Origin of the sequence: Streptomyces sp. NPDC093094 (assembly GCF_044754345.1) — a bacterium.
In the GTDB taxonomy this organism is placed as follows: domain Bacteria; phylum Actinomycetota; class Actinomycetes; order Streptomycetales; family Streptomycetaceae; genus Streptomyces.
The window spans coordinates 361844-417184 of the sequence record NZ_JBIVOX010000009.1; the positions used below are offsets into that span (position 1 = coordinate 361844).

The following is a 55341-nucleotide window of genomic DNA, read 5'->3' on the forward strand; positions in this document are numbered from 1 at the left end:
CGCTCAGCGACTGCATCGCCGCACGCACACCGTCGTCCAGCAGCGTGGACCGGGCGGTCACCCGGCCGTCCCCGCGTGGTAGTGGCCCGGCGTCATACGGAAGGTCACCCCGAACCGGTTCCACGCGTTGATCGTCGCGATCACGGCCACCAGCTGCGCCAGCTCCGCCTCCTCGAACTGCGCGGCGGCCCGCTCGTACACCGCGTCGGGCACGAAGCCGTCCGTCAGCACCGTCACCGCCTCGGTCAGCTCCAGCGCCGCCAGCTCCCGTTCGGTGTAGAAGTGCCGCGACTCCTCCCACGCGCTGAGCTGCACGATCCGCTCGACGCTCTCGCCCGCCGCGAGCGCGTCCTTGGAGTGCATGTCGATGCACAGGGCACAGTGGTTGACCTGCGAGGCGCGGATCTTCACCAGCTCGTACAGCCGGGCGTCCATGCCCTGCCGGGCGGCCGCGTCGAGGCGTGCCATCGCCTTGTAGACCTCGGGGACGTGCTGGGCCCACTGCATCCGGGCCGGCTCCTCGGGGGCGTACACATCGCCGCTGTTCACCGTGCCGGTGTTCACCATGCCGGTGTTCACCGTGCTCGCGTTCGTCGTCATGTCCTCGACCCTAGGAGCAAGGCGTCCCAGGAGTATGGTCCAGTTCCATGGCGAGATCTTGGGCCACTTTCGGCATCGACCTGCACCTCGACCCCGCCGGGCCGGGCCTGCGGCGCGGTCTGACCGACGCCCTGCGTGAGGCCGTGCGCACCGGCCGGCTGGCCCCGGGCACCCGGCTGCCGTCCTCCCGCGCCCTCGCAGGCGACCTGGGCCTCGCCCGCAACACCGTCGCCGACGCCTACGCCGACCTGGTCGCCGAGGGCTGGCTCACCGCCCGGCAGGGCTCCGGCACCCGCGTCGCCGACCGCGCGGCACCGCCGGCGCCCGCCGCCCCGGCCCGGCCCGACCGGGTGCCCGGCCGGCCCCGCTACGACCTCAAGCCCGGCACCCCCGACCTCGCCTCCTTCCCCCGCGCCGCCTGGCTGCGGGCCACCCGCCGCGCGCTGGCCGCCGCCCCCCACGACGCCTTCGGCTACGGCGACCCCCGCGGCCGCGTCGAACTGCGCACCGCGCTCGCCGGGTATCTCGCCCGGGCCCGCGGGGTACGCGCCGACCCCGACCGGATCGTCGTCTGCTCCGGTTTCGCCCAGGGGCTGCGGCTGCTGGCGGAGGTCCTGCGGCGACGGGGCCTGCCCTCCCTGGCCGTGGAGTCCTACGGCCTCGACAGCCACTGGGACCTCGTCGAACGCGCCGGCCTGAGCACCGTCCCGCTGCCGCTCGACACCCACGGCACCGTCGTCGACGGCCTCGGCACCGAGGGCGCGGTCCTGCTCACCCCCGCCCACCAGTTCCCCATGGGCCTCGCCCTGCGCCCCGACCGCCGTGCCGCCCTGGTCGACTGGGCCCGCCGCACCGGCGGACTGATCCTGGAGGACGACTACGACGGGGAGTTCCGCTACGACCGCCGTCAGCCCGTCGGCGCGCTCCAGGACCTCGACCCCGACCGGGTCGCCTACCTCGGCACCGCCAGCAAGTCGCTCGCCCCCGGACTGCGTCTGGGCTGGCTGGTGCTGCCGCGGCCGCTGGTGAACGAGGTCACGGCGCTGGGCGGTGCCCGCTCCACCGGTGTCATGGAACAGCTCACCCTCGCCGAGTTCATGGCCTCCGGCGCCTACGACCGCCATCTGCGCGCCGCCCGTCTGCGCTACCGCAGACGCCGGGACGCGCTGGTCGCCGCCCTCGCCGAACGCGCGCCCGACGTGACCGTCACCGGTATCGCGGCCGGACTGCACGCCGTCCTGCGGCTGCCGCCCGGCACCGAGCAGTCCGTCGTGCGCGCGGCCGCCTGGCACGGTCTCGCCGTCCACGGCCTGTCCCGCTACCGCCACCCCGACGCCCCCGCCGGTTCCCCCGCGTCCCCCGACGCCCTCGTGATCGGCTACGGCACCCCGCCCGACCACGCCTGGGCCGGGACCCTCGACGCGCTGTGCGCGGCCCTCCCGTAGGGTGTCCGCGCACACGATCGAACGCTCGGGGAGACACCGGACATGGCAGAGGCACGCAGAAGGCTGCGCTCCAGCACGGTCGTCCTCGGAAGCATGGGCGTCGTGGCCGCGGCCCTCACCTCCTGCGGGTCCGAGCCCGACCGCCGCTGTGTGGACCGCGACAGCTACGACCACCTCAACGGCTACAAGATCGTCGCCGACAGCGGCTGCGCATCGGGCTCCTCCGGTTCGTCGTCCGCGAAGGGCGGCAGCAGCCGCAGGTCCGGCTCGTCCGACGCCGCCTGGTACTACGACGCCGAGGTCGACGGCCGCTACGCCGACCACGGCACCTTCAGCCGCAGCGAGGCCGTCGACCGGGGCGGCTTCGGCTGCTCGGGCTCCGGCAGCGGCGGCGGCTGACCCGCCCGGGCCCCCTTTCCGGCCCGCTCTCCTCCCGGCCCGGGCCCCTTCCCGGCCCGGCCCCTTCACCCGACGCGAGCCCCCTCTCCCGGACGCACACACCATGGAACGCCGTACCCTCGCCCCCCGCCCCGGCTGGCAGCGCACCGTCGAGGAGCAGGGGCTGATCTACCCCCTGACCCGCCACCCCGACAACTCCCTGCGCCCCTACTGGGACGAGAGCGCCTGCTACGTCTTCTCCCTGGAGGAGGTCGAGGCGCTGGAGGAGGTCGTCGAGGAACTCCACCGCATGTGCCTCGACGCCGCCGGTCACCTCGTGGCCGAGGGCCGCCTCGCCGACCTCGGCATCACGGACCCGCGCCTCGTCGGCGCCGTCACCGAGGCATGGCACCGCCGCGCCGAACTCCCCTCCGTCTACGGCCGTTTCGACCTCCGCTACGACGGAACCGGCCCCGCGAAGCTGCTGGAGTACAACGCCGACACCCCCACCTCGCTGGTGGAGGCCGCGAGTCCCCAGTGGTTCTGGATGGAGGAACGTTTCCCTGGCGCCGACCAGTGGAACTCCCTCCACGAGCGTCTGGTCGCCGCCTGGAGGAGACAGGCCGCTCTGCTCCCGCCGGGCAGTCCCCTGTACTTCGCGCACTCCGGCGCCGACGAGCTCGGCGAGGACCTGATGACCGTCGCCTACCTCAAGGAGACCGCCGAACAGGCCGGCCTGGACACCGACTGGATCTCCATGGAGGACATCGGCTGGGACCCTCTCTCCGGCCGCTTCGTCGACAGGCGCCTGAAGTTCATCCGCAGCGTCTTCAAGCTCTACCCCTGGGAGTGGCTCATCACCGACCGCTTCGCCCCTCATGTCCTGGACACCCTCGACAACGGCGGCGGCACCGGCTCCACCCTGTGGATCGAACCGGCCTGGAAGATGCTCCTCAGCAACAAGGCCCTCCTCGCCGTCCTCTGGGAGCTCCACCCCGGTCACCCCAACCTCCTCCCGGCCTACCTGGACGGCCCCCGCGACCTGGCCCGGACGACCGGCTACGTCGCCAAACCCCTCCTCGGCCGCGAGGGCGCCGGTGTCACCGTCCACGAACCCGGCTCCCCGGCCCCCCTGCGTGAAGAACCCTGCTGTTACCAGGAGTTGGCCCCGCTCCCCGCTTTCGACGGCAACCATGTCGTCCTCGGCGCCTGGGTCGTCGACGGCGGGGCCGCCGGTCTCGGCCTGCGCGAGTCCGCCGGCCTGATCACGGACGAGTACGCCCGCTTCCTGCCGCATGTGATTCTCTGACCGCCCCGGGCACGAACGCCCGTGCCCCGCCCCCTTCCCGGCTCGGAGGACACCGGGGGACTAGCCCGCATGGTGGACGTCAGCGCGGCGGGCTCACGGACGCCCGGTAGGCTGGCGGCGGGCCGTGACTGGCGCGCTGGGATGGGACCGACCATCGGGGAGCGGCCCGCGTGATGATCAGTGCCGTGCGCCTGGGCCACCCGTGAACCGTGAACGCACACGCCGCCCGGAGGCCGTCATGCCAGAGCAGCAGCCCCTCTCGACCGAGTCCACCGCTTTCCGCGCCGCCCTCGACGTGATCCGCGCCGTGGAGCCCCGGGTCGCCGACGCCATCGGCCAGGAGGTCCACGACCAGCGCGAGATGCTCAAGCTGATCGCCTCCGAGAACTACGCCTCCCCGGCGACCCTGCTCGCCATGGGCAACTGGTTCAGCGACAAGTACGCCGAGGGCACCGTCGGCCGCCGCTTCTACGCCGGCTGCCGCAACGTCGACACCGTCGAGGCCCTCGCCGCCGAACACGCCCGCGAACTCTTCGGCGCCCGGCACGCCTACGTCCAGCCGCACTCCGGCATCGACGCCAACCTCGTCGCCTTCTGGGCCGTCCTCGCCGACCGCGTCGAGGTGCCCTTCCTGGAGAAGACCGGCGTCCGCCAGGTCAACGACCTCAGCGAGGCCGACTGGGCCGAGCTGCGCCAGGCATTCGGCAACCAGCGCATGCTCGGCATGTCCCTGGACGCCGGCGGCCACCTCACCCACGGCTTCCGCCCGAACATCTCCGGCAAGATGTTCGACCAGCGTTCCTACGGCACCGACCCCACCACCGGGCTCATCGACTACGAGGCCCTGCGCGCCCAGGCCCGCGAGTTCAAGCCGCTGATCATCGTCGCCGGTTACTCCGCCTACCCCCGTCTGGTGAACTTCCGCCTCATGCGCGAGATCGCCGACGAGGTCGGGGCGACCCTGATGGTGGACATGGCCCACTTCGCCGGTCTCGTCGCCGGCAAGGTCCTCACCGGCGACTTCGACCCGGTCCCGCACGCCCAGATCGTCACCACCACGACCCACAAGTCGCTGCGCGGCCCCCGCGGCGGCATGGTCCTGTGCGACGACTCCCTCAAGGACCAGGTCGACCGCGGCTGCCCGATGGTCCTCGGCGGCCCGCTGCCGCACGTCATGGCCGCCAAGGCGGTCGCCCTGGCCGAGGCCCGTCAGCCCTCCTTCCGCGACTACGCCCAGCGCATCGTCGACAACTCCCGTGCCCTCGCCGAGGGCCTGATGCGGCGCGACGCCACCCTGGTCACCGGCGGCACCGACAACCACCTCAACCTGATCGACGTCGCCACCTCCTACGGCCTCACCGGCCGCCAGGCCGAGCAGGCCCTGCTCGACTCCGGCATCGTCACCAACCGCAACGCCATCCCGGCCGACCCCAACGGCGCCTGGTACACCTCCGGCATCCGCATCGGCACCCCGGCGCTGACCACCCGGGGCCTCGGCACCGCCGAGATGGACGAGGTGGCCGGTCTCATCGACCGCGTCCTCACCGCCACCGAGCCCGGGACCACCAAGTCCGGAGCCCCCTCCAAGGCATCTCACGTCCTGGACGCGAAGGTCTCCGAGGAGATCGCCCACCGCGCAACCGACCTCGTGGCCGGCTTCCCGCTGTACCCCGAGGTCGACCTCGGCTGACCTCACCCCCTCGCAGGCAGGGCCGCGAAAGGCGCGGCTCAGAGATCGATCAGCTCCTGCCTGGGCTCTTCCCGCGGCGGTCCGGACTCGTGCCGGGCCGCCGCGCGGCGTATCAGCAGTGCTCCGCCGTATCCGAGGGCGATGCCGGCCCCCAGGCCCGGCAGTGTCCACCACCAGCCGGAGCCGTCGGACCACGGGGCGGTGCCGGCCCCGGTCGTCCGCCGGCCGGCCGCCTTCGCCGTCGGTCCGTTCTCCCAGCGGGTGTCGTCACCGGCCGCAGGCACCGTCCCGGCCTGCTCCGGGTCGACGTCCTGTCCCATGACGCCCAGCTCGTCCAGCAGCGTCCGCAGAACGTCCGGTTGCAGCGAGCGATGCCAGGTGCCGTTCCATTCGGGTGGTGTCGCCGAGGTGTGGATCCAGACGTCCGGGCTCTTCGACCCCAGGTGGATCCGGTCGACCCGGACGGGGGAGATGTCATGGGCCAGCCAGGTCACATTGATCTGCCGGGACCGGACCAGGTCCGCCTCGGGAGGCTTGGCCGCCCGGCCCTCGCCGGGCGTGCCCAGCAGGCGCTCCAGCACTCCGTACCGTCTGTCCGAGTAGTACAGCGACGCGGTCTCCCCGCTCGCCGGCGACACCACCAGCACGCTCGTCAGACCACCCGCCGTCGCCGCCGGGGCGACCCCGAGCAGCAGGCCCAGCGCCATCGCCGAGACCCACATCAGCGCCGCGAGCCGGGAGAGCCCCTCCCGGCAGCCGCCCTCGCCTCCACGCACTCCCATCCGAACCCCCACCAGCCGGCCGATGCCCGCGCGACCCGACCCCGGGCCGCCTGTCACTTCTGGTACACCGCCCGGCCCGGCCGGGTTCCCTTCTCCGCCCGGCTATTTCGGGGCCGGTCCCGGCGACCCGGCGATCTCCACCGCCCGCTCCCGTGAGGCCATACCCTCCAGCCGCAGGGTCAGTTCGCCGCCCCGGCTCCACAGCAGTGTGGGACCCGAGGTCCGCTCCCGGCGCGTGAACCGGCCGCGGTCGTCCTCCAGCCAGAACTCCAGCAGATGGGCCCGCGGGAACCACACCGCCGGGTCCCCGCCCACCCGCAGCCACTCCACCGACTGCTGCGGCACCGTCTTGGCGAAGCCCACGTCCAGACGCGCCGGGAACTCGTCCAGCCGGATCACCCGGCCGTCCACCCGCCAGCACAGCGACACCAGGAACCGCCGCTGCGGCCCCCTGCTCACCGACACCGCGTCCGGCTCACCCAGCGCCTCGGGCACCAGCGGCTCGAAGCCCGCCCGCCGCACGGCCTCCCGCAGCGGCACCGGCCGCGCACAGCCGGGCACCTCACCACCGGGAGCGGGCGACGCCGACGGGTCGTACCGCACCTCCACGCCCGCGAAGTCGAACCAGTCCAGCACCGCGGCCCGCACCGGCGGCGTCAGCGCCAGCACGGTCAGCAGTCCGCACAGCGCCGCCGTCAGCGGCCTCCACCGCGCCCGGGTCCAGCGGCGCACCGCCCGCGCCCGTGCCACCGGCCCCGGCGGCTCGGCCACCGGCACCGGCAGCCGCTCGGCGAGGATCTGCGCCAGCACCCGCTCGGCCATCGACTCCGCCCCGGCCGGCTCCAGCGACCGGCCCAGGTCCCGCAGCTCCTCGGGCAGCCGGGAGGCGCCGGCCCGCGGACCGCTCCCGCCGGAACCGGGGGTCCGCCCGCCGGGCACGCCCCGCTCCCCGCCCTCGTAGCCCTCATAGCCCTTGTACGCATCGCGCCCGTCACTCACGCCCCGCACCCCCTCTCCCGTCCTCCCGGGGCCGGAAGTCCGGCAGCAGCCGGCCCAGCTTGCGCAGGGCGCGGGCCAGCCGGGACTTCACCGTGCCGCGCGGCCAGCCCAGCGCCTGGGCCGTCTCCGACTCGTCCATCTCCAGCAGATAGCGGTAGGTGACGACCAGACGGTGCTCCTCGCTCAGCTTCTCCAGCGCGGCCAGCAGGGCCGCCCGCCGCTCGCTCTCCAGCGTGGCGGCCGCGGGGTCCGCCGACTCCGGTATCAGCGGCACGGCTTCCGTGAGGGCCGCCTCACGGCCGGCGAGCGTGCGCTGCCGGGCCGCCGTCCGCACTGTGTTCCTCGTCTCATTGGCGACGATCGACAGCAGCCACGGCTTGAACGCCGCGCCGTCGCGGAACCGGCCCAGCGCGCAGTACGCCTTGACGAACGCCTGCTGCACCACGTCCTCCGCGTCCGCACCGGCTCCGAGCGCCGCGGCCGCGCGCAGCGCGATGCCCGTGTGGGCGCGCACCAGCTCCGCGTACGCCTCCGGCTCCCCGGCGCGCACCCGTGCGATCACCACGGCCTCATCGACGATGCGGCCCCCCTCCCGCGTTCTCACATTCTTGGTACACCGCCGTCGACGGATCGGTTCCCACCTGTTTCCCACCGGTTCCCGACCGCGCCCCGCGACCTGAGAGAATGGTGGGCATGGCCTCTGACCGACCTCGCGTGCTCTCCGGAATCCAGCCCACGTCAGGCTCGTTCCACCTCGGCAACTACCTCGGTGCCGTCCGCCAGTGGGTGGCGCTGCAGGAGACCCACGACGCGTTCTACATGGTCGTGGACCTGCATGCGATCACCGTCCCGCAGGACCCCGAGGAGCTGCGGGCCAACACCCGGCTCGCCGCCGCCCAGCTGCTCGCGGCCGGACTCGACCCCGAGCGCTGCACCCTGTTCGTCCAGAGCCACGTGCCCGAGCACGCCCAGCTCGCCTGGATCATGAACTGCCTGACCGGCTTCGGCGAGGCGTCCCGCATGACCCAGTTCAAGGACAAGGCCGCCAGGCAGGGCGCCGACCGGGCGTCGGTCGGCCTGTTCACGTACCCCGTCCTCCAGGTCGCCGACATCCTGCTCTACCAGGCCAACGAGGTCCCGGTCGGCGAGGACCAGCGCCAGCACATCGAGCTGACCCGCGACCTCGCCGAGCGGTTCAACGGCCGCTTCGGCCAGACCTTCACGACCCCCAAGCCGTACATCCTCAGGGAGACGGCGAAGATCTACGACCTCCAGGACCCGGCGATCAAGATGAGCAAGTCGGCGTCCACGCCGAAGGGCCTCATCAACCTGCTCGACGAGCCGAAGGCCACCGCCAAGAAGGTCAAGAGCGCGGTCACCGACACCGACACGGTGATCCGCTACGACGCCGAGGCCAAGCCGGGTGTGAGCAACCTCCTGACGATCTACTCGACCCTCACGGGTACGGGAATCGCCGAACTGGAGGAGAAGTACGCGGGCAAGGGCTACGGTGCGCTCAAGACGGACCTCGCCGAGGTCGTGGTCGACTTCGTGACGCCCTTCCGGGAGCGGACCCAGAGCTACCTGGACGACCCGGAGACGCTCGACTCGATCCTGGCCAAGGGCGCGGAGAAGGCGCGTGCCGTCGCGGCGGAGACGCTGGCGCATGCCTACGACCGGGTGGGCTTCCTGCCGGCCAAGCACTGAGCCGGACACAGGGGGGCGCACCCCCGCACATCCGTGCGACCGTACGACCGGGCAGAGCGCTGCACATCACTTCGGCTGCGCCTGCCCGGAGCACGGCCGTGGCCGTACAGTCGATAGCCGGACAGTCCGGGCATCCGCCCGGCCGGCCGGGACCAGCAGCCGACACGACGACAGGAGACGACGTGGGGACCGTAACGATCGGTGTGTCGATCGCGGTCCCGGAGCCCCACGGCAGCCAGCTCCAGGAGCGGCGCACGGGCTTCGGCGACGCCGCGGCTCACGGCATCCCGACACACGTCACACTGCTGCCGCCGACCGAGCTGGGGGCCGGTGAGCTGCCGGCCGTCGAGTCGCATCTGACGCTCGTCGCCGCGGCCGGGCGGCCCTTCCCGATGCGGCTGTCCGGCACGGGCACGTTCCGTCCGCTGTCCCCGGTGGTCTTCGTCAAGGTCGTCGAGGGCGCGGAGGACTGCGCCCGGCTCCAGTCGCAGGTGCGCGACGCCCGCGGGCCGGTCGCACGCGACCTGCAGTTCCCGTACCACCCGCACGTGACCGTGGCGCACGGCATCGACGAGGCGGCGATGGACCGCGCGTTCGAGGAGCTCGCGGACTACGAGGCCACCTGGTCCTGCACCGGCTTCGCCCTCTACGAGCAGGGCCCCGACGGGGTGTGGCGCAAGCTGCGCGACTACCACTTCGGGGGTTCCGTGGTGCCGCCGCAGGCCACGGCGTCCTCCGTGGAGCAGGGCCCCCTGCCGGCCCACTAGGCACTGCCCGGCTACAGCGGCAGCCGGCGGAACAGCGGGCGGGGCAGGTGCCGCAGCACCGTCGTCACCGCACGCAGCGCACCGGGCACCCACACGATCTCCGAGCGCCGCCGCAGCCCCAGTTCGACGGCCTTCGCGACCTCCTCGGGGGTGGTGCCCGACGGGGCGGCGGCGAGCCCGGCGGCCGTCCTCGTCCGCACGGACCCGGGCCGTACGACCATGACGTGCACGCCGGTGCCGTGCAGGGCGTCGCCCAGGCCCTGGGTGAAGGCGTCGAGACCGGCCTTGCCGGAGGCGTAGATGAAGTCGGCGCGGCGGGCGCGTTCCGCGGCGGCCGAGGACAGCACGACCAGGGAGCCGTGGCCCTGGCTCTGCAGGGCGAGGGCGGCGATCAGTCCGGCCGAGACGGCGCCGGTGTAGTTGGTCTGCGCGACGCGCACCGCGCCGGCGGGTTCGCGCTCGTCGCGGGCCTGGTCGCCGGGGACGCCGAAGGCGAGCAGCACCATGTCGACGCCGCCCTCGGCGAAGACCTTGCCGAGGGCGGTCTCGTGGCTGTCGGGGTCGAGCGCGTCGAAGGCGACCGTGCGGGCGTCCGCGCCGAGCGCGCGCAGACCGTCCGCGGCCTGTTCCAGAGCGGCGGAGGGACGTCCGGCGAGCCATACGGTGCGGGTGCGGCGGGCGATCAGACGGCGGGCGGTGGCCAGCGCGATCTCCGACGTCCCGCCGAGGACGAGGAGCGACCGGGGCAGGCCGGAGGCGTCCTTCACGACAGCTCCTGACGGCTGGAGGGCCGGACGGCGGGACGGGCCGGACACGGACACCCCGCGCGGGTCGGCCGGGCGGCGGTGGGAGCGGCGCGGCGCCGGTCCGTGACGAGGACGGTCTCGGCAGGCATGTCGGTGACCGTATCGCCGTGGAGGAGAGATGAGTTGAGGAACATCCGCTTTATGCCCGAAATGGACGATTAGTGGTATATCGCGGAGCGATGCCGGAGCACTTCTACGCCGTCTCGGGGTACTCGCACGCCGGTCGCACATCGGGCGTCCCCGGGGAGGGCAGAGTCGGATCATGGACTGGCTGAAGAAGCTTCCCGTCGTCGGACCGGCGTTCACCTGGCTGACGACGACACACGCCTGGCGGTCGTACGAGCGGCTGGACCGGGTGAAGTGGACGCGGCTGGCGGCCGCGATGACGTTCATCAGTTTCATCGCGCTGTTCCCGCTGCTCACCGTGGCCGCCGCGATCGCCGCGGCGGCACTCGGCGAGGAGGGCCAGCAGGAACTGGAGGACAAGCTGGCCGAGCAGGTGCCGGGCATCGCCGACCAGCTGAACATCAGCGGCCTGGTCGACAACGCCGGCACGGTCGGTCTCATCGCGGGTGTCCTTCTGCTGCTGACCGGTATCGACTGGGTCGGCCAGATGCGGGACTGTCTGCGCACGGTGTGGGAGCTCCCGGACGGGGAGGAGAACCCCCTGCTGCGCAAGGGCAAGGACGCCGGGGTGCTGGTCGGCCTCGGCGGGGCCGTGCTGGCGACGCTGGCGGCGTCCACGGTCGCCTCCGCGCTGGTGGGCTGGATCGTGGACCAGCTCGGCATCCAGAAGGGCGGCATCGGCAGCATCCTGCTGCACCTGGCCGCGTTCGCCGTCGCGGTCCTGGCGAACTTCCTGCTCCTGCTCTACGTCCTCACCCTGCTGCCGGGCGTGGAGCCGTCCCGACGCCGTCTGCTGGTCGCCGCGCTGATCGGCGCGGTCGGGTTCGAACTGCTGAAGCTGCTGCTCAGCGGCTACATCCAGGGCGTCGCCGCGAAGAGCATGTACGGCGCCTTCGGCGTCCCCGTCGCCCTGCTGCTGTGGATCAACTTCACCTCGAAACTGGTGCTGTTCTGCGCCGCGTGGACGGCGACGCAGAGCGAGGAGAGGGAGACCGGGGAGGATGCCGAGCAGGCCGGCCGGCCCGAAGGCCCCGCACCGAGCAGGCCGGCTCCCGCCGGAGGCTGACCGGGCCGGCCGGCGGCGGGAGCCTCCTCGTCCGGGCGGAGACGGCCGGTGGCCGGTGGCCGTCGGTCGGTGGTCGGTGGTCGGTGGTCGGTGGCCGTCGGTCGGCGGCCCGTGGCGGCGCAGGGGCCGGCGGTCAGCGGCGGCGCAGGGGCCAGCGGCGGTTGACCAGGAAGACTCCGGCCGCCAGCAGGGCCAGCACACCGCCGGTGATCCCCAGGGCGACACCGACACCGGAGCCGCTGCCGCCCGCGCCGACGGCCGCCTGCTGCCCGGAACCGGAACCGGAACCGGAACCGGAACCGGAGCCCGAACCGGCGCCGGACCCCGAGTCCCTGCCGGAGCCCGCACCCGAGCCGCCCGCCTTGCCGGAGGCGTCGGCGCCGGGCTGGGCGCCGGCCCCCGCCGCGCCCTTCGGCGGCACGAGCTCGCCGACCGGCGTCACCTTGCCGGCCGCCCTGAAGCCCCAGTCGAGAAGCCGCGCGGTCTCCTTGTAGACCTCGTTGTGGTCCTCCTTCTGCGGGTTCATCACCGTGACCAGCAGCACCTTGCCGCCGCGCTCGGCGACACCGGTGAAGGTGGCGCCCGCGTTGGTGGTGTTGCCGTTCTTGACGCCCGCGATGCCCTGGTACTGGGAGATGTCGTAGTCGCCGGACAGCAGCCGGTTGGTGTTCTGGATCTCGAAGGACTCGCGGACCCGCTTGCCCTTCTTGTTCTTCTTCGTCTCGCCGGGGAACTGGGCCCGCAGGGTCGAGCAGTACTCCCGGAAGTCCTTCTTCTGGAGCCCCGAGCGGGCGAACAGCGTCAGGTCGTACGCGGAGGACACCTGCCCCGCGGCGTCGTAGCCGTCCGGGGTGATGACGTTCGTGTCGAGGGCCTGGAGCTCCTCGGCGTGCCGGTTCATGGCGTCGACGGTCGCCTTCACACCGCCGTTCATCGCGGACAGCACATGCACGGCGTCGTTGCCGGAGCGCAGGAAGACGCCGAGCCACAGATCGTGGACGGTGTAGGTCTCGTCCTCCTTTATGCCGACCATGCTGGAGCCGGAGCCGACGTCCGCGAGGTCGGAGGGCACCACCTTGTGCCGTTCGGTGCGCGGGAACTTCGGCAGCAGCGTGTCCGCGAACAGCATCTTCAGGGTGCTCGCGGGAGCCAGCCGCCAGTGCGCGTTGTGCGCCGCGAGCACCTGGCCGGACTCCGCGTCCGCCACGATCCACGACCGCGCGGTGAGGCCCTTGGGCAGCACCGGGACACCGGGCGCCAGCTCGACCTGGGTGCCGGGCAGCCCGAGCCGTGCCCCGCCGACGGTCGACATGTCCGCCGGGGGAGTGGCCGACGGGCTCGCCGAGACGCTCGGCGACGGGGTCGGGGCGGCCACGGCGGCGGGCGCGGTCAGCGACACGGACAGCAGGGTGGCAGAAGCGATCAGCAGGGATCGCCGCACGCTCTTCTCGGTTGCGGGCACGACCGAGAAAGTACATGCACGGTAAGACGGGTCCCCGCCCCCCTCCCCACCCCGGCCGAGGAACAGGTCACCCCGCGGTGATACTGGAGGCATGAAACTCAGCCGCCCCGTCTCCTGGTTCCTGCTCGCTTTCGGGGTGTGGAGCTGGATCATCTGGATCACTTTCGTCAAGAACCTGGTCAAGGACGGCAGCGGGCTCGCCTTCGAGGACGGCGACCCGACGGCGTACTTCTGGGTGCACCTGCTGCTGGCCGTCGTCTCCTTCGTATTGGGGACGGTCGTCGGGGGCATCGGGTTGCGCGGTCTGCGCGCACTGCGCCACACGTCATAGCGGCGGCCGCCGCCGAGACGGCGGGCGCCCCCTTCGCACCGACTACCGGATCAGGACACGACAGCGTGGTCATCGTCTTCGCACTGCTCGCACTCGGCGTCATGGTCGCCGCCAACTGGTACCTGTGGCGGCGTCTGTTCCGGGACACCACCGCAGGCCCCGGCTGGGTCCGCCGGGCGGGCGCGGTGCTCGTCGCGGGCGGCTGGGCGCTGTGCATCGGCGCGCTGGTCGCCGAGCGCACCGAGGCACCGTTCTGGCTCCAGCGCGTCCTGGCCTGGCCGGGTTTCCTGTGGATGGCGCTGTCGATATACCTGCTGCTGGCCGTGGTCGTCGGTGAGGCCGTACGGCCGCTGCTGCGGCGCTTCCTGGAGCGCCGCGGGTCCGTCGCCGGCCCGGTGGCGGACCCCGCCCCGGCGTCCGCCGCCGCACCGCGCACGGAACCCCAGCCGGCGCGGATCGGCGCCCCGCCCCGCACGACCGAGCCCGGGTCCGAGCCCGGGTCCACGGCGGGGCCGGCGACCGCCTCCGAGGAGCCCGCCTCCGATGGGCCCGCCTCCGAAGGATCCGCCTCCGATGGGCCCGCAGGGTCCGCCCTCTCGCGCCGGCTGTTCGTCTCCCGTGTCGTCGCCGGAGCCGCCGCCGCGGCCGCCGTGGGGACGGTCGGCTACGGCACCTACGGTGTACTGCGCGGCCCCGGCGTGAAGCGGATCACCGTGCCGCTGGCGAAGCTGCCGCGGGCCGCGCACGGCTTCCGGATCGCGGTCGTCAGCGACATCCATCTGAGCCCCGTGCTCGGCCGCGGGTTCGCCCAGAAGGTCGTCGACACCATCAACTCCACCCAGCCGGACCTGATCGCCGTGGTCGGCGACCTCGTCGACGGCAGTGTCGAGAACCTCGGTCCGGCCGCGGCCCCCCTCGCCGGGCTCGAAGCGCGCCACGGCGCGTACTTCGTCACCGGAAACCACGAGTACTTCTCCGGCGCCGGGCAGTGGATCGAGGAGGTGCGGCGGCTCGGCCTGCGCCCGCTGGAGAACGCCCGCACCGAGCTGCCGTACTTCGACCTCGCGGGTGTCAACGACATCGCGGGCGAGAGCGAGGGCCAGGGGCCCGACTTCGCGCGCGCCCTGGGCGACCGCGACCGCACCCGCACGGCCGTGCTCCTCGCCCACCAGCCGGTGCAGATCCACGACGCCGTCGAGCACGGTGTCGACTTCCAGCTCTCCGGCCACACCCACGGCGGTCAGCTCTTCCCCGGCAACCTCATCGCCGAGGCCGCGAACCCGACGCTGGCCGGCCTGGAGCGCTACGGCGACACACAGCTGTACGTCTCCCGCGGCGCGGGCGCCTGGGGGCCGCCGACCCGGGTGGGCGCACCCTCGGACATCACGGTGGTCCAGCTGGCTTCGAAGCAGGCATGAGGACGCCGCAGCTTGGCCGAGAACAGCCTGTGACACGTTCCTGTAACGACTCTCGATAATTTCTTCCTCAACTTCCCAGGCGGCTCTTCCCCCCGCTCAGGCCCGTGTGGTTGATTGAGCTCGGCCACTGGGGAGGTGGCCTTCGTGCTGCCTGGGGAGGGGCACCGGTGCGCTCGGTTCGCATGCGGATTCTTGTGTCGTTGCTGGTTGCGGCGGTCGTGGGAGTGGGGGGCTGGCAGCTGCTGCCGGCGCAGGACGGCAGGGACGACGCCATCGCCGTCGGCACGACGGACGCGGTGACCTCGCTCGACCCGGCCGGTGCCTACGACGCCGGTTCGTGGGCGTTGTTCAGCAACGTCTTCCAGTCACTGCTCACTTTCGAGCCGGGCGGCGCCGTACCCGTCCCGGACGCCGCGGAGAGCTGCGACTTCGCCGGGACGGATCTGCGCACCTACCGCTGCGAGCTGCGCGAGGGACTGAAGTTCCCCAGCGGGCGCTCGATGACCGCCGAGGACGTGAAGTTCTCCTTCGACCGGGTCCTGAGGATCAACTCGAAGGTCGGCCCCGCCTCGCTGTTCACCACGCTGAAGTCCGTGGACGCGCAGGACCTGGAGGTCACCTTCCACCTGTCCTCGGCCGACGCCACCTTCCCGTTCAAGGTGGCCACCGGAGCCGGCGCGATCGTCGACAGCAGCAAGTACCCCGAGGACGAGCTGCGCGAGGGCGACGGCGTCGACGGGACGGGACCGTACGAGCTGTCGTCGTACAGCAAGGACAGCAGCGCGGTCCTCATCCCCAACGGGGACTACCGCGGCGCCGTCAAGGGCACCGGCCGAGCCGTCGAGCTGCGCTACTTCAAGGACTCCGAGGCGCTGGACCAGGCATGGAGGCGCAAGCGGATCGACGTGGCCGCCCGCCAGCTGCCGCCGAAGGTCCTCTCCGGCCTCTCCGCCAGCGACCCGGGCATCCGGGTGTCCGAGGCGGACGGCTCCGAGACCCGCAACCTCTACCTCAACACCCGGGCGGGCAAGCCCCTGCACGACGTCCGCGTCCGGCAGGCCATGGCCTGGCTGATCAGCCGCGAGGACCTCGCCGTCAACGTCTACGACGGCACGGTCGACCCGCTCTACTCGCTGATCCCGGCCGGCATCGTCGGCCACACCACGTCCTTCTTCGACACCTACCCCGAGCAGAGCGCCGCCAAGGCCCGCGCCCTGCTCGCCGAGGCCGGGGTGCAGCTCCCGGTCCGCTTCACCTACGGCTACGGCGAGGGACGCGGCGCAGCCGAGGCCGAGGCGAAGGCGATCGAGCGGCAGCTGGAGAAGGACGGCCTGTTCCAGGTGACGCTCAAGGGCTACGAGTGGACCGACTTCCAGAAGCGCTGGGCGGGCGGACAGCTCGACGCGTACGCGGTCGGCTGGGTCGCCGACTACCCCGACGCGGACACCTTCGGCGCCCCCCTCGTCGGTAGCGACGGCACCATGAACACCGGCTACGCCAGCAAGGACGTCGACGCGCTGGTGCAGGCCAGCCAACGCCACGCCGATCGCGGCCGGGCCGCCGACGACTTCAAGGACCTCCAGCAGACGATCGCCGAGGACGTGCCGGTCATCCCGCTCTGGCAGGGCAAGGAGTACGTCGTGGCGAGCGTCGACGTCGGCGGCGGGCAGTACCTGTCCGACGGCACGGGCGTCTTCCGCCTGTGGCGCCTGACCTGGATCTGACCCCCCTCGTCCCGCCCTCGGGGGCTACTCCGCCGAGGGCGGCCGGGCCGGCAGGGTGACCGTCACGGCCAGCCCCTCGCCGGGTGCCGTGCGCACCGCGACGTCGCCGCCGTGGGCCCGTACGACACCCTGGACGATCGCCAGGCCGAGCCCGCTGCCCGCGCCGCCGCCCGTCCGGAAGAAACGGTCGAAGACACGGGCCGCGTCGTCCTCGGCGAGCCCCGGCCCCTCGTCGGCGACACGGAGCCGTACGACCCCGCCGGCGCGCTCCACCCCCAGCCGCACCGCCACCCCGGCGGGCGTGTGCACCCGTACGTTGCCCAGCAGATTGCCCAGCACCTGGCGCAGCCCCGACTCGTCGGCCCGCACCAGCAGGGCACCCGTCGCGTCCACCACGACCGGCCGCTCCGGCTGCTGCACCCGCAGATCGTCGGCCGCCTCGCGCACCAGCCGGCTCAGATCGACGTTGCGCAGCCGCAGTTCGGGCCGCTGGTCCAGCCGGGCCAGGGTGAGCAGCTCGTCGACCAGCCGCCCCATCCGGTCGGTCTCGGCCAGCACCCGCTCCCAGGCCCGCCGGCGCTCCACCGGGTCCTGGAGCATGCCCTTGTCGTACAGCTGGAGATAGCCGCGGATCGCCGAGAGCGGCGTGCGCAGCTCGTGCGAGGCGTCCGCGACGAACCGGCGCAGCTGGGCCGTGCTGCGCTCGCGGGTGCGGTGGGCCGCCTCCACCTGATGGAGCATGGAGTTGAGGGCGAGCCGCAGCTGCTCGACCTCCTGGGTGGGATGCCGGCTGGAGGGCACCCGCGCGGTCAGGTCGCCCTCGGCGATCGCCGACGACGTCTCCACCATGTCCTCCAGCGGCCGCATCCGGCGCATCACGCTGAGCATCGTCACGCAGGCCAGCACCGCCAGCAGCAGCGTGCCGAAGGCCAGGTCGAGCCGCAGCGCCTTGCCCATGCCCTCGTGCAGCGCCCCGGTGGAGGTGCCGATCAGGATCACGGTGCCGTCCGACAGCCGGGCACCCACCATGCGGTACGGCTCGCCCTCGACCTCGACGTCCCGCGGGTCCTCCTCGGCGGCCAGCGCGACCGGGTCGCCCACGGCCGCGGCCAGGGCCCGCTGCCGGGGGGTCGGCTTCAGCGGGCCGAGGTCGACCGGCTCGCCGCGCGCGCCCACGGCGACGTACAGCACCGAGGGGCCGGGCAGCGAGCCGGCGGGGGAGCCGGCGCCGAACTTGTCCAGGGCGATGCCGAGTTCGCTCAGCGACTCGATCTGCCGCAGCGTGAACCCGGCCGTGCCGAGCGACGTGCGGGACGCCTTCAGCTCGGTGTCGACCTTGTCGAGCAGATAGAACCGTGCCGCCATCAGGCTCACCCCGGTCGCCACGGCGATGCCCAGGGACAGCAGCACCACCGTCGCCACGGTCAGCTGCACCCGCAGCGAGTGCAGACCCCGCCCGCTCCCGCGCCGCCTCACGCGAGCCCGTACCCGACCCCGCGCCGGGTGGTGATCACCGGCGCGCCCAGCACGTCCAGCTTGCGCCGCAGATAGCTGATGTAGGTCTCCACGACCGTCGACTCCTGCGGGGTGTGCTCGTACTGCCACACGTGCCGCAGCAGCTGGTCCTTGGGCACGATCCGGCCGCCGTTGCGCACCAGGAACCGCAGCAGCGCGTACTCGGTGGGCGTCAGCTCGACCGTGCGGCCCGCACGGCGCACCGAGTACGTCGTCTCGTCCAGCTCCAGATCGCCGTAGCGCAGCGGCGGACGCTGCGGCAGCACGTCGGCGGGGCGGGTGCGGCGCAGCACGGCGGTGACCCGGGCGACGACCACGTCGATGTCGAAGGGTTTGGTGATGTAGTCGTCGCCGAAGCCGAGGGCGCCGACGATCTCCGCGGGGGCGTCCCGCGCGGTGAGGAACACCAGCGCCAGCTCGGGCCGCCGGGAGCGCAGTTCGCGGCCCAGGGCCCGGCCGTCGCCGTCCGGGAGCATCACGTCGAGCAGCGCCGCGTCCGGCCGGGTGCGCTCGGCCAGCGCGAGCGCCTCACGGACGGTGGAGGCGGTCATCACCTCGAAACGGTGGTAGCGCAGGGCGATGGCGAGGACGTCGGCGATGCTCTCCTCGTCCTCCACGACCAGCACGGTGCCAGGGGCCGTCGTCATGCCCCCAGTATCGGCGTGCCCCGTCCCCCGGACGCCGGGGGTCCGCCTTGGAGTTCCTTGAGAGTCGCCCGGACGCGGTGTCCGTGCGCGTGCGCCCCGCCGATCCTGTTGCCCTGGACCTGGGGGACCGACCGGATTCGACGAGAGCGACGACGAAGGGGCTTTGATCGTGGCGGCATTGGCACGGTGGTGCTACCGGCACCGGCTGGTGGTCCTGTTGCTGTGGGTGGGGACGCTGTTCGGCCTGGGGTTCGCCGGGTCGGCGGCGGGGACGGACTACGCGAACGTGTTCTCCCTGCCCGACACCGACTCCAAGCGGGCCTACGACCTGATGGAGAAGGCGTTCCCGGAGCGCGCGGGGGACACCGACACCGTGGTGTGGAAGACGGACGGGGGATCGGTGCGGGACGAGGCCGTCCGCTCCCGGATCGAGCCCGCGCTGGCGGAGATCGCGCGGATGGACGGGGTGGGCGAGGTCGCCGGCCCCTACACCGGTGAGGCGGGCGCCGCGCAGATCAGCCGGGACGGGCGGATCGCGTACGCGCAGATCACCTTCACCGAGCAGGCGAACGCGGTTCCCAAGGAGCTGATCGAGGACGTCGTCGACACCGCGCAGGCGGCCGGCCGTGACGGACTCCAGGTGGAGCTGGGCGGCCAGGCGATCGCCCGCACCCAGGAGCCCCCGCAGGGCACCGCCGAACTGGTCGGCATCGTCGCGGCGGCGGTCGTGCTCTTCCTGGCCTTCGGCTCGCTGTTCGCGATGCTGCTGCCGATCGTCGTGGCGGTCTTCGGCGTCGGCATCGGCATGATCGGCACGATGCTGCTGAGCCATGTCACCGACGTGCCCGAAGTGGCGCCGCTGCTGGGGTCGCTGATCGGTCTCGGCGTCGGCATCGACTACGCCCTGTTCATCGTGACCCGGCACCGGCGCGGCATCCTGCGCGGCGGCGACCCGGAGGACTCGGTGGCGACCGCGCTGAACACCTCCGGCCGGGCGGTGCTGTTCGCCGGCGGCACGGTGTGCATCGCGCTGGCCGGCATGCTGGTGATGAACCTGCGCTTCCTGGACGGTGTGGTCGTCGCGACCTCGCTGACCGTGGTGCTCAGCGTCCTGGCCGCGATCACCCTGCTGCCGGCCCTGCTCGGGGTGCTGGGCATGCGGGTGCTCAGCCGCCGGCAGCGGCGCCGGCTGGCCGCGGCGGGTCCGGAGCCGGAGGAGGCGAGCGGCCTCGCGGCGCGCTGGTCGGTGACCGTGCAGAAGCGGCCGCGGACGATCGCGGTGCTGGCGGTGGCCGTCATGGCCGTCCTCGCGCTGCCGGTCCTCTCGCTCCGTCTCGGCGCCACCGACCAGGGCAACCACCAGGAGTCCCAGACCACCCGGCAGGCGTACGACCTGCTCGCCGAGGGGTTCGGGCCGGGCGTGAACGGCCCGCTCCAGGTCGTCGTCGAGGGCACCGTCCCCGCGTCCCTGGTCCCCGGCATCCGGGCCGCCGAGGGCGTCGCGCAGGTGGCCGCGCTCCCGCCGGCGAACGGGGTCACCGTCATCCAGGTGGTGCCGACGACGTCACCGCAGTCGAAGGCGACCGACGAACTGATCGACCGGCTGCGCGACGACGTCGTCCCGCGGTCCGGGGCCGAGGCCCATGTGGGCGGAGTGACCGCGGTCTTCAAGGACTTCGCGCAGGTCACGGGCGACCGGCTGCCGTACTTCATCGCCACGATCATCGCCCTCGGCTTCCTGCTCCTGATGGTCGCCTTCCGCTCGCTGCTGGTCCCGCTGACGGCCGCCCTGATGAACCTGATCGCGGCCGCCGCGTCCTTCGGCGTCCTGGTGGCGATCTTCCAGTGGGGCTGGGGCACGGAGCTGCTCGGCATCGGCAAGGAGGGCCCGATCACGGCGTTCCTGCCGGTGATCATGCTGTCGCTGCTGTTCGGGCTGTCGATGGACTACCAGGTGTTCCTGGTCAGCCGGATGCACGAGGAGTGGGTGCGGACCGAGGACAACGCGCGTGCGGTGCGGGTCGGTCTCGCGGAGACCAGCCGGGTCATCAACTGCGCGGCCCTGATCATGATCTGTGTGTTCAGCGCGTTCGTGCTGAGCGGCGACATGGAGGGCGCGATGGCGGGCATCGGCCTCGCGGCGGCGGTCGCCCTGGACGCGTTCGTCCTGCGCACGGCCCTGGTGCCGGCGGTGATGCATCTGCTGGGCAAGGCCAACTGGTGGCTGCCGGCCGGGCTGGAGAAGCGGCTCCCGCACCTGGCGGTGGAGGCGGCCGAGCCGCAGCCCGCCGCCGGGCAGGACCCTGCGGGGGAGGGCGGGGCCTCGGTGATCCACGGCTACATCCGCACGGCCGAAGGGGAGCCGGTGGACGGCGCCGCGGTGACGCTGCTCTCCCGCGGCGGCCGTCAGCTGGACCGGGTCACGGCCCTCGCGGACGGCTCGTACATCGTGGCCGTCCCGGCGCCGGGCACGTATCTGCTGGCCGCGACGGCGACGGGCCTGGGCTCCCGGGCCCGCCATGTGGTCGTGGCGGAGGGGCCGCTGGTGCACGACGTGGAGCTGGTGGCGGAGGACGAGGTGGACGCGGTCAACTAGCCTACGGCCGGCCTGCTTTCAGGACGTCCTTGACGTCCAGGGTGACGTCGGCGCCGATGGACCTGGGCAGGGTGACGGACTCGCCGGGGGAGTACGGGCGGTGGTTCTCGTAGTCGTCCCCGGCGGGGTCGGTCAGGACGTGCAGACGCTGATGCTTCCGGTCGACGACGACGTAGACCGGAAGCTTGGCGCTCGCGTACGCCCTCACCTTGTCGCGCAGGTCGGTCTTCCAGTTGGTGGAGGTGACTTCCAGGACCAGACGGAAGCAGACGGGGTCGTAGCAGTTGTTCTCGACGCAGTGGTCCCGGTAGTCGGCGTCGACCAGGGCGAGGTCGGGGATCGCGTAGTCCTCGGGACCGGTCGGCAGCCAGACGCCGACGCCTGGGAGCACCCTGGTCTCGGTGCTGTGCAGACCTGCTGCGCCGAAGAGCAGTGCGAGGTCCATCAATGCCTCGCTGTGGGGGCCGTCCGGTGGCGGGGTCACGAGGATCTTGCCTCCGATGATCTCGACGCGGTACCCCGGATTGCGGTCCATGAGCCGGTTCGCCTCCGCGGTCAGCGGACGGTCGCCATGGGGCCGCTCGACGGATGCTGCGGACATCACGTGCCTCCTGTGGGCTGGTGTCGAGAGCATCATCGTAGGCAGGCCGTCGGCCAGGCGCCCCGTTCCGGCCGCGTCACCCGGAAGTGATCACTCGTCCCGCCCCTTGACGGCGGGATCCGGCATCACCCGTGTCATCCCCGGCAGGAAGTCCGTGAACAGCTCGTGGATCTCGCGCACCAGCGGCCGCAGCACACGGAAGCGGGCGAGGGACACGCCGCGGGCGGTGAGGCGGGCGCCGCGCTCGGCCAGACGGTAGCTGCGTTCCCGGCCCTCGGTGCGGTCGAAGATCCAGTACAGGACGAGGCCCATCTGGGACAGCCACAGCAACTCGGGCAGGATGTCGCGCAGTTCGTCCGGGACCTTGGTCCTCGTCGCACCCGCGAGCACCTCGCGGTGGACGCTGATCGCCTCCAGACGGGCGTGCTCCGACTCGGGGGAGAAGGGGCTGAGCGGGCTGTCGGGGTCGGCGGCGTTCTTGAAGAACTGCACGGCGAACTCGTGGTACGGCGTGGCCACGTCCAGCCACGCCTTCAGCACGCCCGCGAGCCGCGCCTCCAGCTCCGTCTCGCGGGACAGGACCTCCCGGACCGCCGCCTGGTGCTCGGCCGCGATCCGGTCGTAGAAGCCCTGGATCAGGTGCTCCTTGCCCTCGAAGTAGTAGTAGGCGTTGCCGACGGAGACACCGGCCTCCTGGGCGATGGCCCGCATGGTCGTCTTGTCGTAGCCGCGTTCCTGGAACAGCCGCATGGCCGTCTCCAGGATCAGCGCGCGGGTCTGCTCGGACTTGCTGGGCTCGGGGCCGGTGTTCTTCGGGGGCACGGGGCGAGCCTAACCAGCGGGCGGGGGCGTCACCGAGGCGGGCAGGTCCCGCCCTCGCACCCCGGCGGACTGTGACTCCAGCCTCTCGTCGGGTCGTACGACCATCCGTCCGCCCTCCGGTACACCGGCTCGCCCTCCTGGCTCCGGCCCCACTGCCCGTCGCGCCACCTCGCCGCCGCCAGCGCCGCTCCCCTGGCCAGCCGCATCCCGGCCGGCGTGCTCAGCCGGTGGGCGAGGGGCCGATGCTCGCGCAGGGCCCACAGGACGACCACCCAGGCGGCGGCGCCCCGGTAGATCTGGCCGGCGTCCCCCACGGCGGTGATGTCGTCGAGGGTGGCGGCGTGGTCGAGGCCGGGGAAGCGGGCGCGGGCCTCGTCGGACCCGGCCGGGACCAGCTCCAGCGGCACCAACTGCCGCTGACGGCCCAGCCAGTCGCGCACATGGGCGCACAGCGCGCACTCGGCGTCGTAGAGGACGGTGAGCCGGCGGACCGGGACGCGTGAGGGGTCCCGGTGCCTGGTGGCCTCATCGGCGCGTGCGCCCTTCCCCGGCGCTTCGGCGTCCGCGCTCACGCCCCCGCCCGGCTCCGTGGCGTCGGCCTTCACGTCTCGGCCCAGCCCTGAGGCTCGACCGGCGGCACCTGCTCGCGCTCCATCCGGCTCCGGCGCCGGATGCGGTTGAGGAGGTAGACGTTGCCCAGGTGCATCATGCCCAGTACCAGCAGCACCACCCCGAGCTTGGCCGACAGGTTCTCGAACATGCCGGCGTCGGTGGAGACGTCCCCGCTGGGGGTGGTGAACAGGGCGACCAGGCCGAGGTTGACCAGGTAGAAGCCGACCACCAGCAGGCGGTTGACGGCGTCGGCGAGCTCCTCGTTCCCGCGCAGCACGTCGGCGAGGAAGACGCGCCCGTTACGGCTCAGTGTGCGGGCCACCCAGACGGTGAGCGCGATGCTGATGGCCAGGTAGATGGTGTACGTGACAACCGCGCGATCCATGGCCTCCCCCTTCTTGAACGCGTTCAAAGTGCTGACAGGCATGACTGTAGACCTGGTTTTGAACGCGTTCAATGCAATGGCGCGGAGACCTGCGTCACGGCCGGCTGCCGTCAACCCGGCGCAGGGTTAAGGGGGTTGTCCGGCGGTCAGGGCCTGCGGCCCAGCTCCGGCCGCTTCGTGTAGTCGGTGAGCCCGATGACGTTGCCCCAGGGGTCGGCGATCTCCACCGTCCAGCCCGTGGCCACCGGGAACGGCTCGTCGAGCAGGGTGATCCCCGCGGCCCGCAGGACCCGCGCGGCCGCCCGTGCGTCCGGGACCTCCAGCCAGACGCGGGCCGAGTGCCACGGCGGCGGCCGGTGCCCCAGCCCCTCCTCCAGCCGCAGCAGGATCCCCGGTGTCTCGCCGCCGGCCCTCAGCAGCGCGATCCCGGCCTCGTCGAGCCGGAATCCCACGGCGAACCCGGCCCGCTCGTAGAAGCCCACGGCCTCGCCGAGATGCCCGACCGGCAGCAGCACGTTGTCGAACCCGAGCAGTTCGTACGACTCGTCATCTGACATGTCATCAGGCTAGGCGGGAGGGCGTCCCGAACCCGGCATTGCCCGGTGCCGCCCCGTACCGTCTCGCACGGTCGGCGGCATGCCCCCGCGCACGCGGAGGGCCCCGCCTCCCACCGGGAGACGGGGCCCTCACCGCCGTGATGCCGGAGCCGGGATCAGTAGCGGCGCGTGATCAGCGCCTTCTTGACCTCGGCGATCGCCTTGGTGACCTCGATACCGCGCGGGCAGGCGTCCGTGCAGTTGAAGGTCGTGCGGCAGCGCCACACGCCGTCCTTGTCGTTGAGGATCTCCAGGCGCTGCTCGCCGGCCTCGTCGCGCGAGTCGAAGATGAAGCGGTGCGCGTTGACGATGGCCGCCGGGCCGAAGTACTGCCCGTCGTTCCAGAACACCGGGCACGAGGAGGTGCAGGCGGCGCAGAGGATGCACTTCGTCGTGTCGTCGAAGCGCTCACGGTCCTCGGCGGACTGCAGACGCTCGCGCGTCGGCTCGTTGGTGTCCTTCGTGATCAGGAAGGGCATCACGTCCCGGTACGCCTGGAAGAACGGCTCCATGTCCACGACCAGGTCCTTGAGGACCGTGAGGCCCTTGATGGGCTCGACCGTGATCGGCTTGTCCGGGTTGATGTCCTTGATCAGCGTCTTGCACGCCAGGCGGTTCTTGCCGTTGATCCGCATGGCGTCGGAGCCGCAGATGCCGTGCGCACAGGAACGGCGGAACGTCAGCGTGCCGTCGACGTCCCACTTGATCTTGTGGAGGCCGTCGAGGACACGCTCCTTCGGGTCGATCTCCAGCTGGAAGTCTTCCCAGGTCGCCTCGGCCGAGACCTCCGGGTTGAACCGGCGGATCCGGAAGGTGACCGTGATGTACGGGGAGGCCGCGGACTCCGCCTCGACCTTGTCCAGAACAGGGGTAGCCATCAGTACTTACGCTCCATCGGCTGGTAGCGGGTCTGGACGACCGGCTTGTAGTCGAGTCGGACGGTTTCCGAGCCGTCGGCGCCGACCTCGCGGTACGCCATGGTGTGGCGCATGAAGTTGACGTCGTCGCGGTTCGGGTAGTCCTCGCGGTAGTGACCGCCGCGGGACTCCTTGCGGGCCAGCGCCGACACCGCCATGACCTCGGCCAGTTCGAGCAGGTTGCCCAGCTCGATGGCCTCCAGCAGGTCGGTGTTGAACCGCTTGCCCTTGTCCTGGATCGACACGTTCCTGTAGCGCTCGCGCAGCTCGGCGATCTTCTCGACGGCCGTCTTGATCGTCTGCTCGGTGCGGAACACCATGACGTTGGCGTCCATGGTCTCCTGCAGCTCGCGGCGGATCGTGGCCACCCGCTCGGTGCCGGTGGAGGTGCGCAGCCGCTCGATCTGCTCGACGACGAGGGCCTCCGGGTTCTCCGGCAGCTCGACGAAGTCGGCCTTCTGGGAGTACTCGGCGGCGGCGATGCCCGCGCGGCGGCCGAACACGTTGATGTCCAGCAGCGAGTTGGTGCCCAGACGGTTGGCGCCGTGCACGGAGACACAGGCGACCTCGCCGGCCGCGTACAGGCCCGGGACGACGGTGGTGTTGTCCGCCAGGACCTCACCCTCGACGTTCGTCGGGATGCCGCCCATCGCGTAGTGCGCGGTCGGCTGGATCGGGATCGGGTCCGTGTAGGGCTCGATGCCGAGGTAGGTGCGCGCGAACTCCGTGATGTCCGGGAGCTTGGCGTCCAGCTGCTCCGGCGGGAGGTGCGTGAGGTCCAGGTAGACGTGGTCGCCCTCGGGACCGCAGCCGCGGCCCTCGCGGATCTCCGTGTAGATGGAGCGGGAGACGACGTCACGGGACGCGAGGTCCTTCATGACCGGCGCGTACTTCTCCATGAAGCGCTCGCCGTCCTTGTTGCGCAGGATGCCGCCCTCACCGCGGGCGCCCTCCGTCAGCAGGATGCCCATGCGCCAGATGCCGGTCGGGTGGAACTGGAAGAACTCCATGTCCTCCAGCGGCAGACCGCGGCGGTAGCAGGCGGCCTGGCCGTCACCGGTCAGGGTGTGCGCGTTGGAGGTCACCTTGAAGAACTTGCCGGTGCCGCCGGAGGCGTAGATGACGGCCTTCGCCTGGAAGACGTGGATCTCACCGGTGGCCAGCTCGTACGCCACCACACCGGCCGACTTCTTGACGCCGTCGACCTCGGTGATCAGCTGGTCCAGGACGTAGAACTCGTTGAAGAACTCCACGCCCTCCTTGACGCAGTTCTGGTACAGCGTCTGGAGGATCATGTGACCGGTGCGGTCGGCCGCGTAGCAGGAGCGGCGGACCGGGGCCTCGCCGTGGTTGCGGCTGTGACCGCCGAAGCGGCGCTGGTCGATGGTGCCGTCCGGGGTCCGGTTGAACGGCAGGCCCATCTTCTCCAGGTCGAGGACGGCGTCGATGGCCTCCTTCGCCAGGATCTCGGCGGCGTCCTGGTCGACCAGGTAGTCACCGCCCTTGACCGTGTCGAAGGTGTGCCACTCCCAGTTGTCCTCCTCCACGTTGGCCAGCGCGGCGGCCATGCCGCCCTGCGCGGCGCCCGTGTGGGAGCGGGTGGGGTACAGCTTGGTCAGCACGGCGGTGCGGCTGCGCTTCGTGGACTCGATGGCCGCGCGCATGCCCGCGCCGCCGGCGCCGACGATGACGGTGTCATACTTGTGGATCTTCATGATTCTCGCAGCCCCGTGCCTAGCGGATGTTCGGGTCGAAGGTGAAGATCACCAGCGTGCCCAGCAGGATGGTGAACACCGTGGCCGTGTAGAGCAGGCCCTTCAGCCACAGCCGGGTGTTCGCGCGCTCCGCGTAGTCGTTGATGACCGTGCGCAGGCCGTTGGCGCCGTGCAGCATCGCGAGCCAGAGCATCAGCAGGTCCCAGACCTGCCAGAACGGGCTCGCCCAGCGGCCCGCCACGAAGGCGAAGCCGATCTTGGAGACGCCGCCGTCCAGCACGAGCTGGATCAGCAGGTGGCCGAGGACCAGGACGACCAGGACCACACCGGACAGGCGCATGAACAGCCACGCGGCCATCTCGAAGTTGCCGCGGGTGGACCGGGGGGTCTTCTTGGTGCGCTTGCGGGGGGCCTCGATGAGGGGCGCCGGGTTGTCGACGCCGTAGAGGGCGTCGCCCTCGACCGGGCCGATGCCGGAAGCCTGGGTTTCAGTCGTGGACATGTGCGTCAGCTCCCGAACAGTTCACGAGCGGCGTGGCCGAGCACGGGGTAGACGGCACCGGCCATCAGCACGACCCAGATGCCCATGACGGTCCAGAGCATCTGCTTCTGGTAGCGGGGACCCTTCGACCAGAAGTCGACGGCGATGACGCGCAGGCCGTTGAGCGCGTGGAAGAGGATGGCGGCGACGAGGCCGTACTCCAGCAGCGCGACGATCGGCGTCTTGTACGTGGCCACGACCTCGTCGTATGCCTCGGGGGAGACACGCACGAGAGCGGTGTCCAGGACGTGTACGAACAGGAAGAAGAAGATGAGGACGCCGGTGACTCGGTGAGCCACCCAGGACCACATTCCTTCCCGGCCGCGGTACAGCGTTCCAGCCGGCACGGAAGAACCCTCCGGGAGCGGGGACTAGGGCCGCGCCGGCTTCACTGTCGGTCGGGCCCGGCCGGGTACGGTCCACCGGCCCCCAGCATCGTAGCGACGCGCTGGCGCTGGGCTTAGCGGGGGCCTACCGGTGTGATCAAAGTGGCACGCGGATGGGTGAGTATTTCGGCATTCATGAGGAGCCGTCCCGGTCTCCGGAGGATGCCCGCCATCTGCCGGATGCGGGCCGGATGTGGCTGGTCGCGCCGTTCTCCGCGCCCCTGAGGGTGCTGATCAGCCGGCTCCTCGCCAGCCTGCGGAGTTCCTCCGCCGCGACCACCCGCTCCTCCTCCGGATCGTTCGCCAATCGTGACCGGATGCCCTCCAGGGCGCGGTCCAGGGCCTCACCCGGAGGCGCGTCACCCAGATAGATGACGAACGTGTGCCCGAAGCGGGCCTCGTACGCCGCGTGCGCCGCGCCCAGCGCCATGTGCGCCGCCTCGTACGCGTCCTCCGGCAGGGGCGGCAGGGTCTCGCCCGCCAGGGCCTTCGCCAGCTCCGCCGGGGTCATGTCGTACGCGGCCTCGTCGGAGGCGGCGAGCAGGGAGCCCAGGTCGGGGTACGGACGGTGCGCGGTGAGGCGGTCGGCCCAGCGGGGACAGCCCAGACAGCCGAGCAGGGCCCGGCGGGCCCCGGCGGCGGGAGCCGTGTTGAAGCGCTCCAGCGGGGACGGCGTGGCGCGGGTCTGCTCGGGAAGGAGGCGAGTCACGTTTCGGCGGGGGAAGGTGTGGGAGATGTGCCGCCACGTTATAAGAGCGTGCTCATGTCGTGTCGACGGATGCTCGATATTCACCCGGAAGGGAGAGTTTCAGAACGTGTGGTGGACGAGGGGTGTGTCCGGCGGCCGTAGGTTGGCGGTGTGAGCCAGCACAGGCGCCCCCCGTCACGACGGTCGGGGCGAGCGGAGCGGAACGTACGGCGGCGTGCCCTGATCATCGGCGCGGCCGTCGTGGCCTTCGGCGTGGGCGTGGGGGTGTGGGCCTCCGGCGACGGCGGCGGCGGGTCCGCCGCGTCCCCCGCCGCCACAACCGGCACGAGCCCCCGTCCCAGTCCCCCGCCGAGCCCGACCCGGACGTACCCGCTCTCCGCGGCCCCGCTCACCATCCCCGCCGTACGCGGGCACACCCCCGCGCGCGGTCCGGGCTGGCAGCCGCGGAAGACGTACCGCGTGGTGGTGAGCGACGCCGAGCTGGGCGACGAGGGCCGGCTCCTCGCCGGTGAGCTGGGACTGGAGTACGCCGGCGAGGACCGGGACGTGCGCGCGGGCGACGTACGGCTGGCGCTGAACGGCGACGAGGGCGCGGACCCGGAGTCGTACTCCATGACCGTGCGCGACGGGCGGGTCACCATCAGCGGGCCGGCCGAGGAGGGCGTCTTCTACGGCACCCGGACGCTGAAGCAGGAGGTGCGCGGCGGACGCGGGGCACCCGAGGGCGTGGTGCGCGACGAGCCCGCCAAGCCGGTGCGCGGGTTCATGCTGGACATCGCGCGCAAGCACTTCACGGCCGGCTGGATCGAGGACCGGGTGCGCGAGCTGGGGGACCTGAAGTTCAACCAGCTCGGCCTCCACTTCTCCGACGACCAGGCGTTCCGCATCGAGTCGGACACCCACCCGGAGATCGTCTCCGCGGAGCACCTGACGAAGGCCCAGGTCCGGCGGATCGTCGACCTGGCCGCCAGCCGGCACATCACCGTCGTGCCCGAGATCGACTCGCCCGGCCATCTGGGCGCGGTCCTCGCCGCGCACCCCGAGCTCCAGCTGAAGAACGCGAGCGGCGTGCCGACGCGCGGGGCGGTCGACATCTCCGACCCGGACGCCGCCGAGCTCGTCGACGACCTGCTGGGCGAGTACGCGGAGCTGTTCCCCGGCGGCCCCTGGCACCTCGGCGGCGACGAGTACGCGGCCCTCTTCGCCTCCGACCCCGAGGCGTCCTACCCGCAGCTCGCGGCCGCCGCGCGCGAGGCCCACGGCTCCGGGGCGGGCGTCGCCGACCTCGCCACCTCCTGGCTCGACGACCGCGCCGACACCGTCCGGGCCCTGGGCCGCACCCCGCGCGCCTGGAACGACGGGTTCTACCGTGACACCGAGGTGGTGCCCGACAAGGAGATCCAGGTCGCCTACTGGACCGGCAAGGAGATCGGGGCCCGCAAGCCCGCGGAGTACCTGGCGGCGGGACGGAAGGTCGTCAACTACAACGACGAGTTCCTCTACTACGTCCTCGGCGAGCCGCAGACCTTCGTCTACCCGACCGGCGAGCGCATCTACGGGCAGTGGACCCCGCGCGTGCTGCGCGGCACCGACGCCGTCCCGGCCCGCTACGACGCGCAGATCCTCGGCGGCTCCTTCGCCGTCTGGTGCGACCTGGCCGGATCCCAGACCCAGGACCAGGTCGCGGCCGGGATCAGGATGCCGCTGCGGGCCACGGTCCAGAAGCTGTGGGACCCGGACCGGCCTGCCCTGACCTGGTCCGAGTTCCGCGCGCTGGCCGACCGGCTGGGCTGACACGGGCGCACGGCACGGGCCGCGCGGACCGGGCCGCACGGTGCGAGGCACGCGGTGCGGGGCGCGGGGCGCACGGTGCGAGGGGAGGGGCGCGGGCGCGGCGGATTGACCGATCCTCCTGCGAACTTTCGTACGACTGTGATGTATTCGGCCCGAGCCGCAAGCGAGGAGTCGGGGGAGCCGGACATGGGCTACTGGGGGTATTTCGTGGTGGGCCGCAGCGAGCGGCCCCTGGGCGAGATCGTCGGCACGAAGGGTCTGGTGCGGCGCACCTCGGCACCGGACGGCTGGCAGGTGTGGGAGTACCCGAGCGCCGACGGCGAGGTCGGCAGCATGAACACGCTGGCCCGGGAGACCGGCGCCCCCGCGCTGTTCGGATACGTGATGGACGGCGCCGGCGTGGTCCTGGAGGCGGCCGGACCGGAGAGCGGGGCGTGGACGTCCTGCCTGGCCCGCGAGGCGACGGCCCGCTGTCTCGGTGCGGGACAGGAGGGACCGGCGCTGGAGGACTACTTCCTCGACCCCGGCGACGCCGCCGACCGCGCGGTCGCCTGGGCGGCCGAGGCCGGGCACACCGCCGATGCGGAAATCCTGCTCGATCTGTTCACCACCGATGACGGGGAGCTGGCCGAAAACCTATTCTTCCGACTGCTGGACCGGCTCGGTGTGGTGCCCCTGTGACACAACCGGCCCGTCACGCGCAGAAAGGGAAAGTGCGGGCTCCGTGACGAATGGCGCCCCGTCGAGGGAGGCGTGGATGAGCCTGGTGGAACTGATCGCGCAGGCCGACGACCGCGGCCTGGCCGCCAGCGGGCTGGCTTGTTTGGATCGGTGCGCGCCGCTGCTGGGCGGCGACGACGAACTGCTGCGCCCGCTGTGGGCGAGCCTCGCCGAGGGCGCCGACCCGGCCGCCTGGGGCGGTCTGCTGGAGCAGGCACGCGGCAGCCTGGACACCCCCGCCGCCGACGCGGACGAGGCCGAGGTGCTCGCCCGGCGGATGCTGGACGCCGCCCCCGACGTGCGCTCGGCCCCCGATGTGCGCGTGTGGGCCGACGCCTGCTCCGTCGCCTCGCTCCAGATCCACCGGCTGCTGGATCCCGCGGAGGACGACGCCGACTCCGTCGACTCCCGGCGAGCCGGCCGTACCGAGGGCATGTCGCCCCTGGTCGCCGCCGAACTGCGCCGCCAGGTCACCGTCCTGGAGCTCCTCGCGGGCCACGGCCCGGCCGGTCTGCGCGGCGCCCTGGACGTCTCCACGGAGGGCCGGCGGGTCCTGCGCGCGGTCGTCTCGCGCCGCACCCGGCAGCAGGGCTGAGCCCCGCCGCGGGCGCCGGATCCTGTGACCGTGGGGCGAAGGAGCGGGGGCGGTCCTGCGGCGGTTGCGGGAACGGGCCCGAACGGAGTGACGAAACCGCCCGCGGCCTCGCTCTTGCCTATGTGACGACGACGACACATCAGGAGACCAGGCCCCACGCCGCCGCGAAGCCCGTGCGCTGGGCGGCGGACGCGGTGGCGACCATGCGGGAGGGCGCGCGGCTGCGCCTGGACTACTCGGCGCAGAGCCTGTGGCGCGTCGACCGGATGATCGAGGACCTGCGGCGCGAGGAGCCTCCGTACGCCGCCGTGGAGAGCGTGCTGCGGGGGCTCGGGGCGTACGCCGGCGAGGTGATCGTCCGCCAGACCGCCGCGGAGTGGTGGGCGACCGGCGCCGACCACTGGGTCCGCACGCCCGACGGCCGGATGTGGGACCCCCTGGAGGAGGCCTGCCGCTGCTTCGCCGGCCAGGGCTCGCTGCGCCTGCTGTGCCGCGACGCGACGGCCGGTGCGCACACGCCCTGACGGTCCGGCGACCCCGGGATCCCGCGACGCGGACTTCCGGCACCGCGAAAGGTTGTACGGCGTCCGTGAGTTCCTCGTGTGTCGATGCGCACATCCGCGGCCCGTGATGGTGAGGAGGCGACGTCCGCTGGGAGAGCGGGGGGCCACCGGGGTTCTCCACGGGCCGCGGACGAATGGGTGGGGCACATGGAAACAGCAGACCGGCTTGTACCGTGCGCGGCCGGGATGCGCCCGTACGCCGTGGAGTTCGTCGCGCGCATCACCGCGCGTCACCGGATCCCGCTCGACTGGTCCGTGGCCAGCCTGCGCGTGGTCGACCATGTGATCGACGGCCTGCGCAAGGGCGGCGACGCCGAGCGCGGCCGCACCGTCCTCGCGGGCCTCGGCGCCTACGTCGGTGAGGTGCTGGTGCGCCGGGCCGGCGCCGTGTGGGTCGACCTGGACGCCGGCCAGCGGGCCTGGGCCGGGCAGCCGGTCGGGGTGCGCATGCCCGACGGCCGGGTCTGGAACCCCCTGGGCAAGGTCCGCAACCGCTTCGAGAGCGGCGGGCCCGAGGACTCGCTGCAGACCTTCTATCTCACCCTGCACGGCCGGGCCCGGCGCACCGCGGCCTGAACGGGGCGGTTGTGCACGGCTGTGACACTTCTGTGAGACGCGGCGCTGTTGAGACGGGGGCGCCGCCACCGCCGCAGGGCGTGGTCCGGCGAGGTCCCACAGACAACCCGGTGCGAACGAGGACGGTCTTGGGCCACGGAGGGGAACCCCGTCGCGGGCAGATGCACGACGGGGAGCTGGGCGCGGCGGTCGCACGTGCCCAGGACGGCGACGAGGCCGCCTTCGCGGCCGCGTACCGGCTGGTGCAGCCGGGCCTGCTCGGCTATCTGCGCGGGCTCGTCGGTGACGACGCGGAGGACGTGGCGTCCGACGCCTGGCTGGAGATAGCCAGGGACATCGGACGGTTCAAGGGCGACGGCGCGGGCTTCCGCGGCTGGACGGCCACGATCGCCCGGCACCGGGCCCTGGACCATCTGCGCCGGCTGCGGGTGCGGCCGCGGGGCAGCGCGCTGGAGCAGGACGTGCTGGAGCTGCCCGGCCCGCACAGCACCCATGAGCAGGCGCTGGAGTCGCTCTCCACCGAGCGCGCCCTGGAGCTGGTCCGCTCGCTGCCGCGCGACCAGGCCGAGGCGGTGCTGCTGCGGGTCGTGGTGGGGCTGGACGGCCCCGCGGCCGCGCGGGTCCTCGGCAAACGGCCCGGCGCGGTGCGCACCGCGGCCTACCGGGGCCTGAGAAGGCTGGCCCGCCAGCTGGGTGTGACGGATGAGGCTTCCCGGACGCTGGGGGAGTCGAAGTGAACGACGGCGGTGACACACCGGCGGACAGACTGACAGACCTGACGGACCCGAGGGAACGGGCGGCCGGGGCGGAAACGGATGCGGACATGGGCGAGCGCCTGACCGGCGGCACGGCACCCGACGGTCGCCGCCCCGGCCCCGTCCGGGAGTCCGGAGCCCCGGACGGCCCCGTGGCCGGTGGTGCCGGTACCGCGGAGCTGGAGGACTTCCTCGCCGTGGCGCTGCGGCGCACCGCTCCCGGATCCGAGGGGGAGCGGCGGGCCATGGCGGCTTACCGGGCGGCCCGCGAGACCGGGACGCGCCGGGCCCGGACCCGGCGGCGGGACGACTGGCGGCCGCGCGAGGCACGGGCCGGACGGCCGGTGCGGACCACCTTCGCCGTGCTGCTGGCCGGCCTCACGCTCGGCGGCGTCGCCTTCGCCGCCGTGGGCGGTTCCGAGCCCGGACCGGAGAAGGCCGGGGAGCGGCCCGCCGAGCCGTCGACGACCGCTCCCCGCAGGGCCGGCGACCCGTCCGGCACCGGAGGCACCCCGTCCTCCGCCGGCACGGGGCCCGCGCGGCGCCCGCCCGCCGCCAAGGACACCGAGGCCCACTGCCGGTCGTACGCCCATGTCCGGGACCGCGGCAAGGCGCTGGAGTCGACCGCCTGGCAGAGGCTCGTGGAGGCGGCGGGCGGCGAGGACCGCGTCGAGGCGTACTGCGCCCGGATCGCCGGGGAGGCGGACCCGGCGAAGCAGCCGGGCGACCAGGGGAAGGGCAACGGCAGCCCCAAGAACGCCGGCAGCTCCGGGAACACCGGCGACCAGGGGAACGCCGACGGCGGCGGCAACGGCTCCGGCAACGGCAACGGCAAGAAGAACACGGCGAACTGACGCGAACCGGGACGACCCGGGATCCTGCGGCCCCGGCGTTCCGCGCCGAGGGCCGTTCTCGTGCGGCCCCGCGTCCGCGGACGCGGCCCGCTGCCGAAGGCAACGGCCGGGGCCGCCACCCCCCACAGGAGAGGCCCCGGCCGTCGCGCGGACGGGCCGCGCGGCGGCCCGTACTTCCTTCAGCGCCGAGGCCGCGATTTCTGTCACACCCCGCAGCCGTCCCCCGCGTCACGAGTTAGTTGCATCTTGTACCGACCATCGATGTCCATGGACGAAGCGCGGTTTCACGCCGTAACGTGCCTTTCGCGCCGGACTGCCGGGACCGTGTGACCCGGTGACGGCGCACGACCGGATCGGTGCGCAAAAGGGGCGCGGTGCTGGGGGACGACGCGGAGCTGACGACCGCGGTGCTTGCGGCACAGGACGGGGACGAGACCGCGTTCCGTACTGTGTACCGCGCGGTGCACCCGCGGCTGCTCGGATACGTCCGCACGCTCGTCGGGGACCCGGACGCCGAGGACGTCGCCTCCGAGGCATGGCTCCAGATAGCCCGCGATCTGGAGCGGTTCAGCGGCGACGCCGACCGCTTCCGGGGCTGGGCCGCCCGTATAGCCCGCAACCGCGCCCTGGACCACCTCCGCATGCGCGGCCGCCGCCCCGCCATCGGCGGCGACGAGACCGAGCTGACCGGCAAGCCCGCCGAGTCCGACACCGCGGGCGAGGCCATCGAGGCCATGGCCACCGGCCGCACCCTTTCCCTCATCGCCCGGCTCCCGCAGGACCAGGCCGAGGCCGTCGTGCTGCGCGTGGTCGTGGGCCTGGACGCCAAGACCGCCGCCGAGACGCTCGGCAAGCGCGCGGGAGCCGTCCGCACGGCGGCGCACCGGGGCCTGAAGCGACTCGCCGAGCTGCTCGGCGACGATCCGGAATCCACGGGTGTGCTCGACGCGATGCCCTCCCAGCGAGAACCACGCGGCCGGGCCGTGACGTCCGCGAGTGTGACGCATACGCGAGTGCGGACGCAGAAAGGCATGTGATGGCCGACGAGCAGTACAGGTGGCTGAACCGCGAAACGGCGGAGCGACTGCTGCGCGGCGAGCCACTGGACTCTGTCGGCGCCGATGACCGGGAACAGGCCGAACGGCTCGCGGGAGCCCTGGGTGAACTGGCCGCGACACCCCCTTCGACCAGCACCGAACTCCCCGGCGAGGCGGCCGCGTTGGCCGCCTTCCGCAGTGCCCGCACCGAACGTCCGGCCGCCCACGGGGCCGTCGGCCGCACCGCCGTCTCCGACGCCGGGCTGGTCCGGCTCGGCGCCCCCGGCACCGGTGTGCGCCGCCCGCGCTGGGCACGCCCCCTGCGCTACGGGCTCGCCGCAGCGCTCGCCGTCGGCATGGTCGGCGGGGTGGCCGTCGCGGCCGGAACCGGAGTCCTGCCCACGCCGTTCGACGACGCCGAACCGGCCCCGGCCGCCTCGGTCTCCCCGGCCGTGACCCTGCCGCAGCCGCTCGCCCCAGCCTCGCCCCGTGCCACCGGCCGTCCGGCCGCGCCGGGTCACTCGGCCGGGGCTGACGCAGACCGGGACGCCGATCGGGACACGGCCCGGGGCACGGCCCGGGGCACCGGCCGCGGGCCCGGCCGCGACCGTTCCGCCGCGGACCACGGCGGCGCGGCCGGCCGGCACGGGGCCGTCGCCGCGTGCCGGGCCCTGCGCGAGGGCCGCGGCCTCGACAGTGACCGCAAGCGCGCTCTGGAGGGCGCGGCGGGCGGCTCCGCCCGCGTGTGGGCCTACTGCAAGGGCGTGCTCGCGACGGTCGACAGCCGCACCCGGGACGACGGCCGGGGCGGCGCCGGCCCCGGCCACGGAGAGCAGGGCGACGACAGAGGCGGCAAGGGCGACCACCACGGCCGGGACGACAACGGCAACGGCAACGGCAACGGCAACGGCGGTGACGACGGCAGCCGTGGCTCCGACGAGCAGGGCGAGTCCGGCGACGGCGACCACGGCGACGACGGCAGAGGTCACGGCGACGGCGACCACGACGGGAACGGGGACGGGGACGACCGCGGCAAGGACCACGGCGGCCACGGCCACGGCCACGGTGGCGGTGACCGGCGGGGCGGCCGTGACGCCTCCCCGCCCCCGGCCTTCGCCCCCGCCCTGCCGGACCGGCCCCCCGCGTCCCCGCAGCCCACGCCGGACCCCGGGTACTCAACCCTCTGACCTGCGGTTCTGCGGAATCTCGCGGAATTCCCTTCCGCAGGTGTGACGTTTTCGCAGGCTCGGGCGCAGTACTGAGTGAGCCGACTGGTCATCGGCCTCGCACAGAGCCGGGGTTCCCCCCGTACTCGCGGCTCGTGCATCCGGCGCGGGTGGGACACGTTCCCCCGGTCCCGCCCGCGCCCCCACTCCTCACCAGTGCACGACGACCTTGTCGCCGTTTCTGACCTGGCCGAAGAGATCCGAGATCGCCGCCTCGTCCCGTACGTTGACACAGCCGTGCGAGGCCCCCGCGTACCCCCGGGCCGCGAAGTCGGCGGAGTAGTGCACCGCCTGGCCGCCGCTGAAGAACATGGCGTAGGGCATCGGGGAGTCGTAGAGCGTGGACACATGGTGCCGGGACTTCCAGTACACCTCGAACACCCCCTCCCTGGTCGGGGTGTACTCCGAGCCGAACCGCACGGGGACCGTCGTCAGGGTCCGTCCGTCGATCATCCAGCGCAGGGTCCGGCTCTCCTTGCTGATGCACAGCACCCGGCCGGTCATGCAGCGCGCGTCCGGCGCGTCGGCCTCCTGGCCCCCCATCAGGTACAGCTCCCAGCGGCCCGGTTCACGGGTCATGCCCAGCAGCCGCTGCCAGGTGACGGTGTCCATGCTCCCGGTGCGGGGCAGCCCGCGCTTGCCCTGGAAGCCCTTCACCGCCTCCTCGGTCGTCGCGTCGTACGTCCCGGTCGGCCCCTCGAACAGCCAGGCCACCTGCCGCAGCCGGGCCTGGATCTCCCGTACGTCCCGCCCGTCGTCCCCGCGCGACCACAGCACCCGCGCGGGACGCGCCGACGGGCGGGCCGACGGCTCACCCGCCTTGTCGTCCGCCCCGCCGGTCCGGTCCGGGGCCGGCTGCGAGGGCGCGGCCGTCCGGGTGACCTGGACCGGCGGCCGGCCCCCGTCCCGGTCGACGGCCTGCGCCCTGCACCCGCTCACCACGGCCGCCGCCAGGACCACGCCGACCGCACTTCTCAACCCCACACCGCGCATTCCGCACCCCAGTCGTCCCGCACGTCCGCCATCCGTGCCCCCTGAGATGTCTCCCCCCGCGTGACTGGTTGCGAACGGCGCGGCATCGTTGTGAGCGAGGTCCCGGCCCGGGGCCCTCCGCCGGACAGCACGGCCGCCGCCGCGGTCCGCGCCCAGGCCCGCTGCACCGGTGAGCGACAACGCGACGCGGAGGCACGCCATGGCACGCGAGTCGGAGTCCGGACTGCCCGTCGAGCCGGTCTACGGGCCCGGTGCGCTGGAGGGCTGGGATCCGGCTCGGAAGCTGGGGGAGCCCGGGGAGTACCCGTTCACCCGGGGTGTGTACCCGTCGATGTACACGGGGCGTCCGTGGACGATGCGGCAGTACGCGGGGTTCGGTACGGCGGTGGAGTCGAACGCGCGGTACAAGCAGCTGATCGCGAACGGTACGACGGGTCTGTCGGTGGCGTTCGACCTGCCGACGCAGATGGGCCACGACTCGGACGCGCCGCTCGCGCACGGCGAGGTCGGCAAGGTGGGGGTGGCGGTCGACTCGGTGGAGGACATGCGGGTGCTGTTCGGCGGCATCCCGCTGGACAAGGTCTCCACGTCGATGACGATCAACGCCCCGGCGGCGCTGCTGCTCCTGATGTACCAGCTGGTGGCGGAGGAGCAGGGCGTGGGCGCGGAGCAGCTGACGGGCACGGTCCAGAACGACGTGCTGAAGGAGTACATCGCCCGGGGCACCTACATCTTCCCGCCCAAGCCGTCGCTGCGGCTGATCGCGGACATCTTCAAGTACTGCAGGGCCGAGATCCCGAAGTGGAACACGATCTCGATCTCCGGCTACCACATGGCCGAGGCGGGTGCCTCGCCCGCGCAGGAGATCGCGTTCACCCTCGCCGACGGGATCGAGTACGTGCGCACGGCGGTCGCGGCGGGGATGGACGTGGACGACTTCGCGCCGCGGCTGTCGTTCTTCTTCGTGGCCCGCACCACGATCCTGGAGGAGGTCGCGAAGTTCCGTGCCGCCCGCCGGATCTGGGCGCGGCTGATGAGGGACGGGTTCGGCGCGAAGAACCCCAAGTCGGCGATGCTGCGTTTCCACACGCAGACGGCCGGGGTGCAGCTGACCGCGCAGCAGCCCGAGGTGAATCTGGTCCGGGTCGCGGTGCAGGGCCTGGCGGCGGTGCTGGGCGGCACGCAGTCGCTGCACACCAACTCCTTCGACGAGGCCATCGCCCTGCCCACCGACAAGTCGGCGCGGCTGGCGCTGCGCACCCAGCAGGTCCTGGCCCACGAGACGGACGTGACCGCGACGGTCGATCCGTTCGCCGGTTCCTACGCCGTGGAGAGGATGACCGACGAGCTGGAGGACGAGATCACCGCGCTCATCGACCGGATCGAGGATCTCGGCGGGGCGGTGGCCGCGATCGAGCAGGGCTTCCAGAAGAACGAGATCGAGCGCAGCGCCTACCGCATCGCCCAGGAGACCGACTCCGGCGAACGGGTCGTGGTCGGCGTCAACCGCTTCCAGCTCGACGCCGAGGAACCCTACGAGCCCCTGCGCGTCGACCCCGCCATCGAGGCCCAGCAGGCCCGGCGCCTGGCCGAGCTGCGCGCCGGACGCGACCAGCGGGCCGTCGACGCCGCCCTGGCGGCCCTGCGCAAGGCCGCCGAGGGCGAGGACAACGTCCTGTATCCCATGAAGGACGCCCTGAAGGCCCGCGCCACCGTCGGCGAGGTGTGCAACGCCCTGCGCGAGGTGTGGGGCACCTACGTCCCCACCGACGCCTTCTGACCGGCCTTCCGGCCGGCCGGCGGACCGACTGACGGACACGGAGAAGGAGTGTCGTACCCGCGTGCGACACTCCTTCTCATGTTCGGCGTGATCGATCTCCCCACCTATCTGGCAGGTCTCGTCCTGATCGTCCTGCTGCCCGGTCCCAACTCGCTCTATGTCCTCTCGGTCGCCGCCCGCAAGGGCGTGCGCACCGGCTACGCGGCCGCGGCCGGGGTGTTCACGGGGGACGCCGTCCTGATGACGCTGGCGGCGCTGGGCGCGGCGTCCGTGCTGACCACGACCCCGCTGCTGTTCCTGGTCGTGAAGTACGCCGGTGCCGTGTACCTGGGCTGGATGGCGTACGGCATGCTGCGCTCGGCGTGGGGCATGTGGAAGGCGCGCGGGGAACAGGCCGCCCTGGCCGAGGCCGAGGCCGAGGACGAGGGAGCCGGGGAGCACCCCTACCGGCGCGCGCTGGTGGTCTCCCTGCTCAACCCGAAGGCGATCCTGTTCCTGATCTCCTTCTTCGTGCAGTTCGTCGACCCGGACTACGCCTACCCGGCCCTGTCCTTCGTCGTGCTGGGCGTCCTGCTCCAGACGGCCAGTTTCCTGTACCTGTCGCTGCTGATATTCGGCGGCACCCGGCTGGCCGACGCCTTCCGCCGCAGGAAGCGGCTGGCGGCGGGAGCCACCTCGGCCGCCGGGGCGCTGTTCCTGGGCTTCGCGCTGAAGCTCTCCCTCGCCGGCGCGTGACGGACGGCGCGGGCGTGCCGCGCCGCCGTGCCTACGCCTGCGCGGCTGCGCCCAGGCGGTCCGCGTACCCCGTGAGGCCCTCGGCCGTCTCGCCCGCCCAGCCGACGTAGCCGTCGGGCCGCACCAGGAAGACCCCCGTGCCGTAGGCGTCGTGCGCGGCGAGCCGGGCCACCGGGACGCCGAGCGCGGGCAGGGGGCCGGTGTCCGGGCCCACGGCCAGCAGCGTCCAGTGCGGGCCCCGGAAGATGTCGAAGAGCCGGGTCCCGTCCGCCTCCGCGTCCGGTGCGCGGTCGCCGGCGCGGACCGTGCCGGACGGGGCCGGACGGGTCTCCTCGGTGAGCGGGGACCGCGGGTAGCCGAGTCCGAGCTGGCTGGTGGCGGCGCCGCGCCGGGTCTCGCCGCGGTGGACCCGGGTGGACAGGCCGAGCATGTCCGCCGCGACGGGCCGGCGCTCGGCCTCGTAGCTGTCGAGCAGGGCGGCCGGCGCGTCGCCGCCCAGCACGGCGCCGAGTTTCCAGCCCAGGTTGTAGGCGTCCTGGACGCTGGTGTTGAGGCCCTGCCCGCCGGCGGGTGAGTGGATGTGCGCCGCGTCCCCCGCCAGGAAGACCCGGCCCGCGCGGAAGCGGTCGGCCAGCGCGGTCCGCGGCCGGAAGTCGGACGCCCAGCGCACCTGTGTGACGTCCTCGGCGGCCAGATGCGACCGGGCCGCGACGACCTTGCGGATTCCCTCCGCCGACAGGTCGGGGTCCGTGTCCTGCGGGAACCGGGCGACGAGCTGGAAGTCCTCCGTCCCGGCGAGCGGGCACAGCGCGAGGAAGCCCCCGTCCTCCCCGGCGGGCGGGAAGAGATGCCAGTACTCGCGTCCCAGGCCGCTGACGCGCACATCGGCGACCAGCGTCGGCTGCGGGTCGACGGTCTCGCCGGTCATGCCGATGCCGAGCGCGCGGCGCACCGCCGAGCGGCCCCCGTCGGCGGCGACGGCGTAGCGGGCGCGGACGGGCTCGCCGGAGGCGAAGCGCGCGGTCACCCCGTCCGCGTCCTGGTCGAGTCCGACGACCTCGCGTCCGAACCCGACCCGGCCGCCCAGCTCCTCCAGGCGGCTCAGCAGGATCTCCTGGGTGCGCCACTGCGGCACCATCCACGGACCCAGCGGGCCGTCGTCGCTCTCCGCGGGGTCGGCCATGTGGTGCTCACCCAGCTGACGGCCGTCCTGCCAGATCATCCCGACCGGATACGTGCCCCCGGCCGCGCGGATCTCCTCCAGCACCCCGAGGTCCTCGAAGACCTCCATCGTGCGGGGCTGGATGCCCTTGCCGCGCGAGCCGGGGAAGAGCTTGTCGGCCTTCTCCACGACCAGGGCGGCCACGCCGCGCCGGGCGAGGTCGATGCCGAGGGCGAGCCCGGTCGGACCCGCGCCCACGATCAGGACGTCGGTGTGCACAGTCATGGGTTCCGCTCCTTAACGCTGTTAAGTGCCAACGCCCACGAGGATGCCCTTAACGCTGTTAAGTAGTCAAGTGGGGGACCGGTAGGTTGGTCGACCGTGAGTACGGAACGCCGGGCACCTCTCGACCGCGGCCGCGTCGCGGACACCGCCCTGAAGCTGCTGAACGAGGTCGGCCTGGAGGGTCTGACCCTGCGGGCCATCGCCAGGGAACTGGAGGTGAAGGCGCCCGCCCTGTACTGGCACTTCAAGGACAAACAGGCGCTGCTGGACGAGATGGCCACCGAGATGCTGCGCCGGATGGCGGCGGAGTTCACCGTCGACGGCGTGTCGGCGCAGGACTGGCGGGAGGCGTTCTTCCGGATGATGAGCGGTCTGCGCGAGCATCTGCTGCGCTACCGCGACGGCGCCAAGGTCTACGCCGGCACACGCTTCACCGACATGTCGTACGCCGAGCCGATGGAGGCCAATCTGCGGCTGCTGACGGAGGCGGGCTTCACCCCGCACGCCGCGGCACGGGCCTGGTTCACGGCCTACAGCTACACGATCGGGTACGTCATCGAGGAACAGTCGATGGGCCCCGACCCGGCCACCGGTGCCGGGTCCTACGACCTGGAGGCCCGCGCCGAACGCCTGGCGGAGCAGCCGCTGGCCGCGCAGGCCGGGAGCGAGATGTTCCTCCGGCGCGACGAGGGCTTCGAGGCCGGACTGCACGCGGTGATCGCGGGCATCGAGGCGACCCTGCTGGCCGCTCCGGAGAAGTGAGCGGCCCACGGCGGCCGCCCTCGGCCCCGGGGTCTTCGGGGACCCCGGGTCCCCCGAGGCTCCCGGGGACCCTGAGGCTCCCGGGGACCCCGGGGCCCCGGCCGTCTTCCGCGCTCAGCGGCCCTTGGCCAGCGCGTCCCGCAGCAGCGGCGTGGCCCGGCGCTCCACGAACCGGTTGAACACCCACGCCAGCGCCAGCATGCCCGCCAGCGTGCCGGCCAGGGTCGCGTGGGCGGGCAGGCCCAGGCGCTGGTGGAGGACCTCGACGACCACCCAGCCCAGATGCTCGTGCACCAGGTAGAACGGGTACGTCAGCGCGCCCGCGACCGTCAGCCACCGCCAGTCGGCCCGGTGCAGCCGGCCCAGTGCCACCGCGAGCACCGCGAGGAAACCGAGGGTGACGATCGCGATGATGACCGTCGCCGACCGGTAGGAGAAGTGGCCCGGGCCCGGCCGGTGCCACAGCTCGGCCACCGCGTAGTGCTGCCCGGTCAGCCAGCTCACCGCGACGATCCCCCACGCGATGACGTCCCGGCGGTCGCGGTGCAGCAGATAGATGCCGATGCCGCCGATGAAGAACGGCGCGTACTCGGGCATCAGGACGAGGTCCAGCAGCGGCTCGTCCGCCGCGTCGGCGACGGCCGCGGCCAGCGTCCACACCGCGCAGAACAGCACGACCCGACGGCGTGAGGCCCCCGGCAGCACGACGCACAGCGCGAACAGCGCGTAGAAGCGGACCTCCACCCACAGCGTCCAGCACACACCGAGCACCCGGTCCGCGCCCAGCGGCTGCTGAAGCAGCGTCAGGTTCAGCAGGGCGTCGCTCGGCGACACCGCGTCGTACGCCACCACCGGCAGCGCGAACACGGCGGTGACGAGCAGGACGGCCACCCAGTAGGCGGGCATCAGCCGGGAGACGCGGGAGGCGAAGAAGGAGCGCAGGGGCCGTCCCCAGCCGCTCATGCAGATGACGAAGCCGCTGATGACGAAGAAGACCTGGACGCCGAGGCAGCCGTAGGCGAACCAGGAGTGCAGCGTGGGGAACTGGATCGCCGGCGAGGACCCCCACGCCTCGGTGATGTCACCGCCGCGGCCGCCGTAGTGGTAGAGGGCGACCATCAGCGCGGCGAGCAGCCGGAGTCCGTCGAGCGCGCGCAGCCGTCCGCCCGGACTCCGCTTTCCCGGCGCGGTGACCGGACCCGGTCCGGCGGACGCGGCGGGCAAAGGCACGGCGGACGGGGACGCCGGGGAGCCGACGGCCGTTTCGGTCATGGGGCCATTCCTCGTCAGGGGTGTTGTCTCGACGCGCCAACCCTAGATGTCGATCCGCGGAATTCCGTTCGACGGAATCACCATTTGCCCGACGGTCCCGAGCGGTTCATCTCCGCGTCGCATTGGTTTCTTACTGTTCTCCGACCTTCACCCATGCTTCGGCATCTTTCTTCTCTTCTTCGCCGCATCCCAGAGCAGGAGCACCATGACGAGGGTTCGCAGCAGATGGTCACGTCCCCGCACCGGGGACGCGGCATCCGCGCCCACGGACGCCGGGCCGCCGACCGCCCAGGTCACCCCGGCCGAGCTGGACGACTGTCTGCGCGCGTGCGCCGTGCACAGCGGCAAGCTCGTCGGCAGTCTCGACCCCCGCCGCATCGCCCTGTCCGAGCAACTGCGCAGGCTGCTCGTCCTGTGGGCCCGGCAGGAGCAGCCCGCCCCCGCCCCGGCCGGCGCGGCCGCCCTGATCCGGCGCGGCGCCCGGCCGGCGAGCACCGGCATCGGCAACGACCTGCTCGACGCCCTGCTGGCCGTCGCCAACAAGGCCCTCGACTGCGGCTACGACGACGAACTGAACCTCGCGCTGCTCATCAGCGACACCGTCCTGACGCAGCGCAGGAACTCCCGCGCCGGCTGGCGGCTGCGCGGCCGGCTGCTGGAGGACATGGGCCGCCCGGCCGCCGCCGTCGAGGCGTTCGACCGCTATCTGGAACTGACCGACGAGGACGGCTTCGGCGTCCGCGCCAAGACCGCCGGCCTGCGCGTCGCCCAGGACCGGCGGGCCGGCCTGCTCGCCCTGCTGCGTGACACCGTGCCCGCCGCGGGCCGGTTCAGCGGCCTGCCCGCCGCCGACACCTGGGCCGAGGGCCTCGCCGCGCACACCGCGGGCGACCGGGACGGGGCGCAGGCCCGCCTCGTGGGAGCGCTTCTCGCGATGGACCGCGCCGAGGCGCCCGAGCAGGAGTTCCAGGAGGCGCTCGGTCACTACCTGGACCTCGCCACCACCGACCGGGCACGTCCCGTGCCCGAACTGACCCGGCTCATAGAGCTGTTCGCCGAGCAGCGCCGCAACCGCATGCGCGGCCCGGTGCCCGACCCGCTGTACGGCGGCGTGGAGTGGCTCAGCCTCGGCGAGTTCCGCAACCGCATCGCCGGCCGGTCCGTCGCCCTGATCGCCAACTCGGGCCGGGTCGGCACGAGCGCGATGGGCGCCGAGATCGACGCCTACGACCTCGTCGTGCGCTTCAACTCGTACCGGATCGACCCGGCGCACACCGGCAGCCGCACCGACGTCCACGCCACCATCCACAAGCACGGCTTCAACTGGGACAAGCCCGTCGACACCCGGCTCGTCCTCGGCGGGATCTCCGGCGACTGGAAGCACTCCCTGCGCACCCGGCTGGTGCCCGGCGCGCAGAAGTTCCTCGGCGACGAGTCGCTGCGCTGGCCCGTGCGCAACATCGGCCGGCTCGGCACCGACCGCTGGCCCTCGATCCCCACCAGCGGCTTCAACACGCTCTGGCTGTTCGACTTCCTCGACGTCAGCCCCACCCTGGATCTGATCGGCTTCGACTTCTACGAGTCCGGCGCCTACCGCGTCGACGCCGCCATGAGGATGCCCATCACGTCCGTGCACGAATACACCAGCGAGAAGGCATGGGTCATGGAACGGGCCCAGAGCGTCTCCGGCATGAGGATCTCCCTGCGATGACCGCGACCACCGTATCCGCGCCGGCCCCCGCCGCCCCGGCCACCGACGCCCGCGCGCTGACCGGCAAGCGCAAGATCGCCTTCGCGAGCTTCGTCGACGAGAACTACCTGCCCGGCTTCCTCGCCCTGCTGCGCTCGCTCGCCCTGTCCAACCCGGGTGTGTGCGAGGACTTCGTCGTCCTGCACGACGACCTCAGGCCGTCCTCCATCGCGAGGATCCGCGCCCTGCACCCCCGGGTCGACTTCCGCCGCGTCGACGCCGGCCACTACGACGGCTACGCCAAGGGCGACCAGGACAACTACCTGGTCCGCAAGGCGTACTTCATCCTCGACGTGTTCAGGATCCGCGACTACGACACCGTGATCACCCTGGACACCGACATGGTCGTCCTCGGCTCGCTCGCGGAACTGCTCTCCCTGCGCGAGGGCCTGGCCGCCGTGCCGCAGTTCTTCTACGGCCAGCACAAGCTCAACAGCGGTCTGCTCGTCATCCAGAAGGAGTTCCTCAGCGACGCGTTCCGCGCGAAGATCGACAAGGTCGGCCGCGAAGGCTCCTACGAGCTGGACAAGCACGACCAGGGCATCCTCAACGCCGTCCTGGACGGCGACTTCGTCCGGCTGGACCCGAAGTACAACTTCGTCAAGCGGCGGCTGTCCGGCGACCTCGCCGTTCCCGAGGACACCGCGATCCTGCACTTCACCGGCCGCCACAAGCCCTGGCAGGGCGGCGAGTCCGGCTACCTCAAGGCGCAGGAGCGCTGGCGCGAGTTCGAGATGAGCGACGCCGCCTTCCAGTCCGCCTTCCTCTCCCGCGGCGGCACCCTCCACCGCGACCTGCTGGTGCACCTCGGCACCCCCCATGTGGAGCGCACCGGGGACGTCGACACCGCACGCCGGGTCGCCCACGCGCACATCGGGAACGGCGACTACCAGTCGGCCGTCGAGATCATGGAGCGCGTCCACATCCCCGTCGAGGAGGCATGGCCGCACGAGGTGTACGGGCACGCGCTGATGAGCGTCTCCCGCTACGACGAGGCCCGTGCCCAGCTGCTGCTGGCCTCCGCCGCGCCCAACCGCGCCGCCACCGCCTTCGCCCGTCTCGCCCAGATCTCCTGGGTGCACGGCGACGACACCGCCGCGCAGAAGTACGCCCTCCAGGGCCTCACCGTCGACCCCACGCACCGTGCGAGCCGTGTCTGGCACCAGCGGGCCGGCGGGCTCCCCGCCCAGCAGCAGGGCAGCGCCGACCAGCAGCTCGCGCACGTCGCCTTCTACATGGACCGGCAGGGCAACGCCGGCGACAAGCTGCTGCCCGAGTCCGTCCGCCTCGCCTTCGACGCGGACACCGGCGGCCGCCGCTGGCACTCCGTCCACGCCCACCGGCTCTTCGACGAGGCCGCGCTGGAGCGGGTCAACGCCCGCCGCGGCCTGGTCATCGGCGGCGGCGGCCTGTTCATCCCGGACACCATGCCCAACGGCAACAGCGCCTGGCAGTGGAACGTCCCCGACGAGCTGCTGGAGGGCATCGAGGTGCCCGTCGCGGTCTACGCGGTCGGCTTCAACGCCTTCGACGGCCAGTCCTACCGCGCCCAGCGGTTCCGCGAGAGCCTGCGCGCACTGGTGGAGAAGTCCGCCTTCTTCGGCCTGCGCAACCACGGCTCCATCGAGAAGGTCCGGGCCATCATCCCGGCGCACCTGCACGACAAGGTCCGCTTCCAGCCCTGCCCGACGACCGTCACCCGGCAGCTGGTGGCGGACTGGAAGGACCCGGCGCACCGCGAGGACACCATCCTCCTCAACGCCGCCTACGACCGCGCGGGCCTGCGCTTCGGACACGACTACGGCTACTTCCTCGGGCAGATGGCCCAGGCGGTGAGGGATCTCGGCGCCCTCGCCGAGGTGAGGATCGTGGCGCACTCCCTCGACGACGAGAAGCTCGCCTTCGACCTGCGCCGCGAGCACGGTCTGTCGCTGCCGGTCGTCCCGATGTACGACTTCGGCAACGACGAGATCCGTGACCTGTACGCCCGCACCAAGCTGGTCATCGGCATGCGCGGCCACGCGGGCATGATCCCGTTCGGCTGCGGCACGCCGATCATCAGCCTGATCTCGCACCCGAAGATGGCGTACTTCCTCGCCGACATCGAGCGGCCGGAGTGGGGTGTCTCGGTCCACGACCGCCACCTCGCGGCCGTCCTCGTGGAGCGTTCCCGCGACCTGCTCGCCGACCACGCGAAGACGGTCGCCGACGTCCACGGCCGGCAGCAGGAGCTGTGGAGGATCACCCAGGCCAACGCGGCCGAGCTGCGCACGCTGTTCGGCTGAGCCGCACCCGCGTCCCGTCGGTGCCGTCCCGCCCGGTCAGCCGGGCCGGACGGCACCGGTGTGTGCCTCAGCGGCGTACGGCGCCGCGCACCAGCCGCTTGATCCGGGCGAGAGGGGAACGCCGGGCGGTCTTCGCGCGCTCGTCCTCGTGGGCCTTGCGCAGCTGCTCGAAGTGGTCGGCGCGGGTGCGGGCGAGGTACTCGTCGTCCAGCAGCGGCTTCGCGATCGCCCATGCCTGCCGGTGCCTGCCGTCGTAGTGGGCGACGTACGCCTTGGCCAGCTCCAGGACGGACTTGAAGGGGATGCCGCCCGTGTGGTCCCGGTCGAGACGCTCCTGCACCGCCGAGATCAGCCGCAGCTTCTCCTCGTAGGAGTAGGTGTCCTCGGTGACGGCCCTGAGCACGTCCTCGGGGACGGGCCGGACCACCTCGAAGGCGAGCGTGGAGCGGATCGGGGCGCCGGCGAACTCGATGTAGGGCAGCAGGGCGCCGGTGCTCCAGTGCAGCCAGGGCAGCCGCGGACCGGCGAAGTCCTGGTGCAGGACGACCGAGCCGGGCACCAGCCGGGTCAGGAACCGCTCGCTGACACAGCGGAACACCCGGGCCGTCTTGGCGATGTCGATGTGCAGGAACTCCACGGGCGTACGGTCGTCCGGGTCGGAGGTCTGCCACAGGTCGCCGGCGTGGATCTCCAGGAACGGCAGGAAGGGCTCCAGGCGGCCCTTGAACTCCTCCAGGAAGGAGTTGTCGCCCTCGGGCGCCCTGCCGGAGGTGAAGAACTTCTCGCTGGCGAAGGTGCCCCTGCCGACGCGGAAGAAGTCGTAGGCGTGCAGCCGGCCCGTCCTCTCGTCGAACACCGGGCTCTCGTGCAGCCCCATGGCCAGCGCGTACGTCGAACCGCCGCCGCCCGAGCCCAGTTCGACGACCGGATCCCGGCCGGTGAGGTGATGCCGCCCGAGCAGGTACAGGAACTTCAGCTCCCAGGTGCTGCACTGGGTGTACGGCAGATCGTCCGGGAGCCGGACGTCGTCGATCAGGGGGTAGAGCCGGGCGAGGTGCGACATGGGGGCCTCACGAGGTTCGGTCGGGGCGGCATTGTGTGATCCTAGGGTCACCAACGCCACCCCACCATGGAATCATCGGAGCAACCGGATGATTCGCCACCGTTTCCTTGGTGGTCGCCTTTAATTCACCGGGGGTTGGCTCAGCGCTTGACCGCCTTGCGCAGTGCCCTGGCCCGGCGGACCATCCGCCGGGCGGCGGCGTTGCGGGGGAGGAACGACAGCCGCTGCGGAATGCCGCCCGGCAGACCCAGCGCGGTCAGCCGGCGGCGCTTGAAGTAGCGCTGGGTGCGCGGCCCGAAGTGCTGGGAGAGGAACCGTTCCGCCGCCGGGCGCAGCGCACTCACGATCTGCGGCTGCATGGTGAAGCCCACCGTCTCCACCAGGCCGGTCAGCCGCTCCTGCGCCAGGACGTCCCCGCCCTCGGTCTCCAGGTCCGGCAGCAGCGCGTCCACCAGCGTCACCGGCACCCGGTTGCTGTTCTGGTAGGGCGTGAGCCGGTCGAGGAGCGGCTCGGTGCCGATCCGCGCGACCGGCAGGCCGTAGAACGCGGACGCGGTGAACAACGCGGTCGAGAAACAGCCGACGACCAGCGCGGGCGGCGCCTTCTCGAACAGCACCTCGGCCAGTACGGGGGTGTCCACGACCGTCAGCCCGGCGCCGAGCCGTTCCGCCTCGGCCTCCAGCGCCCGGCTGTGGCTCACGGGCGCGGTGGGATGCGGTTTGAAGACGACCGTGCGGTGTCCGCGCGCGACGGCGCCCCGCAGCATCCGCACATGCAGCTCCTCCTCCTGCGCGGGGGAGAGGATGCCCAGCGTCGACAGGTACTGGCCGAGCAGCAGCGCGGAGCCGTCCGGCGGCCCCGGCAGCTCCGAGGCACCGGCCAGACACCCCATCACCTTCAGGAAGGCGGGCGTGGGCACCACCTGTGCCGGCACGCCGAACTCGGTCAGCAGCAGCGGCGCGAGCCCCGGCACCAGGTCCAGGTGCAGCAGCCGCCGCACACGCGTGCCGACCAGGGGGTCGATCTTGTTGCGGGTGGGGCCGTAGCTCATCAGGCCGTCGGCGTAGACATCGACCGGCGCCCCGGTGAAGATCTGCGCGAGGCTCAGCGCCGGGTTCACCTGGAGGGACTCCAGCACCAGCTCCACCCGGTCCTCGCCCAGGCCCCACAGCAGCCGCAGATACCGCTCGAACAGCGGCAGGTCGTCGGCGCGCGGCGCCCACGCGCCCGGGTGGAACGGGTGGATCGCCTCGTTGAAGGAGACCACGTCGTCGAAGTGGTCGCGCAGCTGCCCGAAGCCCGGCATCTCGTCGACGGCCGGTGCGGTCTCGGGGGTCGCGGCGTTGTTGAACACCAGCAGCACCCGGCGGCCGGCCTCCTCGAAGCAGCCGGAGTCGATCGCGGCGGCCAGGGTGGCGGCGCCGTACAGCGTGGAGGCGCAGAAGATCTGGGTGGTACGGGACATCAGACGGCCGCCTTCGTGCCAAAGGCGCGGCGCCGCAGCCGCCGCAGCCGGGTGGAGCGCTTGAGGTCCATGGTGTCGAGCACGTCACCGAGCGCGTCCTGCGGCAGACGCCCGATCGCCGCCGCGCTCCGGACCTGGAGCTCCCGGGCCACGGCCGGCTCGAACTTGTCGATCTCCGCCAGATGGTGGGCGATGATCGCGCAGTAGGTGCGCACGGCCTTGGGCAGCAGCCGGTCGGCGTCCCGGTCGGCCGCGGTCTCCTCGACGACCTGGTCGAAGGCGCGGATGAAGTCCAGCCGGCGCACGTCGCCGATCTGCGTGAGCGACGTGGCGACCCCGCGCCGGTAGAACACCCCGAGCAGGTTCACCACGGCGAACGACTCCGCCTCGCGGTGCAGTTTCCAGATCCACGGCCGGTCCTCGGCCGTGCGCAGTCCGGCCGTGAAGTGCAGGACACCCCGGTCCACGAGCCGGCGGTGGTACGAACCCGCCCAGGCGTAGGCGTAGTCCACCGAGGTGGAGCGGTCGGCGGGCAGGATCGCCTCACGCGGGTCCAGCACCTCCCCGCGCGGACCCACCGGGGCCCGGTGCACGCTGCGGGCACGGGCGGTGGCCTGGACGTGGTCGGTGCGCAGGAAGTCGCAGCCCAGCTCCTCGTGCGCGGCCAGCAGATCGGCCAGGTAGCCCCGGGCGAGCCAGTCGTCGCCGTCCAGGAACGTCAGGTACTCACCGCCCGCGGCGTCCAGGCCGGTGTTGCGCGCGGTGGCGAGACCGCCGTTCACCTCATGACGGATGTACCGCACCTGGGCGACCCGCGCGAGCTCCTCGGCCGCACGTTCGACAATGGCCGGGGTCTCGTCCTGGGAATGGTCGTCCACCAACACGAATTCGAAGTCGCTCCGCGCGTTCATACGCAGACTTCGGAGGGTGTCCGGCGCATATTGCTGGACGTTGTAGAACGGCACGATCACGGAAAGCTTTGGCACCCGCAAAACCCTAGGAGCCGGCCCGGCCGGACAACTTTCCGACGGGCGTACGGAGAATGAACTGAATGTGTCGGAACGGTGCACCCGCTGCACTTTCCGCTTTCCCGCAGGCCAGTTCGGCTCTCGGTGGACTGCTGTTAACTTTTTGTTGAGTCACGGTTGGGCCGCACCTAGGAATTGATTCCTAGCGTCTTCTGCGTGTCACCAAGTACAACGAAGCCCACACGCATCGCCGTACTCGCGGATTCGGACACCCGCTGGAAATGGGGAGCGCTGACCGCGAGCCGCATCGCCCCGGGCACGCCCCTCCTCGACGGCTTCCTGCTGCGCGGCCGGTCCACCCCGACCGTCCGGCAGCTCGCCGAGGTGGGCGTGCGCGCCGACTCCCTGAAGGAGGTCACGGCCGTCGAGTTCCTGCGCACCATGGCGCGGGAGCCCTACGACGTCCTCGTGCTCTCCCTCGTCGGCGGCGGGGTGCAGGCCCTGCTGCACGGCCTGAGACGCGTGTGGGAGGACCTGCCCGAGCGGCCCGTGGTCGTCACCGGCTACGTCGGCGTCGTCTACGAGAAGCTCGCCGACGGCCTGCTGCTGCGGCACGGCGCGGACCTCGTCCTCGCCAACTCCCGCCAGGACGCCGAGCGGTTCCGCGCGGTGTACGAAGGGGTCGGCGCCGACGCCGGGCCGGTGACCGAGGTGGCCCTCCCGTTCCTCGGCGGAGCCCCCTACGCAGGCGGGCACGAGCCCCGCACGGTGGTGTTCGCGGCCCAGCCGTCCGTCCCGGACAGCCGCAGGGACCGCACCTACCTCCTGGAGCGGCTCGTCCGCCACGCCCGGCTGCACCCCGAGCGCGAGGTCCTGCTCAAACTGCGCTCCCGGCCCGGCGAACACACCACCCACATCGAGGAACTGCCCTACCAGAAGCTGGCCCAGCGGTTCGACGCCCCGGCCAACTTCCGCCTGGTCTACGGCAACATGGGCGAGGTCCTGGACGGCACCGACCTGCTGGTCACCGTCAGCTCGACCGCCGCGCTGGAGTCCCTGCACCGCAAGATCCCCACCGCCGTGCTCACCGACCTCGGCATCCGCGAGACCCTCGGCAACCACCACTTCATCGGCTCCGGCTGCCTCGCCTCCTGGGACCAGCTCGACGCGGGGCACCTTCCGGCGGCGGACCCCGCATGGGTGGCCCGCCAGGGCCTCGCCGTCGACGGGGCGTTCGACGCCGCCCGGGAGCGGGTCGCCGCGCTGCTCGCGAAACCGGGCGGACGCGCGCCGCTCACGCCGTACTACACCCAGACCACCGCACCCGGCTATCTGCCCGGCATCCTCGCCCGCCACCACCTCGGGCCCGACGGCACGCCCCTGCCGGGCGCTCCCGTGCACGACAAGGAGCCGGGGCCGGTCCGGCAGATCGTGCGGCGTGCCGCGCGCGGGGCGTACCGGCACGGCGTGCAGCGGGTGGCGCCGGTCATCCGGCGGATGGGGGAGCTGTGAGCTCCGGTACGCGGGCGGCGTCCGGCTGTCCTTTGCCCGTCGCGTCTGCCGCGTCCGCCGTGTCCGCTGCGTCCGGCTGTCCTGCGTCCGTCGCGTCCGCCGTGTCCGGCCGTCCTGTGTCCGTCGTGTCTGCCGTGTCCGCCGTGTCCGGCCGTCCTGTGTCCGTCGCGTCCGGCCGTCCTGTGTCCGTCGTGTCTGCCGTGTCCGCCGCGTCCGGCCGTCCTGTGTCTGCCGTGTCCGGCCGTCCTGTGTCCGTCGTGTCTGCCGTGTCCGGCCGTCCTGCGTCCGGCCGTTCTGTGTCCGGCCGTCCTTCGTCCGTCGCGTTCCTCAAGGAGTGCAGTCCATGAGCAACCCGCAGGCACACGAAGGCGCTTCGGTGCGCCGTGTGCTCGCCGTGATCCCCGCCCGTGGCGGCTCCAAGGGGGTGCCCGCCAAGAACCTCGCGCCCGTCGGCGGTGTCCCGCTGGTGGCCCGTGCGGTGCGTGAGTGCCGCGCGGCACGGCTCGTCACCGACGTCGTCGTCTCCACCGACGACCACGCCATCGCCGCCGCCGCCCGCGCGGCCGGTGCCGAGGTCGTGCTGCGCCCCGCCGCCATCGCCGGTGACACCGCCACCTCCGAGGCCGCCGTGCTGCACGCCATGGACGCCCACGAGGCACTGCACGGCTCCTCCGTCGACGCGGTCCTGCTCGTGCAGTGCACCAGCCCCTTCGTGGTCCGCGAGGACATCGACGGGGTCGCCGGGGCGGTCGTGGAGCACGGCGCCGACACCGCCGTCACCGTCGCCCCCTTCCACGGCTTCGTCTGGCGCGACGCCGAGGAGGAGACCGAGGGCGGCACCGGCGTCAACCACGACAAGGCATACCGGCCCCGCCGTCAGGACCGCCCCCAGGACTACCTGGAGACCGGCGCCGCCTACGCCATGCACGCGGCCGGCTTCCGCGAGCACGGGCACCGGTTCTTCGGCCGCACCGAGCTGGTCCGCACCGATCCGGCCCGGGTGCTGGAGATCGACGACCCGCACGACCTGGCACGGGCCCGGGCGCTGGCCCCGCTGTTCGACGCGGACCGGCCCGGTTCCCTCCCCGGCCACGACGACATCGACGCCGTCGTACTCGACTTCGACGGCACCCAGACCGACGACCGGGTGCTGATCGACTCCGACGGACGGGAGTTCGTCTCCGTGCACCGCGGCGACGGACTCGGCATCGCCGCCCTGCGCAGGAGCGGCCTGAAGCTGCTGATCCTGTCCACGGAACAGAACCCTGTGGTCGCCGCCCGGGCCCGGAAGCTCAAGCTCCCGGTGCTGCACGGCATCGACCGCAAGGACCTCGCGCTCAAGCAGTGGTGCGAGGAACAGGGCATCGCGCCGGAGCGCGTGCTCTACGTCGGCAACGACGTCAACGACCTGCCGTGCTTCGCCCTCGTCGGCTGGCCCGTGGCGGTCGCGAGCGCCCACGACGTCGTGCGCGGCGCCGCACGCGCGGTCACCGCCCTCCCCGGCGGCGACGGCGCGATCCGGGAGATCGCCGGCTGGATCCTCGGACCCTCGCTCGACTCTCCCGCCCCCCTCCCCAAGTAAGGAAACCCCTGACATGAGCACCAACTCCCGTCTGCGCCAGTTCGGTTCGCGCGAGGTCGGCCCCGGCCGCCCGGTCTACATCTGCGGCGAGATCGGCATCAACCACAACGGAGAGCTGGAGAACGCCCTCAAGCTCATCGACGTGGCCGCCGAGGCCGGCTGCGACGCCGTCAAGTTCCAGAAGCGCACCCCGGAGATCTGCACCCCGCGCGACCAGTGGGACATCGAGCGCGACACCCCCTGGGGCCGGATGACCTACATCGACTACCGCCACCGCGTGGAGTTCGGCGAGGACGAGTACCGCCGCATCGACGAGCACTGCAAGGAGAAGGGCATCGACTGGTTCGCGTCCCCGTGGGACACCGAGGCCGTCGCCTTCCTGGAGAAGTTCGGCCTCCCCGCCCACAAGGTCGCCTCCGCCTCCCTCACCGACGACGAACTGCTGCGCTCCCTGCGCGCCACCGGCCGTACGGTCATCCTCTCCACCGGCATGTCGACCCCGAAGCAGATCCGCCACGCGGTGGAGGTCCTCGGCAGCGACAACATCCTCATGTGCCACGCCACCTCGACCTACCCGGCCAAGGCCGAGGAGCTGAACCTCCGCGTGATCAACACGCTGGAGAAGGAGTACCCGAACGTCCCGATCGGCTACTCCGGCCACGAGACCGGCCTGCAGACCACGCTCGCCGCGGTCGCCCTCGGTGCCGCCTTCGTGGAGCGCCACATCACCCTCGACCGCGCCATGTGGGGCTCCGACCAGGCCGCCTCCGTGGAGCCGCAGGGCCTCACGCGCCTCGTCCGTGACATCCGCACCATCGAGGCGTCCCTCGGCGACGGCGTCAAGAAGGTCTACGACTCCGAGCTGGCCCCGATGAAGAAGCTGCGCCGCGTGGCCGGTGTGGTCACCGAGGCCGAGATCGCGGACGCCGCGGGCGAGCCGGTCTCGGTCTGAAC

Annotated in this window: 54 protein-coding genes and 1 riboswitch (1 of these 55 running past the window's edge); of the genes, 28 read left to right on the forward strand and 26 right to left on the reverse strand. The window is 72.4% G+C overall.

The window, feature by feature from the left end; all coding sequences use genetic code 11:
- Together ACIQGV_RS21835 and ACIQGV_RS21840 are read right to left on the reverse strand one after the other, a co-directional pair.
- On the reverse strand, window positions 1-61 hold the 5' end (the start) of the coding sequence (locus ACIQGV_RS21835) for a carboxymuconolactone decarboxylase family protein (protein ID WP_402496701.1). It extends 386 nt beyond the left edge of the window; only the first 61 of its 447 coding nucleotides appear in the window; it begins with the start codon at window positions 59-61; its stop codon lies beyond the left edge, outside the window.
- A complete protein-coding gene (locus ACIQGV_RS21840) occupies window positions 58-567 on the reverse strand; it encodes a carboxymuconolactone decarboxylase family protein (protein WP_402496794.1) in 510 nt (169 codons plus the stop codon). The genes ACIQGV_RS21835 and ACIQGV_RS21840 overlap by 4 nt, the downstream gene beginning before the upstream one ends.
- Window positions 568-647: 80 nt before the next feature.
- On the opposite strand from ACIQGV_RS21840, the gene ACIQGV_RS21845 reads away from it, so the two are divergent.
- From ACIQGV_RS21845 to ACIQGV_RS21860, 4 genes are all read left to right on the forward strand, one after another.
- Complete coding sequence (locus ACIQGV_RS21845) at window positions 648-2045, forward strand: PLP-dependent aminotransferase family protein (RefSeq protein ID WP_402496702.1); 1398 nt, start codon at window positions 648-650, stop codon at window positions 2043-2045.
- Window positions 2046-2087: 42 nt separating this feature from the next.
- Window positions 2088-2444 carry a hypothetical protein gene (locus tag ACIQGV_RS21850; protein ID WP_402496703.1) on the forward strand — a complete coding sequence of 119 codons (357 nt, stop codon included), beginning with the start codon at window positions 2088-2090 and terminating at the stop codon, window positions 2442-2444.
- A gap of 103 nt (window positions 2445-2547) precedes the next feature.
- Window positions 2548-3732 (forward strand): glutathionylspermidine synthase family protein, encoded by a 1185-nt coding sequence (locus ACIQGV_RS21855; RefSeq protein ID WP_402496704.1) that lies wholly within the window; start codon window positions 2548-2550, stop codon window positions 3730-3732.
- Window positions 3733-3846: 114 nt separating this feature from the next.
- Window positions 3847-3936, forward strand: a riboswitch (ZMP/ZTP riboswitch).
- Between the two features lie 34 nt (window positions 3937-3970).
- Window positions 3971-5422 carry a glycine hydroxymethyltransferase gene (locus tag ACIQGV_RS21860; protein WP_402496705.1) on the forward strand — a complete coding sequence of 484 codons (1452 nt, stop codon included), beginning with the start codon at window positions 3971-3973 and terminating at the stop codon, window positions 5420-5422.
- A 38-nt stretch (window positions 5423-5460) separates the two neighbouring features.
- On the opposite strand, the gene ACIQGV_RS21865 is transcribed toward ACIQGV_RS21860, so the two are convergent.
- The 3 genes from ACIQGV_RS21865 to ACIQGV_RS21875 all read right to left on the reverse strand — a co-directional run bounded on the left by ACIQGV_RS21865 (window position 5461) and on the right by ACIQGV_RS21875 (window position 7807).
- A complete protein-coding gene (locus ACIQGV_RS21865) occupies window positions 5461-6204 on the reverse strand; it encodes a hypothetical protein (RefSeq protein WP_402496706.1) in 744 nt (247 codons plus the stop codon).
- A 102-nt stretch (window positions 6205-6306) separates the two neighbouring features.
- On the reverse strand, window positions 6307-7143 hold the full coding sequence (locus ACIQGV_RS21870; protein WP_402496795.1) for a hypothetical protein: 837 nt from the start codon (window positions 7141-7143) through the stop codon (window positions 6307-6309).
- A gap of 52 nt (window positions 7144-7195) precedes the next feature.
- On the reverse strand, window positions 7196-7807 hold the full coding sequence (locus ACIQGV_RS21875) for an RNA polymerase sigma factor (protein WP_402496707.1): 612 nt from the start codon (window positions 7805-7807) through the stop codon (window positions 7196-7198).
- Between the two features lie 89 nt (window positions 7808-7896).
- Between ACIQGV_RS21875 and trpS the strand changes: the two genes are divergently transcribed.
- Both trpS and ACIQGV_RS21885 read left to right on the forward strand, forming a co-directional pair.
- Window positions 7897-8910 carry a tryptophan--tRNA ligase gene (trpS, locus tag ACIQGV_RS21880; RefSeq protein ID WP_402496708.1) on the forward strand — a complete coding sequence of 338 codons (1014 nt, stop codon included), beginning with the start codon at window positions 7897-7899 and terminating at the stop codon, window positions 8908-8910.
- 182 nt (window positions 8911-9092) lie between these two features.
- On the forward strand, window positions 9093-9677 hold the full coding sequence (locus ACIQGV_RS21885) for a 2'-5' RNA ligase family protein (RefSeq protein ID WP_402496709.1): 585 nt from the start codon (window positions 9093-9095) through the stop codon (window positions 9675-9677).
- Between the two features lie 11 nt (window positions 9678-9688).
- Here ACIQGV_RS21885 and ACIQGV_RS21890 read toward each other — a convergent pair whose 3' ends face one another.
- Window positions 9689-10444 (reverse strand): decaprenylphospho-beta-D-erythro-pentofuranosid-2-ulose 2-reductase, encoded by a 756-nt coding sequence (locus ACIQGV_RS21890; RefSeq protein ID WP_402496710.1) that lies wholly within the window; start codon window positions 10442-10444, stop codon window positions 9689-9691.
- Window positions 10441-10572, reverse strand: coding sequence for a hypothetical protein (locus tag ACIQGV_RS21895; protein WP_402496711.1), 132 nt, complete (start codon window positions 10570-10572; stop codon window positions 10441-10443). The genes ACIQGV_RS21890 and ACIQGV_RS21895 overlap by 4 nt, the downstream gene beginning before the upstream one ends.
- A 173-nt stretch (window positions 10573-10745) precedes the next feature.
- Here ACIQGV_RS21895 and ACIQGV_RS21900 point away from each other — a divergent pair, with 173 nt between their 5' ends.
- Window positions 10746-11675, forward strand: a complete 930-nt coding sequence (locus tag ACIQGV_RS21900; protein ID WP_402496712.1) for a YihY/virulence factor BrkB family protein — start codon at window positions 10746-10748, stop codon at window positions 11673-11675.
- A 133-nt stretch (window positions 11676-11808) separates the two neighbouring features.
- Here ACIQGV_RS21900 and ACIQGV_RS21905 read toward each other — a convergent pair whose 3' ends face one another.
- Window positions 11809-13137, reverse strand: coding sequence for a D-alanyl-D-alanine carboxypeptidase family protein (locus ACIQGV_RS21905; protein ID WP_402496713.1), 1329 nt, complete (start codon window positions 13135-13137; stop codon window positions 11809-11811).
- Window positions 13138-13228: 91 nt separating this feature from the next.
- Between ACIQGV_RS21905 and ACIQGV_RS21910 the strand changes: the two genes are divergently transcribed.
- The 3 genes from ACIQGV_RS21910 (at window position 13229) to ACIQGV_RS21920 (ending at window position 16610) form a co-directional block, all read left to right on the forward strand.
- Window positions 13229-13468, forward strand: a complete 240-nt coding sequence (locus tag ACIQGV_RS21910) for an SCO4848 family membrane protein (RefSeq protein ID WP_402496714.1) — start codon at window positions 13229-13231, stop codon at window positions 13466-13468.
- Window positions 13469-13533: 65 nt separating this feature from the next.
- The gene (locus ACIQGV_RS21915; protein ID WP_402496715.1) at window positions 13534-14886 is read left to right on the forward strand and encodes a metallophosphoesterase; all 1353 of its coding nucleotides are present in this window, start codon (window positions 13534-13536) and stop codon (window positions 14884-14886) included.
- Between the two features lie 182 nt (window positions 14887-15068).
- The gene (locus tag ACIQGV_RS21920; RefSeq protein ID WP_402496716.1) at window positions 15069-16610 is read left to right on the forward strand and encodes an ABC transporter substrate-binding protein; all 1542 of its coding nucleotides are present in this window, start codon (window positions 15069-15071) and stop codon (window positions 16608-16610) included.
- A gap of 24 nt (window positions 16611-16634) precedes the next feature.
- On the opposite strand, the gene ACIQGV_RS21925 is transcribed toward ACIQGV_RS21920, so the two are convergent.
- Entirely contained in the window at window positions 16635-18044 is a 1410-nt protein-coding gene (locus tag ACIQGV_RS21925) for an ATP-binding protein (protein WP_402496717.1), read from the reverse strand.
- A 38-nt stretch (window positions 18045-18082) separates the two neighbouring features.
- Window positions 18083-18772, reverse strand: coding sequence for a response regulator transcription factor (locus ACIQGV_RS21930; RefSeq protein WP_402496718.1), 690 nt, complete (start codon window positions 18770-18772; stop codon window positions 18083-18085).
- A 178-nt stretch (window positions 18773-18950) separates the two neighbouring features.
- On the opposite strand from ACIQGV_RS21930, the gene ACIQGV_RS21935 reads away from it, so the two are divergent.
- On the forward strand, window positions 18951-21368 hold the full coding sequence (locus tag ACIQGV_RS21935) for an MMPL family transporter (protein ID WP_402496796.1): 2418 nt from the start codon (window positions 18951-18953) through the stop codon (window positions 21366-21368).
- Between the two features lies 1 nt (window position 21369).
- Here ACIQGV_RS21935 and ACIQGV_RS21940 read toward each other — a convergent pair whose 3' ends face one another.
- From ACIQGV_RS21940 to ACIQGV_RS21985, 10 genes are all read right to left on the reverse strand, one after another.
- Window positions 21370-21969: a Uma2 family endonuclease gene (locus tag ACIQGV_RS21940; protein WP_402496719.1), complete on the reverse strand. Its 600-nt coding sequence runs from the start codon at window positions 21967-21969 to the stop codon at window positions 21370-21372.
- A gap of 90 nt (window positions 21970-22059) precedes the next feature.
- Complete coding sequence (locus ACIQGV_RS21945) at window positions 22060-22791, reverse strand: TetR/AcrR family transcriptional regulator (protein WP_402496720.1); 732 nt, start codon at window positions 22789-22791, stop codon at window positions 22060-22062.
- Window positions 22792-22820: 29 nt separating this feature from the next.
- A complete protein-coding gene (locus ACIQGV_RS21950; RefSeq protein ID WP_402496721.1) occupies window positions 22821-23363 on the reverse strand; it encodes a thiol-disulfide oxidoreductase DCC family protein in 543 nt (180 codons plus the stop codon).
- A gap of 29 nt (window positions 23364-23392) precedes the next feature.
- Complete coding sequence (locus ACIQGV_RS21955) at window positions 23393-23788, reverse strand: hypothetical protein (protein ID WP_402496722.1); 396 nt, start codon at window positions 23786-23788, stop codon at window positions 23393-23395.
- Window positions 23789-23934: 146 nt separating this feature from the next.
- Window positions 23935-24345, reverse strand: coding sequence for a VOC family protein (locus ACIQGV_RS21960; RefSeq protein WP_402496723.1), 411 nt, complete (start codon window positions 24343-24345; stop codon window positions 23935-23937).
- 155 nt (window positions 24346-24500) lie between these two features.
- On the reverse strand, window positions 24501-25262 hold the full coding sequence (locus ACIQGV_RS21965; protein ID WP_402496724.1) for a succinate dehydrogenase iron-sulfur subunit: 762 nt from the start codon (window positions 25260-25262) through the stop codon (window positions 24501-24503).
- The gene (sdhA, locus tag ACIQGV_RS21970) at window positions 25262-27016 is read right to left on the reverse strand and encodes a succinate dehydrogenase flavoprotein subunit (RefSeq protein WP_402496725.1); all 1755 of its coding nucleotides are present in this window, start codon (window positions 27014-27016) and stop codon (window positions 25262-25264) included. Before sdhA ends, ACIQGV_RS21965 begins: the two co-directional genes overlap by 1 nt.
- A gap of 19 nt (window positions 27017-27035) precedes the next feature.
- On the reverse strand, window positions 27036-27518 hold the full coding sequence (locus ACIQGV_RS21975) for a succinate dehydrogenase hydrophobic membrane anchor subunit (RefSeq protein ID WP_402496726.1): 483 nt from the start codon (window positions 27516-27518) through the stop codon (window positions 27036-27038).
- Window positions 27519-27523: 5 nt separating this feature from the next.
- On the reverse strand, window positions 27524-27904 hold the full coding sequence (gene sdhC, locus ACIQGV_RS21980) for a succinate dehydrogenase, cytochrome b556 subunit (RefSeq protein ID WP_026165064.1): 381 nt from the start codon (window positions 27902-27904) through the stop codon (window positions 27524-27526).
- 172 nt (window positions 27905-28076) lie between these two features.
- Window positions 28077-28652: a 2-oxo-4-hydroxy-4-carboxy-5-ureidoimidazoline decarboxylase gene (locus tag ACIQGV_RS21985; RefSeq protein ID WP_402496727.1), complete on the reverse strand. Its 576-nt coding sequence runs from the start codon at window positions 28650-28652 to the stop codon at window positions 28077-28079.
- 150 nt (window positions 28653-28802) lie between these two features.
- Between ACIQGV_RS21985 and ACIQGV_RS21990 the strand changes: the two genes are divergently transcribed.
- The 9 genes from ACIQGV_RS21990 to ACIQGV_RS22030 all read left to right on the forward strand — a co-directional run bounded on the left by ACIQGV_RS21990 (window position 28803) and on the right by ACIQGV_RS22030 (window position 36733).
- A complete protein-coding gene (locus ACIQGV_RS21990) occupies window positions 28803-30446 on the forward strand; it encodes a glycoside hydrolase family 20 protein (RefSeq protein WP_402496728.1) in 1644 nt (547 codons plus the stop codon).
- 186 nt (window positions 30447-30632) lie between these two features.
- The gene (locus tag ACIQGV_RS21995; RefSeq protein WP_402496729.1) at window positions 30633-31127 is read left to right on the forward strand and encodes a hypothetical protein; all 495 of its coding nucleotides are present in this window, start codon (window positions 30633-30635) and stop codon (window positions 31125-31127) included.
- Between the two features lie 76 nt (window positions 31128-31203).
- Window positions 31204-31761, forward strand: a complete 558-nt coding sequence (locus tag ACIQGV_RS22000) for a hypothetical protein (RefSeq protein ID WP_402496730.1) — start codon at window positions 31204-31206, stop codon at window positions 31759-31761.
- Between the two features lie 122 nt (window positions 31762-31883).
- The gene (locus tag ACIQGV_RS22005) at window positions 31884-32285 is read left to right on the forward strand and encodes a hypothetical protein (RefSeq protein WP_402496731.1); all 402 of its coding nucleotides are present in this window, start codon (window positions 31884-31886) and stop codon (window positions 32283-32285) included.
- Window positions 32286-32471: 186 nt separating this feature from the next.
- A complete protein-coding gene (locus tag ACIQGV_RS22010; RefSeq protein WP_402496732.1) occupies window positions 32472-32900 on the forward strand; it encodes a hypothetical protein in 429 nt (142 codons plus the stop codon).
- A gap of 128 nt (window positions 32901-33028) precedes the next feature.
- The gene (locus ACIQGV_RS22015) at window positions 33029-33637 is read left to right on the forward strand and encodes an RNA polymerase sigma factor (RefSeq protein ID WP_402496733.1); all 609 of its coding nucleotides are present in this window, start codon (window positions 33029-33031) and stop codon (window positions 33635-33637) included.
- An 86-nt stretch (window positions 33638-33723) separates the two neighbouring features.
- Complete coding sequence (locus tag ACIQGV_RS22020) at window positions 33724-34509, forward strand: hypothetical protein (protein ID WP_402496734.1); 786 nt, start codon at window positions 33724-33726, stop codon at window positions 34507-34509.
- Window positions 34510-34883: 374 nt separating this feature from the next.
- A complete protein-coding gene (locus tag ACIQGV_RS22025; protein ID WP_402496797.1) occupies window positions 34884-35546 on the forward strand; it encodes an RNA polymerase sigma factor in 663 nt (220 codons plus the stop codon).
- Window positions 35546-36733, forward strand: a complete 1188-nt coding sequence (locus ACIQGV_RS22030; protein WP_402496735.1) for a hypothetical protein — start codon at window positions 35546-35548, stop codon at window positions 36731-36733. Before ACIQGV_RS22025 ends, ACIQGV_RS22030 begins: the two co-directional genes overlap by 1 nt.
- Window positions 36734-36922: 189 nt before the next feature.
- Here the strand turns inward: ACIQGV_RS22030 and ACIQGV_RS22035 are convergent, their stop codons facing one another.
- Window positions 36923-37765 carry a L,D-transpeptidase family protein gene (locus tag ACIQGV_RS22035; protein WP_402496736.1) on the reverse strand — a complete coding sequence of 281 codons (843 nt, stop codon included), beginning with the start codon at window positions 37763-37765 and terminating at the stop codon, window positions 36923-36925.
- Between the two features lie 199 nt (window positions 37766-37964).
- Here ACIQGV_RS22035 and ACIQGV_RS22040 point away from each other — a divergent pair, with 199 nt between their 5' ends.
- Window positions 37965-39545, forward strand: a complete 1581-nt coding sequence (locus ACIQGV_RS22040; RefSeq protein ID WP_402496737.1) for a methylmalonyl-CoA mutase — start codon at window positions 37965-37967, stop codon at window positions 39543-39545.
- A gap of 78 nt (window positions 39546-39623) precedes the next feature.
- A complete protein-coding gene (gene leuE, locus ACIQGV_RS22045; RefSeq protein WP_402496738.1) occupies window positions 39624-40280 on the forward strand; it encodes a leucine efflux protein LeuE in 657 nt (218 codons plus the stop codon).
- Between the two features lie 31 nt (window positions 40281-40311).
- Here leuE and ACIQGV_RS22050 read toward each other — a convergent pair whose 3' ends face one another.
- Window positions 40312-41721, reverse strand: coding sequence for an FAD-dependent oxidoreductase (locus ACIQGV_RS22050; RefSeq protein ID WP_402496798.1), 1410 nt, complete (start codon window positions 41719-41721; stop codon window positions 40312-40314).
- Window positions 41722-41823: 102 nt separating this feature from the next.
- Between ACIQGV_RS22050 and ACIQGV_RS22055 the strand changes: the two genes are divergently transcribed.
- Window positions 41824-42489 carry a TetR/AcrR family transcriptional regulator C-terminal domain-containing protein gene (locus tag ACIQGV_RS22055; protein WP_402496739.1) on the forward strand — a complete coding sequence of 222 codons (666 nt, stop codon included), beginning with the start codon at window positions 41824-41826 and terminating at the stop codon, window positions 42487-42489.
- Window positions 42490-42603: 114 nt separating this feature from the next.
- Here the strand turns inward: ACIQGV_RS22055 and ACIQGV_RS22060 are convergent, their stop codons facing one another.
- Entirely contained in the window at window positions 42604-43761 is a 1158-nt protein-coding gene (locus ACIQGV_RS22060) for an acyltransferase family protein (RefSeq protein ID WP_402496740.1), read from the reverse strand.
- A 205-nt stretch (window positions 43762-43966) separates the two neighbouring features.
- Between ACIQGV_RS22060 and ACIQGV_RS22065 the strand changes: the two genes are divergently transcribed.
- Window positions 43967-45472, forward strand: coding sequence for a glycosyltransferase family 29 protein (locus ACIQGV_RS22065; RefSeq protein WP_402496741.1), 1506 nt, complete (start codon window positions 43967-43969; stop codon window positions 45470-45472).
- Complete coding sequence (locus tag ACIQGV_RS22070) at window positions 45469-47796, forward strand: glycosyltransferase (protein ID WP_402496742.1); 2328 nt, start codon at window positions 45469-45471, stop codon at window positions 47794-47796. Before ACIQGV_RS22065 ends, ACIQGV_RS22070 begins: the two co-directional genes overlap by 4 nt.
- A gap of 67 nt (window positions 47797-47863) precedes the next feature.
- Here the strand turns inward: ACIQGV_RS22070 and ACIQGV_RS22075 are convergent, their stop codons facing one another.
- The 3 genes from ACIQGV_RS22075 to ACIQGV_RS22085 form a co-directional block, all read right to left on the reverse strand.
- On the reverse strand, window positions 47864-48859 hold the full coding sequence (locus tag ACIQGV_RS22075; protein ID WP_402496743.1) for a hypothetical protein: 996 nt from the start codon (window positions 48857-48859) through the stop codon (window positions 47864-47866).
- Between the two features lie 140 nt (window positions 48860-48999).
- On the reverse strand, window positions 49000-50325 hold the full coding sequence (locus ACIQGV_RS22080; protein ID WP_402496744.1) for an alpha-2,8-polysialyltransferase family protein: 1326 nt from the start codon (window positions 50323-50325) through the stop codon (window positions 49000-49002).
- Window positions 50325-51311 carry a glycosyltransferase family 2 protein gene (locus ACIQGV_RS22085; protein WP_402496745.1) on the reverse strand — a complete coding sequence of 329 codons (987 nt, stop codon included), beginning with the start codon at window positions 51309-51311 and terminating at the stop codon, window positions 50325-50327. The genes ACIQGV_RS22080 and ACIQGV_RS22085 overlap by 1 nt, the downstream gene beginning before the upstream one ends.
- Window positions 51312-51509: 198 nt before the next feature.
- On the opposite strand from ACIQGV_RS22085, the gene ACIQGV_RS22090 reads away from it, so the two are divergent.
- From ACIQGV_RS22090 to ACIQGV_RS22100, 3 genes are all read left to right on the forward strand, one after another.
- Window positions 51510-52805: a DUF6716 putative glycosyltransferase gene (locus tag ACIQGV_RS22090; protein ID WP_402496746.1), complete on the forward strand. Its 1296-nt coding sequence runs from the start codon at window positions 51510-51512 to the stop codon at window positions 52803-52805.
- Window positions 52806-53148: 343 nt separating this feature from the next.
- Window positions 53149-54387 (forward strand): cytidylyltransferase domain-containing protein, encoded by a 1239-nt coding sequence (locus ACIQGV_RS22095; protein WP_402496747.1) that lies wholly within the window; start codon window positions 53149-53151, stop codon window positions 54385-54387.
- 13 nt (window positions 54388-54400) lie between these two features.
- A complete protein-coding gene (locus tag ACIQGV_RS22100; RefSeq protein ID WP_402496748.1) occupies window positions 54401-55339 on the forward strand; it encodes an N-acetylneuraminate synthase family protein in 939 nt (312 codons plus the stop codon).
- Window positions 55340-55341 lie beyond the last annotated feature (2 nt).

What these genes read in the sequence shown, in the direction of transcription:
- ACIQGV_RS22070 (WP_402496742.1), top strand. Translation starts at nt 45,469, where the DNA reads ATGACCGCGACCACCGTATCCGCGCCGGCCCCCGCCGCCCCGGCCACC.
- ACIQGV_RS21845 (WP_402496702.1), top strand. Translation starts at nt 648, where the DNA reads ATGGCGAGATCTTGGGCCACTTTCGGCATCGACCTGCACCTCGACCCC.
- ACIQGV_RS21930 (WP_402496718.1), bottom strand. Translation starts at nt 18,772, where the DNA reads ATGACGACGGCCCCTGGCACCGTGCTGGTCGTGGAGGACGAGGAGAGC.
- ACIQGV_RS22075 (WP_402496743.1), bottom strand. Translation starts at nt 48,859, where the DNA reads ATGTCGCACCTCGCCCGGCTCTACCCCCTGATCGACGACGTCCGGCTC.
- ACIQGV_RS22065 (WP_402496741.1), top strand. Translation starts at nt 43,967, where the DNA reads ATGACGAGGGTTCGCAGCAGATGGTCACGTCCCCGCACCGGGGACGCG.
- ACIQGV_RS21860 (WP_402496705.1), top strand. Translation starts at nt 3,971, where the DNA reads ATGCCAGAGCAGCAGCCCCTCTCGACCGAGTCCACCGCTTTCCGCGCC.
- ACIQGV_RS22035 (WP_402496736.1), bottom strand. Translation starts at nt 37,765, where the DNA reads ATGCGCGGTGTGGGGTTGAGAAGTGCGGTCGGCGTGGTCCTGGCGGCG.
- ACIQGV_RS21850 (WP_402496703.1), top strand. Translation starts at nt 2,088, where the DNA reads ATGGCAGAGGCACGCAGAAGGCTGCGCTCCAGCACGGTCGTCCTCGGA.
- trpS (WP_402496708.1), top strand. Translation starts at nt 7,897, where the DNA reads ATGGCCTCTGACCGACCTCGCGTGCTCTCCGGAATCCAGCCCACGTCA.
- ACIQGV_RS21940 (WP_402496719.1), bottom strand. Translation starts at nt 21,969, where the DNA reads ATGTCCGCAGCATCCGTCGAGCGGCCCCATGGCGACCGTCCGCTGACC.
- ACIQGV_RS21855 (WP_402496704.1), top strand. Translation starts at nt 2,548, where the DNA reads ATGGAACGCCGTACCCTCGCCCCCCGCCCCGGCTGGCAGCGCACCGTC.
- ACIQGV_RS22000 (WP_402496730.1), top strand. Translation starts at nt 31,204, where the DNA reads ATGAGCCTGGTGGAACTGATCGCGCAGGCCGACGACCGCGGCCTGGCC.
- sdhA (WP_402496725.1), bottom strand. Translation starts at nt 27,016, where the DNA reads ATGAAGATCCACAAGTATGACACCGTCATCGTCGGCGCCGGCGGCGCG.
- ACIQGV_RS21955 (WP_402496722.1), bottom strand. Translation starts at nt 23,788, where the DNA reads ATGGATCGCGCGGTTGTCACGTACACCATCTACCTGGCCATCAGCATC.
- ACIQGV_RS21920 (WP_402496716.1), top strand. Translation starts at nt 15,069, where the DNA reads ATGCGGATTCTTGTGTCGTTGCTGGTTGCGGCGGTCGTGGGAGTGGGG.
- ACIQGV_RS22060 (WP_402496740.1), bottom strand. Translation starts at nt 43,761, where the DNA reads ATGACCGAAACGGCCGTCGGCTCCCCGGCGTCCCCGTCCGCCGTGCCT.
- ACIQGV_RS22020 (WP_402496734.1), top strand. Translation starts at nt 33,724, where the DNA reads ATGGGCGAGCGCCTGACCGGCGGCACGGCACCCGACGGTCGCCGCCCC.
- ACIQGV_RS21900 (WP_402496712.1), top strand. Translation starts at nt 10,746, where the DNA reads ATGGACTGGCTGAAGAAGCTTCCCGTCGTCGGACCGGCGTTCACCTGG.
- ACIQGV_RS21910 (WP_402496714.1), top strand. Translation starts at nt 13,229, where the DNA reads ATGAAACTCAGCCGCCCCGTCTCCTGGTTCCTGCTCGCTTTCGGGGTG.
- ACIQGV_RS22095 (WP_402496747.1), top strand. Translation starts at nt 53,149, where the DNA reads ATGAGCAACCCGCAGGCACACGAAGGCGCTTCGGTGCGCCGTGTGCTC.
- ACIQGV_RS21995 (WP_402496729.1), top strand. Translation starts at nt 30,633, where the DNA reads ATGGGCTACTGGGGGTATTTCGTGGTGGGCCGCAGCGAGCGGCCCCTG.
- ACIQGV_RS22100 (WP_402496748.1), top strand. Translation starts at nt 54,401, where the DNA reads ATGAGCACCAACTCCCGTCTGCGCCAGTTCGGTTCGCGCGAGGTCGGC.
- ACIQGV_RS21975 (WP_402496726.1), bottom strand. Translation starts at nt 27,518, where the DNA reads ATGTCCACGACTGAAACCCAGGCTTCCGGCATCGGCCCGGTCGAGGGC.
- ACIQGV_RS22030 (WP_402496735.1), top strand. Translation starts at nt 35,546, where the DNA reads ATGGCCGACGAGCAGTACAGGTGGCTGAACCGCGAAACGGCGGAGCGA.
- ACIQGV_RS21965 (WP_402496724.1), bottom strand. Translation starts at nt 25,262, where the DNA reads ATGGCTACCCCTGTTCTGGACAAGGTCGAGGCGGAGTCCGCGGCCTCC.
- ACIQGV_RS21840 (WP_402496794.1), bottom strand. Translation starts at nt 567, where the DNA reads ATGGTGAACACCGGCACGGTGAACAGCGGCGATGTGTACGCCCCCGAG.
- ACIQGV_RS22010 (WP_402496732.1), top strand. Translation starts at nt 32,472, where the DNA reads ATGGAAACAGCAGACCGGCTTGTACCGTGCGCGGCCGGGATGCGCCCG.
- ACIQGV_RS21960 (WP_402496723.1), bottom strand. Translation starts at nt 24,345, where the DNA reads ATGTCAGATGACGAGTCGTACGAACTGCTCGGGTTCGACAACGTGCTG.
- ACIQGV_RS22040 (WP_402496737.1), top strand. Translation starts at nt 37,965, where the DNA reads ATGGCACGCGAGTCGGAGTCCGGACTGCCCGTCGAGCCGGTCTACGGG.
- ACIQGV_RS22080 (WP_402496744.1), bottom strand. Translation starts at nt 50,325, where the DNA reads ATGTCCCGTACCACCCAGATCTTCTGCGCCTCCACGCTGTACGGCGCC.
- ACIQGV_RS21895 (WP_402496711.1), bottom strand. Translation starts at nt 10,572, where the DNA reads ATGCCTGCCGAGACCGTCCTCGTCACGGACCGGCGCCGCGCCGCTCCC.
- leuE (WP_402496738.1), top strand. Translation starts at nt 39,624, where the DNA reads ATGTTCGGCGTGATCGATCTCCCCACCTATCTGGCAGGTCTCGTCCTG.
- ACIQGV_RS21865 (WP_402496706.1), bottom strand. Translation starts at nt 6,204, where the DNA reads ATGGGAGTGCGTGGAGGCGAGGGCGGCTGCCGGGAGGGGCTCTCCCGG.